The 42,582-nt window shown below is 35.7% G+C and carries 21 protein-coding genes; all 21 read left to right on the top strand.

Annotated features, from left to right (window positions below; translation table 11 throughout):
• Positions 1-413 precede the first annotated feature (413 nt).
• A complete protein-coding gene (locus ABF281_RS02925) occupies positions 414-2,879 on the top strand; it encodes a BNR-4 repeat-containing protein (protein ID WP_347180203.1) in 2,466 nt (821 codons plus the stop codon).
• Between the two features lie 21 nt (positions 2,880-2,900).
• A complete protein-coding gene (locus ABF281_RS02920) occupies positions 2,901-6,089 on the top strand; it encodes a BNR-4 repeat-containing protein (protein ID WP_347180202.1) in 3,189 nt (1,062 codons plus the stop codon).
• A gap of 173 nt (positions 6,090-6,262) precedes the next feature.
• A complete protein-coding gene (locus tag ABF281_RS02915; protein WP_347180201.1) occupies positions 6,263-8,179 on the top strand; it encodes a hypothetical protein in 1,917 nt (638 codons plus the stop codon).
• A gap of 105 nt (positions 8,180-8,284) precedes the next feature.
• On the top strand, positions 8,285-11,533 hold the full coding sequence (locus ABF281_RS02910) for a family 78 glycoside hydrolase catalytic domain (RefSeq protein WP_347180200.1): 3,249 nt from the start codon (positions 8,285-8,287) through the stop codon (positions 11,531-11,533).
• A gap of 5 nt (positions 11,534-11,538) precedes the next feature.
• Entirely contained in the window at positions 11,539-15,123 is a 3,585-nt protein-coding gene (locus tag ABF281_RS02905) for a LamG-like jellyroll fold domain-containing protein (RefSeq protein WP_347180199.1), read from the top strand.
• Positions 15,124-15,137: 14 nt separating this feature from the next.
• Complete coding sequence (locus ABF281_RS02900; RefSeq protein WP_347180198.1) at positions 15,138-17,510, top strand: alpha-L-rhamnosidase C-terminal domain-containing protein; 2,373 nt, start codon at positions 15,138-15,140, stop codon at positions 17,508-17,510.
• Between the two features lie 27 nt (positions 17,511-17,537).
• Positions 17,538-18,785: a mandelate racemase/muconate lactonizing enzyme family protein gene (locus ABF281_RS02895; RefSeq protein ID WP_347180197.1), complete on the top strand. Its 1,248-nt coding sequence runs from the start codon at positions 17,538-17,540 to the stop codon at positions 18,783-18,785.
• Positions 18,786-18,838: 53 nt separating this feature from the next.
• The gene (locus tag ABF281_RS02890) at positions 18,839-22,012 is read left to right on the top strand and encodes a T9SS type A sorting domain-containing protein (RefSeq protein WP_347180196.1); all 3,174 of its coding nucleotides are present in this window, start codon (positions 18,839-18,841) and stop codon (positions 22,010-22,012) included.
• A gap of 2 nt (positions 22,013-22,014) precedes the next feature.
• The gene (locus ABF281_RS02885; protein WP_347180195.1) at positions 22,015-22,713 is read left to right on the top strand and encodes a hypothetical protein; all 699 of its coding nucleotides are present in this window, start codon (positions 22,015-22,017) and stop codon (positions 22,711-22,713) included.
• A 14-nt stretch (positions 22,714-22,727) separates the two neighbouring features.
• Positions 22,728-24,140, top strand: a complete 1,413-nt coding sequence (locus tag ABF281_RS02880) for an L-fucose/L-arabinose isomerase family protein (RefSeq protein WP_347180194.1) — start codon at positions 22,728-22,730, stop codon at positions 24,138-24,140.
• 121 nt (positions 24,141-24,261) lie between these two features.
• Positions 24,262-24,600 (top strand): SDR family NAD(P)-dependent oxidoreductase, encoded by a 339-nt coding sequence (locus tag ABF281_RS02875; RefSeq protein ID WP_347180193.1) that lies wholly within the window; start codon positions 24,262-24,264, stop codon positions 24,598-24,600.
• Positions 24,590-26,242 (top strand): T9SS type A sorting domain-containing protein, encoded by a 1,653-nt coding sequence (locus ABF281_RS02870; protein ID WP_347180192.1) that lies wholly within the window; start codon positions 24,590-24,592, stop codon positions 26,240-26,242. Before ABF281_RS02875 ends, ABF281_RS02870 begins: the two co-directional genes overlap by 11 nt.
• Positions 26,243-26,403: 161 nt before the next feature.
• Positions 26,404-29,817, top strand: a complete 3,414-nt coding sequence (locus ABF281_RS02865) for a T9SS type A sorting domain-containing protein (protein ID WP_347180191.1) — start codon at positions 26,404-26,406, stop codon at positions 29,815-29,817.
• Between the two features lie 53 nt (positions 29,818-29,870).
• The gene (gene rhaT, locus ABF281_RS02860; RefSeq protein ID WP_347180190.1) at positions 29,871-30,923 is read left to right on the top strand and encodes an L-rhamnose/proton symporter RhaT; all 1,053 of its coding nucleotides are present in this window, start codon (positions 29,871-29,873) and stop codon (positions 30,921-30,923) included.
• Positions 30,924-31,141: 218 nt separating this feature from the next.
• On the top strand, positions 31,142-33,697 hold the full coding sequence (locus ABF281_RS02855; RefSeq protein WP_347180189.1) for a T9SS type A sorting domain-containing protein: 2,556 nt from the start codon (positions 31,142-31,144) through the stop codon (positions 33,695-33,697).
• 89 nt (positions 33,698-33,786) lie between these two features.
• Positions 33,787-36,678, top strand: a complete 2,892-nt coding sequence (locus tag ABF281_RS02850; RefSeq protein WP_347180188.1) for an alpha-L-rhamnosidase — start codon at positions 33,787-33,789, stop codon at positions 36,676-36,678.
• A complete protein-coding gene (locus ABF281_RS02845) occupies positions 36,675-37,445 on the top strand; it encodes a DUF1080 domain-containing protein (RefSeq protein ID WP_347180187.1) in 771 nt (256 codons plus the stop codon). The genes ABF281_RS02850 and ABF281_RS02845 overlap by 4 nt, the downstream gene beginning before the upstream one ends.
• A 209-nt stretch (positions 37,446-37,654) precedes the next feature.
• Positions 37,655-39,052, top strand: a complete 1,398-nt coding sequence (locus tag ABF281_RS02840; protein WP_347180186.1) for a cellulase family glycosylhydrolase — start codon at positions 37,655-37,657, stop codon at positions 39,050-39,052.
• Positions 39,053-39,066: 14 nt separating this feature from the next.
• Positions 39,067-41,226, top strand: coding sequence for a beta-xylosidase (locus ABF281_RS02835; RefSeq protein WP_347180185.1), 2,160 nt, complete (start codon positions 39,067-39,069; stop codon positions 41,224-41,226).
• Complete coding sequence (locus ABF281_RS02830) at positions 41,216-42,181, top strand: T9SS type A sorting domain-containing protein (protein WP_347180184.1); 966 nt, start codon at positions 41,216-41,218, stop codon at positions 42,179-42,181. The genes ABF281_RS02835 and ABF281_RS02830 overlap by 11 nt, the downstream gene beginning before the upstream one ends.
• Before the next feature lie 9 nt (positions 42,182-42,190).
• A partial coding sequence (locus ABF281_RS02825; RefSeq protein ID WP_347180183.1) for a sulfatase-like hydrolase/transferase occupies positions 42,191-42,582 on the top strand: 392 nt, incomplete at its 3' end.

The following is a 42,582-nucleotide window of genomic DNA, read 5'->3' as shown; positions in this document are numbered from 1 at the left end:
CACAACAACGGGTTCTCTTTCTTCGAGCACAAATTCTTTATATGTGTTGGTGCTCTCTTTTGAACATGAAGAGAATGAGGTAAGAACAACCAATGTACAACTTAATAGTGCGATGCTGTGACCAGCGTTAAATTTTTTCATAATTATACTTTATAGTTTTTCACAAAATTAAATATTAAACTGTTCAAACTGTCCTGTGCTATACTGAGTTCAACCATATTCCCTTTAATTATTGAACCTAATTATCAGGGATACTTATTTAACAAGTTGTTTGTATTGTTTTGATAAATAAAAATAGATGATTTTGGGACACGATTATTTTTTATTTATCAATTGAATCTATCATGATAGTACAGGACAGCATTTTTTTTTTTTAAAATCAATTTTACAAATGTATTAATCCTTTAGCTTTTATGAAAAAAACAATTACTTCAAAATTACGGTATTCATCATTAGTATTTCTTTTTACTTGGTTTGTAAATGCTCAAGTTGTCTTAGAATCAGAAGTGCATATTACAGATTTAGCCATGTATTTTGATGGTAATAAAGTAGCCCTCAGTACCTCTACAAACTCACAGTCGGGTTATGATTATGTTTATGGAACTGCGCTCACACCTCATGGAGATTGTATAAAAGCTTATGAAAACTATGTTTTTATGACTTGGTATAGAGGAGGAAAGAATGATCGTCATGTGATGCTTACCCGTTACAACAAAGATACAGGTGTCAAAAAAACAATTGAATTTCCTCATCAGCATACTGGGTATAATGGTAAGTGGTGGATTGGAGAAACTCACAATACTATTGCTGTAGGGATTTGTCCAAAAGACGGTACCATACATATGGTCTACGATATGCACCGAAATGGAAATGTTGCTGCTTTTTCTAATGACTATTTAAGATATTCTTATTCTGTGAAAAATGCAGCTACAGTGTCAGATGATGAGTTTGATATCAATTTATTTGTTCAGTCACCGAACAATAACTACAAACATTTGGCTTTCCCAGGAATCACAGATACCAATACTACAAAATTATTGACTTATCCTGCTTTTTTTACCAATGATCAAGGCGATTTATTTATGAAAAATAGATTTGGTTATTCAGAAAATGGTAAGTTTTTGTTTGCAAAATATGACGGTCATGATTGGGAAGGTTATACCGACTTTAACAGAACAGGTGCTTCTGGTTTTGGAAGTGAATACAATTGGGGTCTTTACGGAGATATGAAATACTTGAATGGAAAAATAAGAATTGGTTTTCAAAGGAGATCGAATAATAGACAAGATAAATATTTGTATCAGAATGGTTTTTACTATGCGTATTCAGATGATCCGAGCGGTTTAAATCAGTGGAAAGATCATGAAGGACTAGGCTTTTCAAGGCCACTGGCAATCGCAGATAAAATATTGATTTCTGAACCAGGTGATGAAGTTTCTACCACTCAGAAGAATGCTGTTTATATGGTAAGTGGTTTTGACTGGACAGTAACTGAAAATAATGATATTCATTTTATAGGCAAGGTAAAAGACAATGAGAACAATGTCACTAAGTACGTACATACTTACAAACCTGCTGGCGCGACTAGTTTTACAACATCAACAAATTTTTCAGGTGCAGAGACCCTTTATTCTTCAGGAGACAATGTATATATTATAGGGTTGAATTCGTCAGGAAGGCCAAGGATAAAAAAAGCTAGTGGAGGGACAAATCTTTTTACAACGGTTTATGAAGCGACCACAGGGAAACGTTTTAGAAAAGGGCAAGCGTATATTTATGAGGGTAAATTATATTACTATTTGTTAGAAAACAATACTACAGACAGTGATGATACACAACCTACCTATATGCAAATTATTGATTTGGGTATAGATAATGGACCAAAACCTTTTGCAGTAAATGTAGTGAGTCCGATAGATAATGAATCTTTTGATGAAGGAGAAATTGTTCAGCTGTTTGCAAATGCTACCACTGATTCAGGAGAAATTGAAAAGGTCGAATTTTTCATTGACGATATTTCCATAGCAGAAGATACGACAAAACCGTACTTGCTCGATTGGGTTGCTCAAAGTATTGGAAGGCACACTGTAAAAGCCAAACTATATAAAAAAACAGGAGAAATCACCACCTCTCTAACAGTTACGATAGAAGTTACGGAAGTTGATCATTCAGATTTGACTAATGATACATATCGGTTGAAAAACATAGGGACAGGAAAGTTTTTAACAGATTCTGGCGTAAGTGCTACCGCAGTTGAAATGAGCAATTCAGGAGAAGAAACAGATAGACATTGGACTTTTGTTGAAAGTGGAGATTATTATAATATAGATAGCGAAACCTTTGGTGTTTTGCGAGCAACAGGATCAGCGTTTCCAACGGGAGCCTATTTTGTTGTAAGCACCACAAAATCGTCTCCTACAAGTGATACTGACAAAGTTTGGACAATTCATTACCATGAAATTGAAGACACTTTTAGGTTTGAATCAAAAAACAACGATAGGTTCTTATATCAGGATACCAACGGAGATGTAACGAATATTAGTATTGACGAATCAGACGTACAGATGTTGAATAGGAGCAAATGGAAAGCAATAGCTACAAGTGAAAGTTTGACTACATCCATAATGAGTATTAAAAAACCATCAATCAAAATTTTCCCAAATCCAGTTCTAAATCAAAGATTTACGATTGTTTTAAATAATACTTTGAGTGCTGACCTACTCATTTATAATGCTGTAGGGAGGATGGTTTATAAAGGGTCAACTTCCAATGGGGAGTTTAAATTTGACAGTACCTTTGTTTTTAGCCCTGGAGTATATTTAGTAAAGGTAATGTCAAGCCATGAAGAAACATCACGTACAAAGTTGATGATAAGATAAATAAGATTAAATCACAAGAAGATGAAACGATTTACTTTAAAATTCAAATTACTGTTCATTATATTCTCAGTTGCTATTGCATTTTCTCCAAAAAGTGCTGCACAAGTAACATTTTTAGAAAGCTCAAAAATTACAGATCAAGCATTGTATTTTTGGAAAGCAGATGACGCTAAACCTTATCATTATGGAGCAAGTATCAATCCACATGGTAATTGTATGAAAGTTTCAAACGGATTTGTGTTTTACACTTGGTATCGAGGTGGCTGGGCAGACCGTACCTTGATGGTTTCTAGAAAGAAAATTGGAGAAGGTTCTTGGGTTCATGTAGCATTGCCTGCAAAAATGAGTTTAGTAGGGGGTAAAGGAGATACACATTTAACTACAAATATTGGGGTTTGTTCTATTGATGGAACTGTACATTTGATGTTTGATCATCATAATGAAGATTTAAATTATATACGTTCGAAGAAAAACATAGCATACGGACCTGATAGTGATTTTGTTTTAGAAAATTTCTTACCTCAACAAGATTATTTAATTCCAGGGGAGAAAGTCACAAGTGTTACTTATCCTGATTTGTTTACTAATGGCAGAGGAGAGATGTATTTTGAAAGACGATTAGGCTCTGCTGTGGGAGGTGATATTATTATGACTTATTATGATGGGCATAGCTGGTCTGTAGAAACAACAATCATAAGGGGAAGGGGAAACGAGGTCTCTCAAGGAGAGCGAAATTTTGCATATGGTAGTGCACATTTTCTAAATGGGAAATTTTATTATGCATATTCTCCAAGATGGGCAGAATCACCAACTACTTTAAATGAAGGAGTTTACCTAATGGAATTGGGAGACAGAATGAATGACAAAGCAACCACTGTTGAGGGTAAAAGTTATGATTTACCTATTATAGATCATGCTCCTTTTTTAATTGCAGATCCTCGTAGTGTTCCAGATCTTGCGGGATGGGCAGGTGGACCTCAAGTGGCGATATCACCAAAAAATGATATCTATCTATATCAAAAGCCCAAGAATACGGATGCATACAATTATCTCAAGAAAGATGATGAAATTGAGTTTACAGAAGATAGAAACAAAGGCTCATTAGGTATATTTTATGGTAAACGCATGTATAAGTTTACTATTTCTGGAGGTAATTTTATTGTAACAAGTGCTTTAGCAGGTTCTTATTCTTGGCGAGAGGATTTTAGAAAGAGTATTGGGCTAAGTGTAAAAAAGAGCATCACTGTAATGGAAGATGGACTCATTGCAGTAGTTTTTAGTGAGGCAAAGAATAGTGAAGAAGTTCCTGTACATTGTTTTGCATTTCAATTAGAGAAAGAGGAGTACACTACTCAAGAAATCAATTTTGATGTTTTATCTGAAAAAATAGAAGGTGACTCGGATTTTGATTTAAATGCATCAGCAAGTTCAGGTCTAACAGTTTCATACCAATCTTCAAATACTAATATTGCCCGTATTGTAGAGGATAACAAAGTTAAAATAATGGGAGTGGGTTCTTGTCAAATAGTGGCAAGCCAAAATGGAAATGGGATCTATGATAGTGCTCCAGAGGTAAGACAAACTCTAATCATCAAATCGAACCCCTCTAAATTAAACCAAACTGTAAATTTCGACTTATCGAAAACAACTTATGTTTGGGGAAGTTCAGTTGAAATTTTAAATGCGACAGCAACTTCAGAATTGCCAATAACTTATGAAAGTTCTAATACAGATGTTGCCGTTATTGTAGAGGGTAAAATAGAAGTAAAACGTGCAGGAAAAACTACGATCAGTGCGTTCCAATCAGGAAATGACACTTATAATGCAGCGCCGATAGTTGGTTATGAATTAACTGTGCCTGTTCGTGAACAAGAAATTACGTTTCAGGATATTCCAACGTTGACTTCTGGAAGTGATGAGATTGGTCTTGTAGCTACGAGTAACAATCCTGATGCCCAATTAAGATTTGTAGCTCCAAATAATCAAGTGGTTATTGTTTGGAGTAATAAAGTAAGACACGCACTGGGTGCAGGGACTGCAACAGTAACAGTTTCTGATACAGGGAATGAATATTTTACTTCGGCTCAGGCTACAAAAACAATTACAGTAAAAGCTAAAACACACAAAATCCCTGCAGAGATAGAGGCAGAATATTACAGCGCAAAAAGCGGGGTGAACGTAACAAGGTGGAGCAATTCAGTGTTCTATTTAAATGCTTGGAATGTAGGAGATTATGCTGAATACACCATTGACGTTCCAAAGGATGGAATATATCCTTTAGAAATTTTTGCCGCTTCAACAACAACTGACAAAAAGTTAAAGATAATGACAGGGTCCACTCAGTTGAAGTCTGTAACCCTTACAAAAACGCCTAATTTGACTAGATTTTTATCTACAAAAACATCTATTTCTCTTCAAAAAGGAGTTCAACAAATAAGAGTAGTAGGAGAAGTTGGAGGCTTTAACTTTGATAAAATGATCATTGGTGATGCTACAGTTGCAGCTGGTGGCGAGGGATCAGATGATGTTTTTTGGTTTAGGAATATTGCTACGAAAGAATTTTTAGGCGAAGGTCCTTCTAGTGCTCAACCCGTTGTTATGCACAGCGAAATTGGAGGCAAAGAGAGACAATGGGAAATTACAGAAGTTACAGGAACAAGTTTTGTTAATATAGACAATATGCAAAGTGGTATCCTACGAGCTACAGGAGCTGCATTTGTAGCAGGTGCTTATGCAGTTGTGAGTACAACAAAGGTAGCTCCAGCTACAGATTCAGATAAAGTATGGACTTCACATTACAATGAAGTGACTAATACCTATAGGTTTGAGGCAGGAACCAGTGGACGTTTTTTATATCAAGAGGAAAGTGGAAGTGTTATTACCATTGCAGTTGAGGACACAGATACAAGAAGTATATGGCAAGTACTTCCAACAAGCCAAAGTTTGAGTACGGCTGAAGCGATTGCCCTTAATGCTTCTATGAAAATTTACCCAAATCCAGCTAAAGAAGATTTTAGAATTATGTTTCAAAATTTGGACAGTGCTGAGGTAAAAATTTATAGTGTATTGGGAAAAGTAGTTTATCAAAACACTACAAAAAATGGTGCTATCGATGTGACTAGTAATGACAATCTGAGTTCTGGGGTATATTTGGTAAAAGCACAAGATGATGAAGGAAGATTATACCACACAAAATTAATCATTGAGTAAAAATTGGGATCATTTAGATGATTTGATTGCGTGTTGATTGTGTTAAGAGTTACGGTTATGTTAGACTGAGAAGAACAAAAAGTTTGTTTCTGTTTTTTCGAGACGAAACAGGATGTAACAGGATAGATGCAAAAGAGTGTATTCTTAATTTGTCATCTTAAAACAAAATCAAAATGAAAAGACGTAACTTTTTAGAACTTTCAGTTTTAGCTGGTGTTGGTGTGTCTTTACCAATGTCGGGAATATTAAGTGCTTGCTCCGATCACCCAGAACATTCATTAGAATTTAAAAATCTAATTTCAGGTTTGTTAAAAGATTGGAGCGATGGAATGTTAAAAGTGCAAATCAACAATCCGTCTGATTTAAATGTTCATGGTGCTTTAGGCTGTCCTTCTTGTTCTCATATTCATGGACGTTGTATGGATGCAGTCTACCCCTTTTTATATATGGCAGATACTACAGGGGATCAAAAATATGTAGAGGGTGCAAAACTAGTAATGCTTTGGGCAGAAAATAATGTATCTCAAGAAAGTGGTGCTTGGACAGTTATAAAGAACCCTAAATCTTGGAAAGGAATAACCGTTTTTGGGGCCATAGCTTTGGCCGAAGCGTTGCATTATCATGGACATGTCCTTGATGAGAATACTCGTAAGTCATGGACCAATCGTCTTGAAAAAGCGGGTCAGTACCTTTATGACACATTTACCATTGATTTTACCAATATAAATTATCCAGGTACTGCAGTTTATGGTTTAAACTTGATAGGTGATATTTTAGATAGAAGTGATTTTAAGGTCAAGAGTAAAAAATTGGCGTCTGAAGTAAAAGCATACTTTACAGAGCATGAAGGCTTACTGTTTGGAGAATGTAAAAAGAGTTCTAGCAAACTAAGCGAAAAGGGTTTGCATGGAGTAGATTTGGGCTATAATGTTGAAGAAACTTTAAATGGTCTGGTGATGTATGCTCTGAAAGAACAAGATGAAGAGCTCTTAGGGTTATTAACAAAATCGTTAAATAGTCACTTGGAATTTATGTTGCCTGATGGAGGTTGGGACAACAGTTGGGGAAATAGAATGTACAAGTGGACGTATTGGGGAAGTAGAACCTGTGATGGTAGTCAGCCTGCATTTGCTATGATGTCGGATATTAATCCTGCATTTGGAACGGCGGCTGTAAAAAACACAGAATTATTGAAACGCTGTACAGCTGATGGATTGCTTCATGGTGGACCAGGCTTTATTGAGGCAGGAATACCTCCGTGTGTACACCATACATTTGCCCATGCAAAACCTTTAGCGGCTTTATTAGATCATTGGGAGCATTTACCTAAAACAAACACAAATAATAGTTTGCCTAGAACGACAGCAGATGGAGTCAAACACTTTAAAGATTTAGAGGTGTTTCTTTTTTCAAGGGGAGATTGGCGTGGAACCGTAAGCGCTTATGATGCAGAATACCATTATAAATATGATTTTCGTCAAGCTTCAGGTGGAGCCCTAGGTCTTCTGTATCATAATAAAGTAGGTCTTTTATGTTCGGCAAGTATGGCAGAGTATTCTTTGGTAGAAAAGAACAATCAACAACCACAACCAGGAAAAGATATTTGTTTAACTCCAAGGGTAGAAGTTTTCAAGAATGATATTTGGTATACAAACTTATACGATTTACCAGCAAAAGTTAATGCTAAAGATGAAAACGGAACCATCGAACTGTTGGCGGATGTAAAATTAAAAAACGTAGATAGAGATGAAGTGATAGGAACTGCTTCTGCATTTGATATTGCTTATAACTGTTCTGCCAATCAAACAGAAATTAAAGTGAATACAAAACAAGATATTGTTGAAAAAACAGCTTTTGTATTACCTGTAGTTTCTCCTTCAAGTGAAAAGGTTACCATTGTTAGTGAATTTGAAATCACCATTCAAAAACCAGAAGGGTTGGTAATTATTAAAGCAAACGCTCCAATTAAAACTAAAGAAATAGAAGGAAAAAGAACTTTTAATATGGTGCCAGGAGTTGAAGCCTTACCATTAGAAGTATACTTTCCAGAAGATGCCAAATCTATCAATTTATCCATTACTGTTGGTTAATGTTTTTAAGCACGATAAATAGGGATTTAACTCCTCAAAATTTATTTACATCACAATTTCTTGATTAGATCATTTAAGCAGATTAGGACAAATAATTAAAAGAAAATGAAAAATCGATTATTATTGACTATTAACTTGGTATTTACTTTGTGTGTTGCCATTAATGGTAATGCGGCAATAAAGACAAATATCACACCAGTAGATTTGCGTTGTGAATACCTTGTAAATCCTCTGGGGATAGACAATACTAGTCCAAGGTTAAGTTGGAAACTACTAGGCGATCTAATGGTTAGAGGTCAAAAGCAAATCGCCTATCAAGTACTTGTTGCAAGTAGTCTAGAAAATATCAATAGAAATATAGCTGATGTTTGGGATTCTGAAAAAGTACACTCCAATCAGTCGGTAAATAACATTTATGCAGGGGTTTCACTACTGTCAGCCAAGCAGTATTTTTGGAAAGTTAGGATTTGGAATCAGGAGGGTAGGGTCTCAAAATGGAGTAGAAAAGCCTATTTTTCTACGGGTATGCTTCAACAGTCCGATTGGAAAGGAGATTGGATAATGAAATCTGATCAAAAGAAAATAGATCACAATTGGTATAGAAAAAACTTTATACTGAAAGAAAATCCAACTTCGGCAACAGTCTTTGTTGGGTCTTTTGGATATCATGAATTGTACGTTAATGGAGAAAAAATTACTGAAAATGTATTGAATCCAGTGTCTTCTTATATGAAAAAGAGGATTCCTTATTTGACTTATGATATTTCTAAAAAATTAAAAAAAGGAGATAATGTTATTGCGATATGGCATGCTGCAGGTTGGGCAAGATGGAAACGAATCAGTGAGTATAGGAATATTCCATTTGTTTTCAAAGCACAAGCAGAAATTCAGGTAGGAGATAATAAAATATCTCTAAAATCAGATCAAACATGGAAAACCAAAAAAAGCCACACATCATATTATGGTGATTGGGATATTCTTCGTTTCGGTGGAGAAACCATAGATGATAGCAAAAGAGAGGACGATTGGAACACTCCGGAATATGATGACAGCAATTGGAGGAATGCAAGTGTATACGATCACAAAATACTCAATACTAAAATCCCTGAAGGGAATAATATCAGTTTTGCTTTGAACAGCAGAAAGAATAGAGAGGTTAGAGCTTTATATAGTCCTATAAAAACGAAATTAAGTGCTCAAATGGTAGAACCTCAAGTAAAGTTTAAAGAGATAAAAGCTGTTGCTGTGGATAAAAATTATGATGGCACCTATCGTATTGATATGGGAGAAAATTATACAGGGTTTTTTGAAATGGATTTGTACAAAGGAACAGAAGGGGACTCTATTTTGTTTGAGATAAGTGATCAGATAGAAACCACTTCAAGTTGGAATCAGAAGAGCAAATATATTTATGGTAAGATTGGAGAGGGTAAATTCCAAAATCGTTTTAATGTAGCAGGTGGTAGATGGATTACAGTTTATGGTTTGACATATGAGCCCAAAATTGAAGATGCAACAGGATATGTAATTACCAATAATCGTAAGCAGATTAGTAGTTTTGAATCTTCAAGTGAGCAACTAAATCAGATCTATCAAATCAATTTGAACACCTATTTAGCCAATACTATGGATGGTTTTTTGGTAGATTGTCCGCACCGAGAACGTCGAGGTTGGGGAGAAGTAACCGTAGCCGCTATGTATGGTGATGCCTTGCCAAATTTTGAGAGTGGGGCGTATATGGATCAATATCTTCAATATACTAGAGATGCACAATTATCAGATGGTCAAACGAGAGCCGTATTAAATGAAGAAGATCGTCCGTTTTTAATGTGGAAAGCCAACAATCCATTAACGGTCTGGGAAACCTATAGGATGTTAGGAGATAAAAAAGTGCTAGAAGATAATTACCAATCCATGCAAAAATGGATGACTTGGCTGTATGAGCATTCCAATTCTAATACTGGTGGTTTAATAATTGGTGAACAAGGAAAAAGAGAAATGCCTGGTTTGGGGGACTGGTGTACGCCACGTGGTAATTTCTGGACAAGCAGTAACTCTCCAGAAGCAGTTCATTTTAACAATTGTTTGTATGCTTTTATGTTAGAAAATGCGATGCATATTGCTGAAGTTTTAGGTAAAACTGAGGATGCTAAAACATATGAAGATAGACTTAGAATTCAGCGAGAAGCTACTCATAAACAGTCTTACAATCCAGAAACTGGTAAATATTTAAAAGGGTATCAAGTAGATCAAGCTTTTGCCCTAGTTTCAGGTGTCACACCAGACTCTGAGAGAGAAAAAGTAGAAGCAAGTTTAGCGGATAATGTCTTATATAAATTTCCGTATTACGATACAGGAAGTTCAGGACAAGCCTTATATACTCGTTATTTTACTGAATCTGGCGAGCGAATGGATTTAATTTATGAGTTGTTAAAAGACAAGCATCACCCTAGTTATGGTTACTTTTTAGAACAAGGAAAAACCGTGTGGCCAGAACGTTGGTCTGCTATTGGGAATAGTCAAATACACACCTGTTATACAGGAATTGGAGGCTATTTTATTAAGGGTTTTGGAGGGATTCGCCCAAATCCAAAACAGTTAGGAATGCAAAACATAATGATTAAACCAGCTTTGGTTGGCGATTTAACGTTTGCAAATACAGCTTACGAATCTATGTATGGAAATGTGGTTGTCAATTGGAAGAAAGAAGGCAAAGGAGCGATCTTTCATATTGAAGTTCCTGTCAACACCACAGCTAAAGTATATTTGCCAGCAATAAGTAAAAACGGAATTCAGGAAAGAGGAGTTTTAGCAGAAAATGCAGAAGGAATTACTTTTGTAGGAACAGAAAAAAGCAAAGCTGTTGGTAATTATGTAATTTATAAGATTACTTCTGGAGTTTACAATTTTAAGGTAGATGAAATGCTTAAAACGCAATTTCCAGAACCATTACAAGAGCCAGAGAATTTGGCAAAACTAGGAAGAATGAATGCCTCATCGATGTTTATCAAAACTGAAAAATTACCTGTTTTTGAAGCGTTTAGAGCAAATGATGGAGATCACAAAACACGTTGGTTAGCTACCAAAACAAAAAATCAATATTTGGAAGTGGAATGGGTAAAACCTCAAACATACAATCAAGTTGTTGTTGATGAATATGAGAATGATATTTCGTCATATAAATTACAATATTGGGAAAATGGGAAGTGGAAAGATATTGCAAAAGGAACTTCATGTGGTACAAATAAAACCCATCAATTTGATGCCATTAAATCTACAAAATGTAGACTGTTTATCATAGATGCCAAACAAGTACCTTCAATTAAAGAATTTAAAATCTATAATAATAAGTAAGCATCATGAGAATCAAGGAAGAATTAAATCTAAAATCTAGAAAAGGAAGAGTTTTGGTATCACTCTTTATCCTTTTAACAATTTCAATTACTTCTGTAAATGCTCAATCTCAATGGATTTGGCAAGAAGAAGAGGGTCCTGCAAATACGTGGATGGCGTTTAGAAAGACCATTAATGTGGCTACTGTGCCTTCAGAGGCAATGGTACATATTGCTGTGGATAGTAAATATTGGTTATGGATAAATGGTGAGATGGTATTATTTGAAGGAGGATTGGCACGAGGCGCTGCACCGAATACTACTTATTTCGACCCTGTTGATTTTGCACCTTACTTGAAACAAGGTGAAAATACAATTGCTATTTTAGCTTGGTATTGGGGGCGTACACGGAAGTCGCATTTGGACAGTGGTAAAGGGGGCTTATATGTTTCTTCAGATTGGAGTGCTGACTTGAATACAAACTCTTCATGGAAAATGAAATTGCATCCTGGGTATGATCCTAATAGTGGAGGTGGTGGAGAGGACAATCGAATAGCACCTTATAATGTGAAATTTGATGCTCGAAATGCACTGGGGGATTGGACAGATAATGCCTGGTACACCGAAGGGTATGATGATAGCAGTTGGAGTATACCAGAAGAAAAAGGAGGTATCAATAGTCAACCTTGGGGTAATTTGGTAGCGCGAGCTATACCTCAGTGGAATGATAGAGGATTAACAAATTATCCATCAATGACAGTTAATGGATCATCGATACAGCTTCCTTATACTAATAATTCAGGGTTTAATGTAACTGTAAAAGCAAAGCTTCCATTCAACAAACAAATTACACCTTACATAAAACTAAATGCTACTTCGGGTAAAACCATTGTGATCAATACAGACAACAAAAATCTTCATTTGTTAGAATCTAGGTATATTTCCAAAAGTGGCGTTCAAGAATTTGAAGGCTACACTTGGTTTAATGGTCATGTTGTAGATTATGTAATTCCTGCTGGAGTAACCGTACAAGAATTAAAATATCGTTGGACAGGCGTGGGTGATATGACAGGGAATTTTGAATGTAGTGATCCTGATTTAACTCGTTTATGGTGGATGGCACGTAATACGCTATACATATGTGCAAGAGACGGATATATGGATTGTCCAGATAGGGAACGTGCTTTATGGATTGGTGATGTAGGAGATCAAACAGGTGCTATTTTCTACACTTTAGATGAAGCCGGTAGAAAATTATTAAAGAAAGCTATTGACAACACTATTAATTATCGGAGAGGGGATCTTATCGAAGGTTTAACACCGGGTTTTGGAAGTTTTCAAACCAAAAGTGCCGAATTCGTAACACAAAGTCTCCAATTTATTGATCACGTGGTCTGGCAGTATTATTACAATACAGGAGATGTGGCTACAATGGCGAATGCTTATCCTGCGATATTGAAGTATTTAGAGCTATGGATTATGGGGTCGGATGGGATGCCTACAGAAAAGTCAGGTGGTGTTAATTGGATTGATTGGGGGAGTGATAAAGATGGAGCAGCAACTCAGGCGACCTGGTATTATATGGCGTTAAAAGCGGCAAAAAAAATGGCTATTGTTCTAGGTGAAAATGACGATATTTCTTGGTACGATAGCAGGATACAAAGCATAGAGCAATCCTATGAGAATAAATACTGGAGAGGAAATAGATATAACACTTCGGGCAAACCAATAGAAGAGCGTGTAAGTTCTTTAGCAGTCTTAAGTGGTTTGGCAAACGAAAACCACTATAATACTTTGGTAAATGAGGTTTTATTTCCTGTAAGAAAATCAAGTCCACACATGGAATGGTTAGCTGAGGAAGCTCTGATGAAAATGGGACATCCCGAAAAAGCTTTGACTCGTATGAAGGAAGTCTATAATTTCCAAATTATTAAACCTGATTTGACTACCTTATACGAAAGGTTTGATACGGATCCGAAAGGTAGTTTGGGGACACCCAACCACGCATGGAATGCGCCTAACTATGTCATGTCACGTTATATTACAGGTATTAAGGCAACCGAAGTAGCTTGGAGTGCCTATGAAGTTTGCCCGACTCTTGCTAATCTAACTTCATTCAAAACTACTGTTCCTTCTGTTAAAGGTGATATATTGGTTGAGGTAAATGCAGGAAAATCTAATTTTAATTTGAAGCTAGATTCACCAGAGAACACAACAGCTATTGTAGGTATACCAAAAACGAATACAGAAATTTTTGAGGTTACCGTTGGAGGTGTAACTGTTTGGAAAGAGGGTACATTTGTGAATGGTGTTCAAGGTATTTCTTTTAATAGCGAGGACGCGTCTTTTTTGAAATTTAATGTGATTCCTGGAGTATGGGAGTTTAATGCAGATATATTTGTTGACTATGCTCCCGAAATTTCCTTTACAACACCAAGCGATGGTGCGATATTCGAAAAGCAAGATGCTGAACTAAACATTGAATTGAATGTTACTGATGATGAGGGAATTGAAAAGGTCGAATTGTTTCTTGAGGAACAGCTTATCGCTACAAAAACCTCAGCACCTTATAACTTCTCTTCAACAGAAACACTTGCGTTGTCAGATTTAGAAGGAGGAAACCATAAATTAAAAGCTAAAGTAACAGATACAGATGGTAAAAGTGCTGAAACGAGTATTACCATTAGTGTGCTCGATAAAGCGGGTATTTTTACAAACAAACTATTGTTTTATTTGCCACTAGAAGAGGATGGTAACGATAAAAGTGGTAACGGAAATAACGCTACCATGGGGTCTGCTGTAACTTATGCAGATGGGAAATATGGTAACGGGGGCGTCTTTAGTTATACGCAAGGATCTTATTTCACCTCTGCTAATAATGTTTTCGAATACAGTGCTGAAACTGCTTATACCATAGCATTTTGGTTGAAAGTATCAGATTATACCACTCGTGGAGATATTTTGCAAGCTACTTCGGGACGAACTTTACTGTATTCAAACGGAACGGATTTAAGTTTTAGATCATCTCATCAGAAAAAATCTATCTCATTTAATGTGGAGACAGAAGAAAAAGAGGATTGGTTTCATGTTGCCTTGGTGATTGACCAAAGAGAAGGACAAAGGGAACATAAATTTTATGTGAATGGCGAGCAAAGAGGAAGTATTGCTGAAGGTTACGAATTTGAAACGGATAAATCAAAAGCCGTAGGGAGACTAATTTTTGGTTCATTTTCAGCAACTCAAATCGTACGAAACTTTACAGGTATGCTGGATGAGGTTTATATGTTTAATGACGTGCTTTCCAAGACAGAGGTGAATGAAGTCATGAACATTAGCAATTTAGAAGATTATTTGGCGAGCCTTAGCCTTTCTGAAGTAAATGCTTTTCAAGATAAAATTAAGTTATACCCAAACCCCACTCACAAAATTCTATACTTTTCAGGAGCTAAGATGAATACTGTAAAAGTTTACGATCTATCTGGTAGAATGATAAAATCAGCTATGATAAATGACAATCAGTTCAATGTTTCTTCGTTCCAAAGCGGAGTATATATGATAAGAATGACAGATGAAACAGGCAACGTTTACAGGTCAAAATGGATTAAACAATAATAAAAACAACAAGTATGAAAATAAGAATCAACATCAATCTAGTAGTATTGCTATTGTTAGCTATTATAGGTCCCACTTCCATGTTTGCTAATCCTCCAAGTTGGGAAGATGCACAGTGGATATGGCAAGAGGATGATAGTACTTCTAATACATGGATGAGTTTTAGAAAAACATTTGCTGTAAATGAAATTCCAAATGTTGTTGAAGCTCATATTGCCGTGGACAGTAAATTTTGGTTATGGATAAATGGAGAAATGGTTCTTTTTGAGGGAGGACTTTCAAGAGGACCAAGTCAAGCAGGGATGTGGGACAGAAAGAAAAAAATAACGCCGTCAAATTCCTGGTATGAAACAGTTAATATTCAACAATACCTCAAAAAAGGAGAAAATACAATAGCCTTGTTAGTATGGTATTGGGGTAGAGAAACCCATAAGGGTACACATATTGATAGTGGAAAAGGAGGTTTACTATTTTCCGCTCAAATAGGGAATCAACGATTGGTTTCTGATGGAAGTTGGAAGGCCAAACAGCATACAGGTTATGACAATACCATTTCTCCAGCAAGTAAAGCTTTGGTGCAATACCCCGTAAAATTTAATGCGCAAAACGCGATGGGCGATTGGTCTAAAAAGGCATGGTATAAGTCCAATTTTGACGATACTAGTTGGCCAACGGCTTCTGAAAAAGGTTTTGTAGGTTCAGCACCATGGTATGGCCTAGAAAAGAATATTGTACCTCATTTGGTTAATCATGGTCTCAAGAATTACAAAAATCATGACGAGTTACAGTTTCCTTTTGTTGGTAACGGGGAAACAGTAACATGTAAATTGCCTTTTAATAAGCAGATTACCCCTTATTTTGAAATAGAATCTAAAGGGAATGATACTGTTTATATCACAACAGACAACCGTTTGAATAAAATCTCAGCGACTTATATCACCAAACCAGGTATACAGTCTTTTGAAAGTTTTTCATGGATGAGTGGTCATGAAGTACGGTATACAATTCCTAAAGGAGTTAAAGTAAATGCTCTAAAATATAGATGGATGAGTGTTGGAGAAATGGTAGGGAAGTTCGAGGTTGACGATCCTTTTTATAATCGTTTATGGTGGATGGGAAATAATACTTTATTTGTTTGTGCTCGTGATAATTTTATGGATTGCCCAGATAGAGAACGAGCACTTTGGATTGGAGATGTTGCAGATCAAACCGGTTATCTGTTCTACTCAATGGATAACGCTGGCCGCAAACTGTTAAAAAAAGCTATTTTGCAAACAGTTGCTTTTAGTGAAAATCATGTTTTAGGAGCTTTAGGTCCTTTGCGTGTTCGAGAATTGGTAACTCAAAGCCTACAGTTTATTGCTCAGGTAGTTTGGCCTTATTATATGAATACGGGTGATATTGAGACTTTGAAGATTGCATATCCCTATTTGTATGCTTATTTAGATTTGTTTCCAATGCAAGAAAATGGTTTACCTGAGTATCGTTTGAGGAAAAGTCCAGATTCCTGGGATTGGGTAGATTGGGGGGTTAAGAAAACAACAGATAAAGAACCTATCCAAATGGCTTTTTATTATTTAGCATTGAGAGAGGCAAAGAAAATGGCAAATGTACTGGGAGAAAAAGAGCATGTTTTGTGGTATGATAATAGAATGACCTCCATGAGAACTGCCTTTCAAAAAACGTATTGGAGAAATGGATTTTACAGTAGTAATGCTACTAGCTTAAAAGATGATAGAGCCAATGCCATTGCTATTGTTTCAGGCATTTCAAATCCCAAATATCATCAGCAAATTGTAGATCAAGTTTTGATTCCAAATCGTTTTTCTAGCCCACATTTTGAATGGATTGTAGAAGAGGCTATGTGTATTGCGGGTAGAAATTCGGAAGCTCTTGAAAGGATGAAAGATCAATATCAGAGCCAAGTTGATAAAAAGTCAATGTCAACATTGTACGAAATGTTTCCTAGAGGAGGAAGTTATAATCATGCGTGGAATGGTTCTAATAAAATTCTCTCAAAATATGTTGCTGGTGTAACTCCTACGCAACCAGGATGGAGTGAGTATCAAATTATGCCTACGTTACTTCATTTAAAACATTTGAAAAAAACCATACCGACCGTAAAAGGAAATATAGACATTGATATACAGTTGAGCGATCATACCTATGAAATGGCATTAGTTTCACCAAAGCAAACCAATGCGATAGTTGGTATTCCTAAATTAAATAAGAAAATCAAGGAAATAAGAGTTAATAACCAATTGATCTGGAAGAAAGGAAAAGTCAAAAATCAAAGATCAGACTTTGAATATGTAGAACAAACTTCAGCATACATAATGTTTAAGGCTCATGCAGGGACGTGGAAAGTCCAAACAGTTTACAAATAACTCAAGTACGACCCAAAACTTACTATCATGTTTAGTGGTGAAAATAGAAAAACAAACAGAAGAGATTTTTTAAAAAGTATCTCTGCGTTCGGTATTGTTGGAGCAACATATCCTTTACTATCCTCTTGCATTGGTAAAAATAGATCAGAATATTTAAAAGAGAAGATTACTAAGATTGAAATATTTAGGTATGACATCAATGTACCTCGATATTTTTCCTGGGGAACATGGCATAACCGTCAGCATTTGTTTATTAAGATAACATCGGGAGATTATTATGGCTGGACAGAAACACCTGCATCTAAAAATGATCCAAATTTTAAAGCAACGGCTTGGGTTGAATATTTAGAGAGATTTAAAGGCTTGTCTATCAGTGATGCACAAAGATTATTGTTGTCAGAACAAGTGATAGGTTCAACACGGTCTCTTAAAATGTTAGAATCTTTAGATATGGCATTTCTAGATCTTTTAGGAAGAATGCTAAACAAATCTGCAGTAGAATTATTAGGATTGTCTGAAAGAAATGCTGTTCCTGGTTTATACTGCATCTTAGATAAGGATGAGAATAAAGCAAGAGAAGAAGCGGAAAAAAGTTTAGAGCAAAACTTGGGGCACCACATGAAGTTTAAAATGTATGGGGATGAAAATATTGACATGAAACTACTCCATACCATCAGAGACGTATTGGGAGATGAAGCAGTAGTGATTTCGGATGTGAATAAAGGTTATAAAAAATGGCAATCCTTAGAAGAATTAAAATCTATATTAGACCGTTTTAAAGATAATGGCTTAGATGCCATAGAAGATCCCGCCCATTTAAATATACAGCAATGGGTTCAATTGCAAGAAATGGTTGGGGATTTAACTTTAATTCCAGATGCACCAATGCGTCCGGCTTGGAAAGGAATAGAGACAATGGTAAAAGGAATGGGAGGAATCTACAACTTACATCCCTCCACGATGGGAAGTCTTACACACACAGTGCAGTTGGCTCAGAAAGTAAAAAAAACAGGTTCAAAAATAATGATTGGAGATGATAGTTTGGTAGGGCCAGCCTGTTCTGCATGGCAACAAATAGCGATAGGATTAGGAGCTGAATGGGTTGAAGCCATAGAGAAAAAAGAAGATTCAAAAATATATTTGGAATGTTTGCAATCTGCTGCAACTAAAAAAGAGGTAAATGGTTATTATTCTTTTGAGCCGGAACCTGGGTTTGGAGTAGTTCTAGATTCAAACCACCTAAAGAAAATAAGTCCATTATACGTTCATTTGTAGTTAACAGAGGACGAAAATTTAGAGACAATTTATAAACAGAAGAAGGTATTATTATGGTTTATTTTAATAGAGTGATTGTTTTACTCACAATCTTGCTAAACACTTTTGGGTTTTCGCAGTCGTTAGAGCATCCAATCCTATTTATTAAAGAAGGAGAAAGAGCAGAGCTTTTAGCGAAGATCAACAACAATAGTTGGGCAAGAAGTATAGTAAGTCAGTTTCGTAATGAAGTAGATACTAGATTGGCAACACATCAAACCAATCCTAGTGCTATTTTTTATGGCTTATCTGATCTTGCGGCGAATGATGCCAACGCTGAGTCTGTCGCTTCTGCAAAAACTGCGGAACACAGTACAATGTTAAAAAGAGCCTCTTTTTCGGGAATGCTCTATTTTATCACACAAGATGAACGTTACGCACAATTTACAGCAGATATACTTGCTTATTACATCGATAAAATAGCTGTAAGGACTCCTCAGCTCACCACGATAGGTGGAAATTATTTTTATGATTCTCGAGCAACGTATCCACATTTAGCCATAGCATATGATTTTGTGTACAATTTTTTAAAAAAACCAGGAACTAAAGTGTACAGCAGATCAACAGAAACCTATGTGAATTATGACCATACAAAAGGGCAAAAAGCCATAAAAAATATTGTGGGTAATGCTTTAGCAGAATACAAAGGGACAGATAATAAAATAGGAAAGTTGATTAGTAATCATCCAGTTTTAACCGCTACGGGTTCACTATTCTCAATTCTTATGGTAGAAGACGATCTTGAACGCGAACGATTGTTTGATGTATTTTGGGTTAAAGGAACAAGCCGACAAAACTCATTTACCAAAACGATACTACCATTATTTGGAGAACAAGGTATTTGGCCAGAATCGTTAAGTTATAGTTTTATGCCCAATATTTCTCTCATATTAAACATGGTTGATCGCTACAAGCCAGGATTAGATATTTCGGGTGAAAACCTTAATATATTTAATGGAAATTTTATTTTTTCTAATTTGAGACACCCAAACAGGCGCTTTGTACGTTATGGAGATTCTAAAAGAGATAATGATGGAACAGCTACAAATTATCGTTATGCTCTAGACATAGCCAAACGAAGAAATCTCAGTGAATTAGAACAACGTTCAGAAGTAGCATTAAATCAAAATTACAAAGCAAACGGAGGTTATAAACCAACCTTGGCTAGTAGTTCTTTCGAAAATTATTTTGGACTTGAATTATTTTGGGGTCACAATATACCTACGGGTATTACAGAGGAGATAGACTATAAACCTACAGTACTTGTTAAACATGCCGGTATTGCTTTACAACGTAATTATGTAGAACAGAACAACAGCGAATATGGTTTGTGTGGAATCATTGGGGGAGCCCATTATGTACATTCACACGCAACAGGTATTAGTATGGAACTATATGGTTCGGGTTATATAATGGCGGCTAATGGTGGTATGCCAGTAAAAGTAGCGGATAGAAAAATCCCATTACATACCGATTATTTTAGATTGTATGCAGGAAATAACACCGTAATCGTGAATGGGACTTCTCATGGTATTCAAGACGGAGCTTGGAACTCGAACTCTTATTTATGGCAAAACACAACGGTAAATGAGTCAGCGGAGCCAAAAAATTTAGAAGACCCTTTGACTAAAGAGATTAGCTTTGCAACCCAGTTGTTGGAGGATAAGGTAAATAATTGTGATCAGCAAAGGACATTAAGTACAATTAGAACAAGTCCAACAACTGCTTATTATGTTGATGTTTTTCGATCTAATTCTTTAGTGGAAAATAATTTTCACGACTATATTTATCACAATTTAGGAGACGAAACACAGTTGACTGACTCGGAAAATGAAAAATTTTCTCTCACACCCACTCAGCGATATGATAACAATATTGGTGATTTTGTAAATTCTCCGGGATGGGAGTTTTTTGAAAACACTTTGGTCACACCCACAACAAAGGAGCGTGTCAATGTCCGTTTTGATTTAAATCAAAATAACCGATACATGCATATGTTAATGCCTGGTGGTGTTGAGCGTGAATATACAAAGGCATTAGCTCCACCAACACGAGAGGCAAGTAACGGTTACATGACTAAGAAAACTCAAGTGATTGCAGTACGTCAAAAAGGTGAGGCTTGGGATAGACCTTTTATCAATGTATTTGAACCTTCCAAGGATAAAATACCCTCAGTCAAAGAGGTTATTAATATTTTTGATGGTGACAAAATCGTAGGTATTCAAGTAACTTCAGAAGTAGCAGGTGTTAAGATTATTGACTTTATCATTTCACAAGAAGACACAACTTCGGTGTATGACAATCCCCTTTCAAAAATAAAATTTCAAGGACGGTTTGGTATGATCCGAAAAAGAGAAGTTGGCGGAAAAACAGAACTTAGTTTATACATAGGCGATGGAGAAAAAATAAATTTTGAAGGAGAAGAACTTGTGGCAAATCGAGATGGAAAGGCATACAAAAAAGTAGGGTTTGATGGGATTTATCCTGAATATGCTCCTATAGGAGCAAGCCCTATTACGGTGAAGACATTAAGTGAGACTTGTTTGGATAAAGAGAATGGTAAAATCATAATAGAAGTCGTAGGCAATGAAACCCACAGTGCTATATTAAATGGCGTTTCGTATAGTTTTACCAATCGTTTAGCGATTGAAAATCTAGCTCCAGATATATATGATTTATGTGTAGTAAAAAATGGAGAAAGCGCAGCACAGTGTTATGAGTTAACTGTTCGACAAGCAGCGTCACTTTCGGCTAAGATGTCTGTTTTAAAAAGTAAAGTCGTCGTTGATATTGAACAAGGGACTGCCCCATTTTCACTTATTAAAAATGGAGAATTGATGCTAACGACCAATGAAAATCATTTTGAAGCTGAAGTAAACCATGGTGACGAGATAGAGATCAGGAGTATTTCATCCTGTCAAGGATCGCTGTTGGAAAAAATGAACTTGGTAGAAGCGATCAAAGCGTATCCTAATCCTACCACTGGGCTATTCGATATTTACATTCCAACAGAAAAGAAGCAAGCTCGTATTGAAATCTATAATATTCATTCACAGTTGATTTCAAATACAACTTATCAGTTAGTAGATGGAAAGGTTCATGTGGATATAACAAATAAGGCTCGAGGTGTTTATTTTGTCAAGATTTCTGAAATGGGTGGTGCAGTAATAAAAATGGTTAAACGTTAAATATGAAAAATATATTCGCAATTTTAATTTTAAGTATCCTGGTATCGTGTGCAAGTGATTCAAACGAGGGTATCGAGACGGGTCAAGAAAAAGAAAATCAATCGCCCTCTATACCTGTTATAGTTTATCCTTTAAACAATACTCTTTGTATTAACAACAACGTGATGTTTGAATGGGAACCTTCGACAGATCCTGAACAGAATTCTGTGAAGTACAAGTTAGAGGTGGCAGAAAACAATTCTTTCTCGCCTTTGATCATCAGCCGATTCTTATTTAAGTCATCAAAATTGATCCAACTACCCAAAGGGAAAAGACTCTTTTGGCGTATTAAGGCAGTAGACAATAGAGGTGCCGAAAGTCTTTATTCAGAAGTAGCTCAATTTCTGATTGAAAACGAATCCGTAGTCAATCATGCGCCACTTGCACCTAGCTTGGAGTTTCCCAAAAAGGGTTCTGAAATTGTTGGCTTATCGACAACCTTAGCTTGGCAGTCTTCAGACCCAGATGATGATTTGGTAACTTATGATGTTTATTTAGACGATAAAAATCCACCAATCACAAGAGTTTCAGAAAATCAAACCCTTAAAAATTTTGAGGTATTGGATCTAATGGCACAAACTACTTATTATTTTAGAGTAGATGTAAAGGATATATACGGAAACAACACGATTGGTGAGGTTTGGCGTTTTAAAACCAAATAATAAAAAGATATAGAATGACAAAAATTGGATTATTCGGAGTAGGCTTAGATACCTATTGGCCACAGTTTGAGGGTTTATTGGAAAGGCTAGAAGGTTATCAGCAACAGATAGCAGATAAAATGAAAGGGTTTGGTGCTGAGGTGGTAAATGTAGGACTTGTGGATTCTCCCATTGATGCAAGGGAAAAAGCGGAGGTGCTAAAAGCAGAAGACGTAGATATATTGTTTTTATACATCTCAACATATGCCTTGTCTTCTACGGTTTTACCTGTGGTTCAGAAAGTAAAATGCCCCGTAGTTATTTTAAATATACAACCTGTTGCAGCTATAGATTATGAGCGTTTTAATGCTTTGGGTGATCGTGGTAAAATGACGGGGGAATGGTTGGCACATTGTCAGGCATGTTCAGTGCCAGAATTTGCGAATGTATTTAACCGTGCAGGAATAGATTATGAATTTGTAACAGGATATTTGGATGAACCAGAAGTTTGGGCGGAAATTCAAGATTGGATCGATGCTGCCAAAGTAGTATCAATAATGCAAAACAACAGACTAGGTGTATTAGGACACTATTATGCCGGTATGCTAGATGTTTATTCTGATTTAACCAAACAATCGTCGGCTTTTGGTACACACATAGAAATCGTTGAAATGTGTGAAGTAAAAAAATATAGAGATGCGGTAACCCAAGCGGAAGTTGACGAAAAATTAAAGGAATTCAACACCACGTTTGAAGTGACTCACGCCTGTGAAAATGAAGAATTGGTTCGTGCTGCAAAAACATCAATAGCTTTAGATAAACTAGTTTTAAATCATGATTTAGGATCTTTAGCTTATTATTACGAAGGTGAGACTGCCAATGAATATGAAAATATTGTAACTTCTGTAATTGCAGGAAATACCTTGTTAACAGGTAAAAATGTTCCTGTTGCAGGAGAATATGAAGTGAAGAATGCTCAAGCTATGAAAATTATGGATGCCTTTGGTGTCGGGGGCTCATTTTCTGAATTTTATGCGATGGATTTTAACGATGATATTGTTATGTTAGGACACGATGGACCTGCGCATTTTGCGATAGCAGAGGGTAATGTAAAATTGGTGCCCCTACCCGTATACCATGGGAAACCTGGTAAAGGTTTGTCAATTCAAATGACAGTACAACATGGTCCAGTAACGCTCTTATCTGTGGTTGAAGGTAAAGACGACGTGTTCTTGTTAGTTGCAGAAGGTGAATCTGTGGACGGCCCAATATTACAAATTGGGAATACCAATAGCCGATATCGTTTTTCAATTGGTGTAAGAGCCTTTATGAATGAATGGTCTAAACAAGGGCCTTCACATCATTGCGCTATTGGGGTAGGTCATATTGCCAACAAAGTTCAAAAGCTAGGAAACCTTTTGAACTTGAGAGTAGTTCGCATTTGTTAGCTTTAAACACTTTCTGATTGGCAAGAACAAGTAGCGTATAAGGTTGTTTTTTTGCACGAAAGGGTTCTTTTACGTTGTCAAATGTCGTTATTTTTGTTTTGTACAACTAAAGATTTATATAATGAACGCATTTAGATTAGAAGGGAAAAAAGCATTAGTTACAGGTGGTGGAAGTGGCATTGGATTTGGTATTGCTAAAACATTTGTTCAGGCTGGTGCTGAGGTCCTAATAGTGGGCAGAAATGAGGAAAAACTCATTAATGCTAAAAATATGTTAGGTAAACAATGTAAGTATCTATCCTTTGATGTTTCTAATTTAGAAGAGATACCAGCATTCGTTCAAAAAATTGAAAAAGATTTTGGAGCTCTCGATGTATTAGTAAATTGTGCAGGAACACATTTGAAAAAGAATGCAGTTGATACAACCGATAGAACAAAAATTAATCATTATGAAACATAACTCAAAGGCTTTTTTTCTAGCAAGTTTATTTTATTGTATTTGGGTATCAACAACAGCTCAGAATTATCCTTTTTCTTTACCTAATAAGATATCTGTTACAATGGATGTGGATTCATTAGCGAAAGAATCATTTAAGAATCAACTACTTGGTTATAATGTTGAATATTTTAAAACAGAACAAGAAAAAGATTTTATAAGAAAATTCAATCCTGTTAGTATCCGTTTTCCGCATGGTTTATGGGCTAATTTTTATAAGTGGCAAACTGATGGTTATCAGAATGATAGTTATGACAATAAGCAATTTGAATCTACTATAGATGTCTATGCAGCCAAAATTAAAGGACATATTAATGAGATAGCAGTACTCAATAAAGAGAAACAAGAAAAATACGGTAGAGGTTATCATATGATGTGGACATACTCTATGAACTTTGACGATGCTGAAAGTTGTGTAAAAAGAGCAGAAAAAGATTTTTTGTTAGGTCTAGAAGTCAAGGACATTGAGCTTGGAAATGAGCATTTTTGGAAATCTCAACGATCTAACCAAACCATAACAGAACTAGATTTTCGAAATAGAGCTATTTCTGTAGCCAATGCACTTCATACACGTTTTCCAGAAGTAAGAGTTTCTATTCCGTTGAGTTGGAGAAGGTCACATGAAAACTACAATAAAACGATTGTAGCAGACAAGAATTATTACGATGCAATATCCCTTCATAAATACATGGGAGGAGATCCTGATATACCTGGAGAGAGTAATACGGCCTACAGTCAATTGTTAACTTCAAGAAATGTTTTGGATAATGATGTAAAATGGATAAGAAGTCATGCAGGAAATAAGCCTATATGGATGACTGAATGGGGTGTTTCGGCTAACTCAAATGCGGAAGTAAATTCTGCTGCATGTTTGGGTATGGCAGATGTTTATCTTTACATGTCCGAAAATCAAGAGATCTACGATCGAGCCAATTGGTTTATATTTAATAAGAGTTTAAACCCAATGGTTTTGGTAAATAATCGAAGACCTGTATATCCACTAAAAAAAAGAGGGTATTTGTCGGTATATGAAATGTTAAGCGATGTCTTTATGGATGGAGAAATGCTAAGCTCAACCCTAATCTCTACACCGTTAACTTCTGCGTTGAATGCTGTCAATGCACGGATGGTACAAAAGAATGGTGTTAAGAAAATTATAGCGGTTAATTTAGCTAATAAACCAGCCGATTTTAAACTTACATTTAATGGAGAGATTTTTAGTAAAGGATTTATTCACAAGGCTTTGGTCTTTGATGAACTTGGGCCAGTTGCAAATATTGATATAGATGCTGATCCCACAAATTTAATCAAAGACGGTACAGGTGATGTTTTACTTCCTCCATTATCCATAAGCATTATTACGTTAAAAGAGAATGCGCAGTTGTCTGTTCATGAGATAGAAAAACAACAGGTTGATGTTTTTCCTAATCCAAGTGAAAGTGGAGTTTTCTATTTACACGAAAAACAAGCCTATAAAGTATATAACGCAACAGGGAGGTTAGTTGCAAGTGGTTTTGATAGTAAAATAGATTTATCCTCATGCAGCAAAGGAATGTATTTTTTGAAAATTCAGTCTAGAATTACTAAAATATTAATAAAAATTTAGGTTGATAATAGTTGCTGTGTCTATACCGATGAGGTTTGATAAAGTTGGAATCAAACTTAAACTAGTCAATATGGAAACTGAATAGCTAGAAATAATAAAACTTAAAGTGTTTATAGTTAGAGATATAGTAATATTCTACAGGATAATATCGATTGAAAAAGATGGTAGTATTAAAAAAAACATCTGAAGATAATATATTAAAAATGCAAAAAAAACTCTTGTTTATTTCAATCTTACTATGTGTTTCATTCTCATTGAATGCTCAAATATTTACCCAAGATTTTGAGGCTTCCAATGCTACTTCTGATTATGCAAGTCTTTCGCCGGACCTATACAGTTTTAGTCAGATTAGTAATAGTTCTGAAGTTACTACAAGTATTACAAACGTAAGATTAAGGTTTCGTAAAACGGCAACTGGGTCGTCATATTTTTTCCGATCACCAAATCCCGAGTTGACACCAGAGCCTACTTTCATTCAACTGAAATTTGATTTTGAGGTTACTAATAATGACCCAAATCATCCGGATGATCGCAGAAATATTCCATTTTATTTTGGACCTAGTTATAATGCGCAGGGCGCATCAATTAATTCCTCATTTTGTGCTTTTGGGTTAAATATTAGTGCTACTGATGGCAACTTTTTTTTAACAATAGAGCCGAATGGAACTGTCAGTACAGAGTTTTCGGGAATGCAAACTATTACTTTTGTTGCAAACAATACTGGAAGCACGCAAACCTATGTTGCTCCAAATGCAACTTCGGAAAGTATAGCTAATGATAAGTGGGAAATTTGGGTAGGAAATACAAAGGTTTTTGATGAAGTTTCTGCAAGAAAACCAGATCTTAATTTTGCGAGTTTTAAAATGCAATACAATTCATTTTTACCGATGGCAACATTAGATTTTGATAATTTCGAATTTAAAGATTTTTTATATGATTATTCACCTGCACTAGCAACACAATCTTTGGTTCATCCACATATTTGGGTTTCTCCATTAGATAGACAGGGTATATTAGATAATATATCTAATTACAGTTGGGCAAATAGTTTGTTTACACAGTTACAACAGCGTCATAGTTCAAGGTTAAATAATCATGCAAATAATCCTGCTAACGAAACGTCATTAATACCCCCTATCCCTGGAGATAGAACAATGCATAGAACATGTCTTAATGTAGGTGCAGAATGCGCCATCTTATACTATTTAACAAAAAATGAAAAATACGCTCAAATAGCTGCGGATATATTACACCAATATGTGAAGTTAATCAGTGTGCAAAATGTAGATTTTGAATTTTATTTAGGGAGTTTTAATCATTTGATTCCACCTAGAGAACTGTTCCCTAGGGTGGCGATGATTTATGATTTTGTCCAACCCTTTATTTCTAAATCGGGGAAAACAGTATTTGATTTAGCCAGTGAAAGTCAAGTAGTTTTTGATTTTGAAACCTCTCAAAAAGCTTTTGAAGTTATGGCTGATAATGTCATTCAAATAGGGGGGAACGGCTCGAATCATCCGGTTTTAGAATTGCCTGGGGCATTGTACAGTGTTTTGTGTATGGAAGATGATGTGACTAGAGAAGGTTACTTTGATTTATTAATGAATGGTGCTGCAAACAGTAACCAGCCAGGTGTAAATTGGATGCTAGATAGGTTTAGTCCAGAAGATCGCCTTTGGCCAGAATCTGCTGGGTATGGAAAGTTTACACACGCCTTGTTCATTCAATTAATGAATGTTATTGATCGTTACAAGCCTGAACTTAATATCGTTGACAACAACAAAGATCTTTTGGAGAGTCTATTTATTTATGAAAACTTTTTATACCCCAATGGAGCTACCTTGGCTTACGGTGACACCCGTCGAAATTTTGTTGACCATGCACATATGTTTAGAAGTATTCTAAAGATTGCAGATAAAAAGGACGATTCAGAATTAAAAGAAAGAGCAGCTTCTACGCTCAAAAAGATTTATGCAAAAGAAGGGGGGTACCATCCTATAATTGAAAATCAAAGGTTAGAATGGAACAATCCATTGCAATTGCTTTGGGGAGTCGATATAGACGCTTCTATAAGTGACACTGGAGAACCTCAATATAGCACGGTAAAAGCTTCGCATGCAGGTGTGGTGATGCAACGCAATTATTCTGGAGTCAATGACGAAAAAAATGGCTTAATGTATTATACCGGTGGCGGTACGTATGTGCATACACACGCAACAGGATTAGACATGGAGATTTACGGCGCAGGTTATGTGATTGGACCCGATTATGGAAAGAGCACCTATGGTACAGAGATTCATGAACAATATGCTGTGTCTTATGCTGCACACAATACAATTATTGTAAATGGGACCTCTTCCAGAGGTCCCAAAACAAATGGAAACAGTACCTGGCAAAATATTGTAGACCCAATTGTTTTAGAAGCTAGTGAACCAGCTGAGTATGCAGATCCCATTGCAGAAAGTTTTAGTTTCTCAACTCAGTTTTTAGACGATAATCAAAACGATTTAGATCAACAGCGTACCAATAGCATTATTAGAACAAGTCCTACAACGGGATATTATGTTGATATTTTTAGATCTACTTCTAATGTTACAAATGATTTTCATGATTACTTATTTCATGGTTTAGGAGATGTGATGCAAATACATTCTGGAGGAGCTCCACTTGCTTTATCAGAAACACCGAACAGGTATCAAAATGATGTTGGAGATGATAGAAAGCAACCAGGATGGAGATGGTTTTCTGATGCAAAAACTTCAGCACTTACAAGTGATGCCGTTACAACTAGATTTGATTTACAAACAACAAACGACTACTTACATGTCAGTGTTCCTGGTGGTATAGATAAAGAATATAGTTCTGCTTTAGCACCACCATCTAAAGAGGTAAGTAATGGCTATGACAATAAAGACACCCAAATGTTTATCATGAGAAAGTATGGAGAAGCTTGGGACGAACCTTTTGTAGTTATTTATGAGCCTTCAGGAAGTTCGAAAAGCACTATTAGTAGTACAGAATATATTTATGATCGTGGAAAATTTGTTGGGGTCAAGGTTGTTTCTATGGTTAGTGGACAAGAAATTATAGACTATATAATATCAAATGAATACGACAACTTATCTGTAAGTTTGGCCGACTTAGATATCAATTTCACAGGAAGATTTGCTATAGTTCGTACAGAAGTAAAGACAGCTAAAACCGATGTTTCTCTTTATATAGGAAAAGGACAGCAACTCACGTTCAAAGATCGAACAATTCACGGTGGTGCTGATCATAAAGCATTTATAGAATATAGCCTGAATTATGAACTTTCAACAGAAGAAATTAATTTGAAAGATCGTGTTTACATTTATCCGAATCCAACTAGTGGAAAAATAAATATTGAACTGCTTTCTCTACATAATAGTATTAATTTAGAAGTGTACAATATTCATTCACAATTAGTTAAAGCAGAAAGTAAAGCGGTTCAAGATAGAAAGATTGATTTAGAGTTGAGTGATTTAGAAAAAGGAGTCTATTTCATAAAATTAAATTTAGAAAATCCCATTTACTTTAAAACCATCAAAAACTAGTTTAAAAGAGGAATACGCTTTTATCAATCATAAAAAATTTAAGTTAAAAAATCATGCAAACAATATTAGGAGTTTTATTTCATTCATTAGGAGGAGTTGCTGCAGGGAGTTTTTATATGCCCTTTAACAAAGTAAAAGGTTGGTCTTGGGAAACTTACTGGATGGTCGGTGGGGTCATGTCTTGGTTGATTGTACCCCCTATTGCTGCGTATCTTACTGTTCCTGGTTTTGTAGCAATCATTGCTTCAAGTTCAATAACTATTTTGGGTTTTACTTTTTTGATGGGTTTGCTCTGGGGAGTCGGTGGTTTGTCTTATGGCTTGGGTGTTCGTTATTTAGGGATGTCTTTAGGGAATTCGGTAGTCTTAGGATTTTGTTCGGCATTTGGAGCAATAGTACCTTCAGTATACTATAATTATAATCCGCAAGAAGGCAAAACTTCGTTTACAGAAATGTTATCTTCAACTGGAGGACAAGTAGTATTGCTTGGTGTTTTGGTTTGTCTTATTGGTATTGCGCTATCGGGTAAGGCAGGTATGATGAAAGAAAAAGAACTATCTGATGAAGAAAAGAAGAAAAGTGTTCAAGAGTTTAATTTAGTGAAGGGCTTATTTGTAGCTGTGCTATCAGGGATCTTAAGCTCGTTTTTTAGTTTTGGAATAGAAGCGGGTAAACCTTTAGCAGATGCAGCTATTGCCGAGGGGTATGATCATTTATTTGCCAATAATGTAACCTTTGTCGTTATTCTATGGGGGGGGCTAACTACCAATTTAATTTGGACGACCGTATTGAGTATTCAAAATAAATCCTACAAAGATTTTACGAACACAGCGACCCCCATAAGGAATAATATACTGTTTTCCACTTTAGCAGGGACCATCTGGTTTTTACAATTCTTTTTTTACGGTATGGGTGAAAGTAAATTAGGTAACGGGGCGAGCTCATGGATTTTACACATGTCAACCATTCTCTTAACAGCCAATTTGTGGGGTATATACCGAAAAGAATGGAACGGTGTTACAAAAAAAGCAAGAGGAACTATTATTTTAGGAATAGCGGCGATAATTTTATCAGTGGTTTTGGTTGGTATTGGGAGTTCTTTGTAGCCCTATAAAATTCATAAGATTCAATTAATATTGTTGAACCCAACACCCATATGATCATCGTCCGTTTAAGAACTAAAAAAACAATCTTGATGAAATTTTTTAGATATTACAAGTCTTAAATACCATTCTTTTACGTTGTTTTATACAGGATACCACAGGATGATAAAACTTATGTAAAAAATCAATTTTAATAACCAAAAACACTCACACAATAGAGCATGAAAAAACTATTTTTTTTAAAATTTTATGTTTTGATTTTTCTCTCTCTAACAGTTTTAAATATCTGTTATGGTCAGGTCGAATTGTCTACTGATTTCACAAGTGAAAGTGATGAAAAACTTCCTATTCACAATGTATGGAGTACTGCTAACAGAATAAGTCCAAGATATGGATCTAATATTCGTCCAGGACTTAAAATGAACATTGTTAGAATGATTGGGGGGATAAAAAAAACTGTAAATGGAGTAAATCAAAAAGATTTAGATTTTGACCCTTGTCTATATGATTCTATCAACAATCAATACGTGTATAGGTGGGATCCATTGATAGAACGACTTGATAAAGTTGTTAGTTCACATACTGAAATTTTACAAATTGCATTAGATCAGCCTCCATGGGCGTTTCAGCATGGTTATAATTTTATTCCAGAAGGGACAAGAGATAATGTGAATTTTCGTGAGGATGAGAAGATATCTATTTATGGAAATTCATTGCCACCAGCAGATAAGGAAGCTTATCATGAATTTATAAAGGCATTAATGGTAAAATTGGTTGAAACCTATGGAGAAGAAAAAGTCTTGTCGTGGCGTTTTAGAGTCGGTTCTGAAATAGAGACCCCTGATCATTGGTTTGGTACCAAACAAGATTTCATAGAACACTTTGCAAACACAGAAAGGGCAGTAAGAACTGTTTTGCCTAACGCAAAGGTTGGATTGCATACTAGAAATCCAGGATTTTTATATAAAAATGGGACGATTCTAAATTATAAAGGAGAACCTTATGCCTCTTTTATAGATGGGCTTATTGATTATAATGATGCGAACAATATCAAGTGTGATTTTTGGGGATTGTCTGATTATATTGTGATTGGGAATGGAGGTCTAAGAGATATGAACGGTAAATACGCCAAAAATTTTGCACCTCTTATAAATAATCCTAAATGGAATCCTGAAACAACCATAGATATTATGGAGTATAAAACTGTAACGACTATGAATGGGGCAGATGATAAAGGAACAGTTGGGTGCGAAACTTCACATAGAGAAATCGTAGAGCTGATTTTTTCAAATACCTTTTATAAAAACAAAGAGAAAGGTTTAGAATTTATTTACAGATGGGGAAACAGAACAGGAAGTGATAACCCTGATGCCATAAAAGAATTAGATGCAATGCAAGGTTTGCTTCGATATGAAACGAGTATTTCAGGGAATCCTAATACATCAACAAACGAGTTGGATGCCATCTTTGCTAAAAATGAATCCGAAGAGGCGTATGATGTGTTAATCTATAATTACAATAGTAGTTCTTTAGGCTATAAAGCCAATGAAACTGTAGAAGTTTCGTTTACTACAAATTTACCTGTGGGCACAACATTGTACTATAGGAGTAAATCTTATGGAAAAGAGCATAACAAGCTCCAAAATTTTTTAATCAATAATTCAAACTATGTAATGAGTGGTTTTGATGAAAAAGGAGCGCCAGATCGAACCTTAACAGAAGAGGGCTATGCTGCATATTTAAATTATATAAACCCAAATCCTCACCAATTTACAGCATGGCAAAGTCTAGTTACTAAAGAGAGAAATGATGGTAACCCCGGATCTGAAGTTAAAATATCAACTGAAATTGGGTCTTTTGCTTTTGAAAAATTTGAATTTAGACCAGAAGCAACTTTCGTAAAAGCCATTGCTCCATCATCTTATGTTTGGTCAACAACGGAAAATTTTTCCGCTTGGTCTGCGGTTAAAAATGGGATGACAATAAATGCAGAAAATGATCAATTAAGTGTGGATTTTTCTTCTGATGCTTCATGGCCTATGTTAGCGATAACTGATCTAAATATGAAAGCTAGTTTATATGGTACTTTAAGAATTATAGTAAAAAATAGTACAGACAAACCAGACATACAAATGTTGCCAAATGTACCAGGTTCAAGTTTTGCGTCTGGAAGAAAAAAAGAAACGGTACCTAATGATAACCAATGGCATACCATAGATTTTGATTTAATGAACTGGGGATTATGGACAGGTACAATCACTGAATTTAAATTTTATAATAATTTTAGCTCTGGAAGTATTGTTTTTGATAAAATAGAATTTGTTCCTATAAATGCAATGACACACACTGTAACCCTTAGCAAAGAGGGTCAAGGTCTTTTAAATTATAGTAGTGGTATTGCACTAAATGGTCAAGAGTTGAGTTTAAATGCGATTGCAGATGAAGGATGGGTATTCAATCGTTGGGAAGGGGACATCTCTAGTACACAGAATCCTATTGAGTTGAATGTAATGTCTGACATGAATATTAAAGCAGTTTTTTCTGGTATTGATTTGTCATTTGGTGAGCAGACTTTCAACAAGACAAAGGTATACCCAAATCCAAGTAGTGTTGGGATTTTCAAAATAGACACGCAGATCTCTCCAGATTGGGTAGTATACTCTATCTCTGGGAGAAAGGTAATGGAGGGTAAGGGAGGTGCCATAGACCTTTCGGCCCACAAAAGAGGAATGTACATATTAAAGCTAAACAATACAGTTACAAAGTTGCTTTACTAGAAATATCAATTCTACTTATATAGTCTTATTTTAGGGTGATACTTCACTAACAGCCTAAAGATATCTTTACAAAACATAAAACCTATCAAATGATTCGAAAACGTTTTTTTTTAACAATAAAAATGCAGACCCTATACTCACTTATTTTTTTGATTTTTTTTTCTACCTCATGTGATCTATACATGAACAGTAAAGGGTCGATTTATTTAGAGACTCTGTCTTTAAATAACAAACCCAACCCAACAAGTATTGAAAGTAAACAGCCATTGTTTTCGTGGGTAGTAGCAAACGACGGTTTTCATAAGATACAGGCCTCGTATCAAATCCTTGTGGCATCTTCAAGTGATCAACTAAACGAAAAGGATGCAGATTTATGGAATTCTCAAAAAGTCCAGAGCGAAAAATCAAGTTTTGTAAAGTACCAAGGTAAACCATTAGAAGCCACAAAAACGTATTACTGGAAGGTAAGGATCTCTGATCTTCAAGGCACGCTATCAGATTGGTCTGAAATTCAACATTTTAAAATGGGATTACTAAATAAAACAGACTGGGGGTCGTCAAAATGGATAACGTTAAATCATGATACAAGAACTTCAAAATATCGTTTTAGAGATTATAAAACGGGTAGAATGAAAAATCGACCAGCTAAAAAAGTAAAAGGTTTTGCTGCTAGTTATTTTAGAAAAGAAGTTGAGATCATTAAACATATTGAAAGTGCTCAAGCTTATATTTGTGGGTTGGGGTATTATGAGTTGTATTTGAATGGTGAAAAAGTAGGCGATCATGTTTTAGATCCTGCACCTTCAAACTATGATAAACAAGCGTATTATGTGAGTTATGACATTTCGGAGCAAGTAAAATCAGGAAAAAATGCCTTTGGAATAATTTTAGGGAACGGGTTTTATGCGCAAGATATCTCTTGGAAACGCGATCCAGAATCAGAAAAAGACATGGCTTTTGGTCCACCAACGGTTAAGTGCTTGGTAAAATTAACATACACAGATGGAACTTCATCAGAATTTTATACTGATAAAAATTGGAAAGAATCTACAGGTCCAATTGTATTCAATAATGTTTATGGAGGGGATACTTATGATGCTCGTTACGAAATAGGAAAATGGAATACAGTTGGTTTTGACGATACTTCCTGGGGGAATGTGAAAATTGCCTCTCCAAAATTGAAAAACATCAATGCGCAACAAATGCCACCTATTAAAAAACTAAAAGAATTTGCACCTCAAAAGGTGTTTAAAGCACCAGATGGTAATTGGATTGTAGATTTTGGACAAAATATTGCGGGTTGGGTAAAATTAAATGTTGAAGGTAAAAAAGGACAGCTTATTGATGTGGTCACAACAGAAGCGTTGTTAACAGACGGAACAGATATTTACAAAGGCTCTACAGGAGGAGGAGCCAATGGAATGACCCAAGAATACAAGTATATTTGTAATGGAAGAGGTTTAGAGTCTTGGGAGCCAAAATTTAGTTACCATGGTTTTCGATTTGCAAAGATCAAAGGGGTTTCTAGAAGGCCAGATGCAGAAATGATCAAAGCGGTCTTGGTCGCTACTGATATTCAAGAAACAGGAAGTTTTACCTCCTCTGATGAGATGTTGAACAAAATGCACCGCATAAGTAAATGGACAATTGTCGACAATGTTCATGGAATACCAGAAGACTGTCCTCATAGAGAAAAGTGTGGTTGGTTAGGAGATGCACATGCATTTTGTGAATACGCTTTGTATAATTATGACATGTACGATTTCTATAAGAAATATATGGAAGATATTCGTACACAGATGCGATCCACAAAGGGCCATAATCATCCTGAGCTTGTTTTTCAAGTACCAACGATGATTGCCCCTGGAAAACGAACATCGACCTATGCTAAAATAGATTGGGGTGTGGCTACAATGTATTTGCCTTGGTACAACTATAAATTTTATGGTGATGAATCGATCGTAAAAGACTATTATGATCCGATGAAAGGGTTGACAGATTTTTACCTGAATTTCAAGGGAGAAAATGGCATTATGCAAGATGGAATGGGAGATTGGTGTCCACCATTATGGGATAGAAGAAAAAATCCAAGTGCTATGGAATGCGATCCAATTATTTCTGCCAATGCGTATTTTTATGATGTATTGGGAATTATGGAACGTTTTGCTAAGATGAATAATGACGATGCATACGCGTCTCGAATGAAACAAGAAAAACAAGCGTTGAAGAGAGCGTTTAATAATTCTTTTCTAGTAGACATACCCAAAACGAAATACAAATGGTATCAGAGTCAGACTGCTACAGTTCAAGCTTTAGCTTTTGGTATTGTCCCTGAAAATGAAATCGAAAATGTAGTAAATGGTTTGGTTTATGATATCGTTCAAGCGAAAGGAGGACACCATGCAACAGGGATACATGGGAATAGATATATATATACGGTGTTGTCTAAATATGGAAAAGCAGATTTAGCTTACCAAATATTGACCACACCAGAGTTTCCAAGCCAAGCATATGTGATGAATTCAGGATTTACTACTTGGCCAGAACGTCAGTTCGAATGGGAAAAAATGGAAGGACCTTCTAATTCCTTGAATCATCCAATGCATAGTGGTTTTGCGGCATATTTTTACGAATCGTTAGGTGGGATCAAGTCGTCTGAAGACAAAGTAGGTTATAAAGAGTTTATTGTAAATCCAGAGTTTCCAAATGTTATCACAAAAACAGAAGTATCCATCCCAACAACTTATGGAACAATTAAAAACAAATGGAAAGCCAAGGATGGTCTTTTAACAATGCAATTAGAGATTCCATTTAATACGAAGGCAAGAGTTGAGGTCGATCTAGCTGAATATAAATCATTGAGAATAAATGATGAGACCATAGAGAGTTATAAAACACGAAATATTGTTGAAGTTATTGAGGGAGCTATAATTTTAGGTTCGGGTAAATATAAAGTTGAGTATTTAAAAAGCAAATCATGAAAAACCTTCTTTTGAGAACTGTAGTTTTGGGTCAAATATGCTTTCTTGTTTTGTTTTTTTCATCCTGCAAAGGGAAATATATATTGAAAAAAAAAGAAAGTACGTTTCAATCGATCTTTAATGGTAAAGATTTAGAAGGATGGCATGGAGATCCCAAATATTGGAGGGTTGAAGATGGTATTTTGATTGGGGAAGTAACTCCAAAAACCATACTAAAACAAAATTCTTTCATCATTTATCAAAACGTTCAACCGAAAAATTTTGAATTAATGCTAGAGTATAGGATAAGTAGTTCGGGCAACAGTGGTATCAATTATAGAAGTGAAATCATCGAAAATAAATCCTTTGCATTGAGAGGTTATCAATGTGATATTGACGGTAAAAACAAGTATACAGGACAAAATTATGAAGAAAAAAAGCGAACAACTTTAGCTTATATGGGAGAAATCGTGACCATACCCGAGATGCCTAAAGACTTCTCTAAATTTGGCCTCCGACAAAACGTAAAGAAAAACTGTTGGCAAACAAGGACAATAACAGAAACCAAAACAAAACTAACTCCCTATATAAAGTCTAATGACTGGAACAGCATACATCTAATAGTCAAAGAGGAAACGATGCAACATTTTGTCAATGGTGTTCTGTTTAGTGAGGTAAGCGATTTGGATAGCATAAACCGAGCGATGAAAGGTTACTTGGGAGTTCAGGTTCATGTGGGGCCTCCAATGAAAATAGAGTATAGAAATATAATGTTAAAGCAACTTTAAAATATGCTATGGATGGATATGTTCAAATAAGTATAAAACCATCTATTTCAATAAAAATAATCATTGTTAACCGATTTCGAGCGGATAGATAAATAATGTGAGATCGCGTCTTTTATATTTCAAGAGTTCACAAAAAATTTACACAGTACTGTGCAGGACACAAAAACGAATTACCCATATTATATTTGATTCCCAATATCAATTAGACCATGAAGACTAAACTAATTATTTTGATTTGTTTTTTGAGTACGATGACTTTGTGTTCTCAAATCAGCCATGGGCTCAGAGACCAACAAGATAGGCATATCATACCTCGAGGTTTTGTCATAAATACAAATGACCATAAGGGAGAAGTGTTTTTTGACAATGATGACTATGCAAGAATGGTTAGAATGGGAGCAAATACTCAAGTTATTCGACTTGAGCTAGGCAAGCTAAGTACCTTTCCAGGAGGTAAGCTTGAGCCCAATTATCTTAAAAAATTAGACACACTCGTAGATTTGGGTAGGCACCACGGCATAAAAACAGTTTTTAAAATGACCGTTTATGGGGTCGATAAATTTGTTTGGGAAGAATTTTGGAAAAATAAAAAAGGAGAATATAGCACCTATATTGAAGCATGGGAGGTGATATGGAACAGGTTTTCAGATGACGATGCGGTCTTTGGATATGATGTTGTCAATGAACCTAGGAGATTAACAATGAATATCTCATATGATGACTTGACTCGTAAATATTTAGTTCCACTCTATCAAAAAATAATTGATCAAAGTCATAAGATTAACCCAAAGAAGAAGATTTTATTCCAATCTGTCTTTATGAACAAAGGGGAGAAAATTGACAACAATCAATATTCAGAAATTAAAGTTCCAATCAACAAAGAGAATATCATTTTTGCACCACATATTTATCAAAATAATATTGATTTGATTAAGCGTAATATGGATAGGTTTGACAAAGAGTCAAAGATGCTGAAAGCTCCTATTGTTATCGGAGAGTGGGGTTTCCCAACATTTGCAACAACAGACACTTTAGTGGGAGGGAACTTAGGTCAATTGAAGTATAGAGAATTGTACATCAGGACCGCCGAGGTCTTTGATCGTATGGGGGTGGGTGCCATCAAAGCTTGGTTCCTAGGAAATCGATCTATGCAGCATTTTCTACCAGGAGGTCCATCAACATGGTCTATATTTAGTGATAGTATAGCCGCAGGAACGGTAGAACGAAAATATATTACAGATGTGATAGCTAGACCTTTTCCTCAAACCATAGCGGGGGATATTCAATCTTTTTTCTTTAACCACGCTACCCGAACCCTAGAGATGAGTATCAAAACAGATAATCGTAAGGGCGCATCAAAGATTTTTGTAGGTGCAAACCGACATTATCCCGATGGCTTCTCCATCTTGATAGATTCCGATATTGTTATGTTTTACGACCCCCTCAAAAACGTTGGGCTAGAGACCTATAAATCGACGAAAAAGTTAGAATCTTCAAATTTTATATGGGATGCCAATACCCAAAAATTAGTGATTTTAAAATGGCCAAAAGACAATGTGGTCATGAACATAGAGATTGTTCCAGGGATAAGAAACTTTGACAAATAATTTAAAATGAAAAAATGAAAAAAACACTATTAATTCTATCTATTACCTCCATAATGCTCTCATGTGTATCAGAAAAAAACACAAGTAAAGATGTTGAGGTTGCTAAAAAAGTAGAAAGTCTTATCAGTAAAATGACTTTAGATGAGAAGATTGCTGAAATGATGCAAGATACACCAGCCAATGAAAGGTTAGGCATTCCGTACATGAAGTATGGGGAAGCCTTACACGGTTTATGGCTTGTTCTTGATTATTATGGCAATACAACTGTTTATCCTCAAGCTATCGCTTGTGGCTCTACTTGGGAGCCTAAGCTAGTCAAAAAAATGGCTTCTCAAACAGCATTAGAAGCACGTTCTTTAGGAGTTACACATTGTTATTCTCCTAATTTAGATGTAATTTCTGGAGACCCAAGATATGGTAGAGTAGAAGAATCTTATGGTGAAGACCCGTATTTGGTGTCTAGAATGGGTGTTGCTTTTATTGAAGGTTTACAAGGTACTGGTGATGAGCAATTTGATGAGAACCATGTGATGGCAACGGCTAAACATTTTATAGGCTATCCAGAAAACAGACGTGGGATCAATGGTGGTTTTAGTGATATGTCTGAACGTCGTTTGCGAGAAGTGTACTTACCACCCTTTGAGGCTGCTGTAAAAGAAGCAAAGGTAGGTTCCGTTATGCCAGGTCATCAAGATTTTAATGGTGTTCCAAATCACATGAATACCTGGTTGTTAAAGGATATTTTACGCGATGAACTAGGTTTTAATGGTTTTATTGTTTCTGACAATAATGATATTGCAAGGTTAGAGACCATGCATTTTATTTCTGAATCAAGAGCAGAGTCAGCTATTTTAGGATTAAAAGCCGGGGTTGATATGGACTTAGTTATTGGAAAGAGTGTTGACCTTTCATCGTATCATGCGAATGTGTTAAAGGATACGATTGCTCAGAACCCTAAATTAATGGATTATATAGACCAAGCAACATCTCGTATTTTAACGGCAAAGTATAAATTGGGCTTGTTTGATACAGAACCAAAAGAGATTGATATAGAAACTGTAAATGCGGGTAAAAAAGAACATCAAGATTTTTCTTATGAAATGGCAAAAAAAGCGATGGTCTTGTTAAAAAACAAAAACAATTTATTGCCTTTGGATATGAATAACATCAAATCTTTGGCAGTAATTGGTCCAAATGCTCATGAAGAACAACCCGAAAAAGGGACTTATTCTTTACTTGGAGGTTATTCAGGTTTACCTCCTTATTATACTTCAGTTTTAGAAGGGATAACAAACAAAACAAAAGGAAAAGTAAAAATAAATTATGCACAGGGTTGTCAGCTGCTTAGCAATTCAAAAGAAGGTTTTTCTAAGGCCATTCATGCAGCTAACAAATCAGATGCAGTAGTCCTTGTGGTGGGGGGGTCTCGAAAAACAGGAGGTGAAGGTGTTGATCGTTCAAGTTTAGATTTATACGGCGTTCAGAATGAATTGGTTGAAGCTATTCACAACACAGGAAAACCGATTATTGTTGTGCTCATTAACGGACGCCCTTTGACCATAAATTATATAGCAGAGAACATTCCGTCTATACTAGAAACTTGGTATTTAGGGATGCGTTCCGGAGATGCCATAGCGGATGCAATTTTTGGAGATACCAATCCAGGAGGTAAGCTAACGGTATCTTTTCCTAGAAATATAGGTCATGTTCCTGTAACCTATCTTGAGCGTCCAGATTTTATTGGCTCTGGGAAAGGATTGTATCGAGATACAGATAAGTCTCCATTATATCCTTTTGGTTTTGGATTGAGCTATACCACGTTTGAATATAGCGTTCCAAAACTCAAAAACACTTCGATTCATACAGATGGTTCAACTACTATTTCTATAGATGTTACCAATACAGGAGAAAGAGAGGGAGATGAAGTCATTCAAATGTATGTAAGAGACGACTATGCCTCAGTGGGTCGTTATTTAAAAATGTTAAAAGGGTTCGAGCGTGTAAGCCTTAAACCTGGCGAAACAAAAACAGTCAGTTTTAAATTAGGTTTTGATGAGCTTAATATATTAAATCAAGATATGAAAAAAGTTGTAGAACCAGGTACTTTTACAATATCAATAGGAAATTCCTCGGAAGAAAAACAATTACAAAAAACAAAACTTAATGTCAAATAACATGAAAACCAATACGCTAAACATTTTTATATTCATCTTTTCATTGGTAGCCAATCAATCATTTTCTCAAGCCACAACATGTGATGGAACCTTACCTTTCGAAGAAAAAAATGGGTTGTTGACTATTGAAATGGAATCTGGTATTATTAATGATGACAGGTGGAAGATTGCTTCAGAAACTGTTAATGGAGAAGAAATAACATATTTGCATTGGACAGGTAGTCAGTCTTTTAATGCACTCACTGGAGTGCCCATTACATATCGTATTAAAATAAACACTCCAGGGACCTATAGGTTTGCTTGGAGAATGAGAGTGGGGCTAGGGACTTCAAAAGGAGAACACAATGACTCTTGGCTAAAGATAGATGGAGAAGATTTTTATGGAATTAAAAATGGAAACAAGGTCTATCCAAAACCCTTGTGTTCATCAGATCCAAGTTTAACTTGTGCAGAGGGGAGCTCAACCCAAAATTTTATCAAAGCTTTTGGTAATAGATTGGATTGGGGATTTGTAACCAACACCAATGATGGAGACTCTCACAGAGTTTTTGTTACGTTTAATGAAGCTAAAGAGTATACGATTACGGTAGACGCTAGGTCATCATATCAATTTGTTGATAAAATGGTATTGAGAAGAGATGGGATTTCTGATGGTGTTGCCTTTAATTTGTCTAACAGTGAATCCGATTGTTACAAAGCACCTCTATCTGACAAAACATTAACCAGAAATCAATTGAGTATTTATCCCAATCCAACATCAGGCAAACTAGAGATTAGAAATATTCCTGAAAATTCAAGTCTCATCGTAACGGATGTTTTAGGAAGAGTTGTTCAAAAATTAACAACTAGAAATAAGGTTGAGACTTTAGATATTAGTTCCCTAAAAAATGGAATTTATTATATTTCTAATCATGATAAAGCCAATTACTTTGTTAAAAAAGTGATAAAGATATAAGATTGTTCAATGTTAAAATCGTGCTACCTCACCCTAGGTGTAATTTTTCTTATCGGTTGTAAGGAACAGGAAACAACTAGGGTAACAAAACCTAATGTTCTATTTGTTCTTGTCGATGATTTAGGATATCACGACTTAGGGGTAACCGGTAGTCGTTTTTATGAAACGCCAAATATAGATAAGTTAGCAGGCCAGTCCATGATTTTTACTAATGGTTATGCAGCAAGTCGAGTATGTAGTCCATCTCGGGCAAGCATCATGACCGGAAAGTTTACTGCGAGGCATGGAATCACAGATTGGATTGGCGCCAAAACAGGAGAAGATTGGAGAAGTAGAAATCGCCATGACAAAATGTTGCCAGCAGATTATGTCCATGAACTACCTAAAGAAGACATAAGTAT

Source organism: Wenyingzhuangia sp. (genome assembly GCF_039768515.1).
Taxonomy (GTDB): Bacteria; Bacteroidota; Bacteroidia; order Flavobacteriales; family Flavobacteriaceae; genus Wenyingzhuangia.
This window is presented reverse-complemented; position numbering and strand designations above follow the sequence as displayed.

Coding starts and splice junctions, on each gene's coding strand:
- ABF281_RS02900 (WP_347180198.1), top strand. CDS start 15,138: ATGAAAATAAGAATCAACATCAATCTAGTAGTATTGCTATTGTTAGCT.
- ABF281_RS02850 (WP_347180188.1), top strand. CDS start 33,787: ATGATTCGAAAACGTTTTTTTTTAACAATAAAAATGCAGACCCTATAC.
- ABF281_RS02885 (WP_347180195.1), top strand. CDS start 22,015: ATGAAAAATATATTCGCAATTTTAATTTTAAGTATCCTGGTATCGTGT.
- ABF281_RS02845 (WP_347180187.1), top strand. CDS start 36,675: ATGAAAAACCTTCTTTTGAGAACTGTAGTTTTGGGTCAAATATGCTTT.
- ABF281_RS02920 (WP_347180202.1), top strand. CDS start 2,901: ATGAAACGATTTACTTTAAAATTCAAATTACTGTTCATTATATTCTCA.
- ABF281_RS02925 (WP_347180203.1), top strand. CDS start 414: ATGAAAAAAACAATTACTTCAAAATTACGGTATTCATCATTAGTATTT.
- ABF281_RS02875 (WP_347180193.1), top strand. CDS start 24,262: ATGAACGCATTTAGATTAGAAGGGAAAAAAGCATTAGTTACAGGTGGT.
- ABF281_RS02870 (WP_347180192.1), top strand. CDS start 24,590: ATGAAACATAACTCAAAGGCTTTTTTTCTAGCAAGTTTATTTTATTGT.
- rhaT (WP_347180190.1), top strand. CDS start 29,871: ATGCAAACAATATTAGGAGTTTTATTTCATTCATTAGGAGGAGTTGCT.
- ABF281_RS02830 (WP_347180184.1), top strand. CDS start 41,216: ATGTCAAATAACATGAAAACCAATACGCTAAACATTTTTATATTCATC.
- ABF281_RS02865 (WP_347180191.1), top strand. CDS start 26,404: ATGGTAGTATTAAAAAAAACATCTGAAGATAATATATTAAAAATGCAA.
- ABF281_RS02840 (WP_347180186.1), top strand. CDS start 37,655: ATGAAGACTAAACTAATTATTTTGATTTGTTTTTTGAGTACGATGACT.
- ABF281_RS02905 (WP_347180199.1), top strand. CDS start 11,539: ATGAGAATCAAGGAAGAATTAAATCTAAAATCTAGAAAAGGAAGAGTT.
- ABF281_RS02890 (WP_347180196.1), top strand. CDS start 18,839: ATGGTTTATTTTAATAGAGTGATTGTTTTACTCACAATCTTGCTAAAC.
- ABF281_RS02915 (WP_347180201.1), top strand. CDS start 6,263: ATGAAAAGACGTAACTTTTTAGAACTTTCAGTTTTAGCTGGTGTTGGT.
- ABF281_RS02895 (WP_347180197.1), top strand. CDS start 17,538: ATGTTTAGTGGTGAAAATAGAAAAACAAACAGAAGAGATTTTTTAAAA.
- ABF281_RS02880 (WP_347180194.1), top strand. CDS start 22,728: ATGACAAAAATTGGATTATTCGGAGTAGGCTTAGATACCTATTGGCCA.
- ABF281_RS02855 (WP_347180189.1), top strand. CDS start 31,142: ATGAAAAAACTATTTTTTTTAAAATTTTATGTTTTGATTTTTCTCTCT.
- ABF281_RS02835 (WP_347180185.1), top strand. CDS start 39,067: ATGAAAAAAACACTATTAATTCTATCTATTACCTCCATAATGCTCTCA.
- ABF281_RS02910 (WP_347180200.1), top strand. CDS start 8,285: ATGAAAAATCGATTATTATTGACTATTAACTTGGTATTTACTTTGTGT.